The organism is Sporocytophaga myxococcoides (assembly GCF_000775915.1).
GTDB classification, from domain to species: Bacteria; Bacteroidota; Bacteroidia; order Cytophagales; family Cytophagaceae; genus Sporocytophaga; species Sporocytophaga myxococcoides_A.
This window is the reverse complement of the sequence record NZ_BBLT01000009.1, coordinates 57,672-115,342: the sequence shown is the minus strand read 5'-3', so window position 1 is coordinate 115,342 and position 57,671 is coordinate 57,672. Positions and strand designations below refer to the sequence as shown.

49 protein-coding genes (2 of these 49 cut by a window edge) are annotated in these 57,671 nt (G+C 34.5%); 28 read left to right on the top strand and 21 right to left on the bottom strand.

From position 1 onward, the window contains the following. A protein-coding gene (locus MYP_RS19085; RefSeq protein ID WP_156140738.1) for a hypothetical protein crosses the window boundary here: on the top strand, positions 1–375 show its 3' portion. 207 nt of this gene lie to the left of the window's left edge; the window shows 375 of its 582 coding nt (coding positions 208–582); its start codon lies off the left edge, out of view; it ends in the stop codon at positions 373–375. Positions 376–477: 102 nt separating this feature from the next. On the opposite strand, the gene MYP_RS25410 is transcribed toward MYP_RS19085, so the two are convergent. Continuing rightward, entirely contained in the window at positions 478–3,315 is a 2,838-nt protein-coding gene (locus tag MYP_RS25410; protein ID WP_081990599.1) for a choice-of-anchor I family protein, read from the bottom strand. Then, positions 3,258–4,415 carry an Ig-like domain-containing protein gene (locus MYP_RS19075; RefSeq protein WP_045467117.1) on the bottom strand — a complete coding sequence of 386 codons (1,158 nt, stop codon included), beginning with the start codon at positions 4,413–4,415 and terminating at the stop codon, positions 3,258–3,260. The genes MYP_RS25410 and MYP_RS19075 overlap by 58 nt, the downstream gene beginning before the upstream one ends. A 322-nt stretch (positions 4,416–4,737) precedes the next feature. Between MYP_RS19075 and MYP_RS19070 the strand changes: the two genes are divergently transcribed. From MYP_RS19070 to MYP_RS19020, 11 genes are all read left to right on the top strand, one after another. Further along, positions 4,738–5,262 (top strand): GNAT family N-acetyltransferase, encoded by a 525-nt coding sequence (locus MYP_RS19070; protein WP_231570074.1) that lies wholly within the window; start codon positions 4,738–4,740, stop codon positions 5,260–5,262. A 75-nt stretch (positions 5,263–5,337) separates the two neighbouring features. Next, entirely contained in the window at positions 5,338–5,904 is a 567-nt protein-coding gene (locus MYP_RS19065; RefSeq protein ID WP_045467114.1) for a Crp/Fnr family transcriptional regulator, read from the top strand. Positions 5,905–5,961: 57 nt separating this feature from the next. Continuing rightward, positions 5,962–6,414, top strand: a complete 453-nt coding sequence (locus MYP_RS19060; RefSeq protein WP_045467111.1) for a DoxX family protein — start codon at positions 5,962–5,964, stop codon at positions 6,412–6,414. Positions 6,415–6,568: 154 nt separating this feature from the next. Beyond that, a complete protein-coding gene (locus MYP_RS19055; protein WP_045467109.1) occupies positions 6,569–7,006 on the top strand; it encodes an SRPBCC family protein in 438 nt (145 codons plus the stop codon). Then, complete coding sequence (locus tag MYP_RS19050) at positions 7,003–7,335, top strand: ArsR/SmtB family transcription factor (protein ID WP_045467106.1); 333 nt, start codon at positions 7,003–7,005, stop codon at positions 7,333–7,335. Before MYP_RS19055 ends, MYP_RS19050 begins: the two co-directional genes overlap by 4 nt. 93 nt (positions 7,336–7,428) lie before the next feature. Next, a complete protein-coding gene (locus tag MYP_RS19045; RefSeq protein WP_045467103.1) occupies positions 7,429–7,782 on the top strand; it encodes a VOC family protein in 354 nt (117 codons plus the stop codon). Then, positions 7,779–8,039: a hypothetical protein gene (locus MYP_RS19040; RefSeq protein ID WP_045467100.1), complete on the top strand. Its 261-nt coding sequence runs from the start codon at positions 7,779–7,781 to the stop codon at positions 8,037–8,039. The genes MYP_RS19045 and MYP_RS19040 overlap by 4 nt, the downstream gene beginning before the upstream one ends. A gap of 159 nt (positions 8,040–8,198) precedes the next feature. Then, on the top strand, positions 8,199–10,409 hold the full coding sequence (locus tag MYP_RS19035) for an ATP-binding protein (RefSeq protein WP_052430356.1): 2,211 nt from the start codon (positions 8,199–8,201) through the stop codon (positions 10,407–10,409). Between the two features lie 21 nt (positions 10,410–10,430). After that, positions 10,431–10,949 (top strand): response regulator, encoded by a 519-nt coding sequence (locus MYP_RS19030; RefSeq protein WP_052430355.1) that lies wholly within the window; start codon positions 10,431–10,433, stop codon positions 10,947–10,949. Positions 10,950–11,115: 166 nt separating this feature from the next. Next, positions 11,116–12,054, top strand: coding sequence for an MBL fold metallo-hydrolase (locus MYP_RS19025; protein ID WP_052430354.1), 939 nt, complete (start codon positions 11,116–11,118; stop codon positions 12,052–12,054). Positions 12,055–12,212: 158 nt separating this feature from the next. Continuing rightward, positions 12,213–12,764 carry a DUF4494 domain-containing protein gene (locus MYP_RS19020; RefSeq protein WP_052430353.1) on the top strand — a complete coding sequence of 184 codons (552 nt, stop codon included), beginning with the start codon at positions 12,213–12,215 and terminating at the stop codon, positions 12,762–12,764. 156 nt (positions 12,765–12,920) lie between these two features. Here the strand turns inward: MYP_RS19020 and MYP_RS25405 are convergent, their stop codons facing one another. Together MYP_RS25405 and MYP_RS19010 are read right to left on the bottom strand one after the other, a co-directional pair. Continuing rightward, positions 12,921–14,915 (bottom strand): DUF1919 domain-containing protein, encoded by a 1,995-nt coding sequence (locus MYP_RS25405; protein WP_052430352.1) that lies wholly within the window; start codon positions 14,913–14,915, stop codon positions 12,921–12,923. Positions 14,916–14,933: 18 nt separating this feature from the next. Further along, on the bottom strand, positions 14,934–16,091 hold the full coding sequence (locus MYP_RS19010; protein ID WP_045467097.1) for a DegT/DnrJ/EryC1/StrS family aminotransferase: 1,158 nt from the start codon (positions 16,089–16,091) through the stop codon (positions 14,934–14,936). A 235-nt stretch (positions 16,092–16,326) separates the two neighbouring features. On the opposite strand from MYP_RS19010, the gene MYP_RS19005 reads away from it, so the two are divergent. Further along, the gene (locus MYP_RS19005; protein ID WP_045467094.1) at positions 16,327–17,436 is read left to right on the top strand and encodes a hypothetical protein; all 1,110 of its coding nucleotides are present in this window, start codon (positions 16,327–16,329) and stop codon (positions 17,434–17,436) included. Between the two features lie 76 nt (positions 17,437–17,512). Here the strand turns inward: MYP_RS19005 and MYP_RS25400 are convergent, their stop codons facing one another. Beyond that, positions 17,513–19,522, bottom strand: coding sequence for a DUF1919 domain-containing protein (locus MYP_RS25400; protein WP_052430351.1), 2,010 nt, complete (start codon positions 19,520–19,522; stop codon positions 17,513–17,515). Positions 19,523–19,642: 120 nt separating this feature from the next. On the opposite strand from MYP_RS25400, the gene MYP_RS18995 reads away from it, so the two are divergent. After that, the gene (locus MYP_RS18995; protein ID WP_045467092.1) at positions 19,643–20,689 is read left to right on the top strand and encodes a hypothetical protein; all 1,047 of its coding nucleotides are present in this window, start codon (positions 19,643–19,645) and stop codon (positions 20,687–20,689) included. A gap of 16 nt (positions 20,690–20,705) precedes the next feature. Here the strand turns inward: MYP_RS18995 and MYP_RS25395 are convergent, their stop codons facing one another. From MYP_RS25395 to MYP_RS18980, 3 genes are read right to left on the bottom strand one after another with little or no spacing between them, the layout of a single operon-like run. Next, a complete protein-coding gene (locus tag MYP_RS25395) occupies positions 20,706–22,700 on the bottom strand; it encodes a glycosyltransferase (protein WP_052430350.1) in 1,995 nt (664 codons plus the stop codon). Between the two features lie 11 nt (positions 22,701–22,711). After that, complete coding sequence (locus MYP_RS18985; RefSeq protein ID WP_045467089.1) at positions 22,712–23,767, bottom strand: glycosyltransferase family 2 protein; 1,056 nt, start codon at positions 23,765–23,767, stop codon at positions 22,712–22,714. 36 nt (positions 23,768–23,803) lie between these two features. Further along, a complete protein-coding gene (locus MYP_RS18980; RefSeq protein WP_045467086.1) occupies positions 23,804–24,793 on the bottom strand; it encodes a lantibiotic dehydratase C-terminal domain-containing protein in 990 nt (329 codons plus the stop codon). A 140-nt stretch (positions 24,794–24,933) separates the two neighbouring features. On the opposite strand from MYP_RS18980, the gene MYP_RS18975 reads away from it, so the two are divergent. From MYP_RS18975 to MYP_RS18945, 8 genes are all read left to right on the top strand, one after another. Next, positions 24,934–25,986 (top strand): glycosyltransferase family 2 protein, encoded by a 1,053-nt coding sequence (locus tag MYP_RS18975; protein WP_081990598.1) that lies wholly within the window; start codon positions 24,934–24,936, stop codon positions 25,984–25,986. Positions 25,987–25,995: 9 nt separating this feature from the next. After that, on the top strand, positions 25,996–28,188 hold the full coding sequence (locus MYP_RS18970; RefSeq protein ID WP_045467081.1) for a peptidase domain-containing ABC transporter: 2,193 nt from the start codon (positions 25,996–25,998) through the stop codon (positions 28,186–28,188). Further along, a complete protein-coding gene (locus MYP_RS18965; RefSeq protein WP_045467079.1) occupies positions 28,188–29,516 on the top strand; it encodes an HlyD family secretion protein in 1,329 nt (442 codons plus the stop codon). The genes MYP_RS18970 and MYP_RS18965 overlap by 1 nt, the downstream gene beginning before the upstream one ends. Beyond that, a complete protein-coding gene (locus tag MYP_RS18960; RefSeq protein ID WP_045467077.1) occupies positions 29,513–30,715 on the top strand; it encodes an ATP-grasp domain-containing protein in 1,203 nt (400 codons plus the stop codon). The genes MYP_RS18965 and MYP_RS18960 overlap by 4 nt, the downstream gene beginning before the upstream one ends. Positions 30,716–30,818: 103 nt before the next feature. Continuing rightward, the gene (locus MYP_RS18955) at positions 30,819–31,571 is read left to right on the top strand and encodes a TauD/TfdA family dioxygenase (RefSeq protein ID WP_045467074.1); all 753 of its coding nucleotides are present in this window, start codon (positions 30,819–30,821) and stop codon (positions 31,569–31,571) included. 45 nt (positions 31,572–31,616) lie between these two features. Beyond that, a complete protein-coding gene (locus tag MYP_RS26195) occupies positions 31,617–31,790 on the top strand; it encodes a pinensin family lanthipeptide (protein ID WP_156140737.1) in 174 nt (57 codons plus the stop codon). Positions 31,791–31,834: 44 nt separating this feature from the next. Continuing rightward, entirely contained in the window at positions 31,835–32,947 is a 1,113-nt protein-coding gene (locus tag MYP_RS18950; RefSeq protein ID WP_156140736.1) for a glycosyltransferase family A protein, read from the top strand. A gap of 39 nt (positions 32,948–32,986) precedes the next feature. Continuing rightward, on the top strand, positions 32,987–34,345 hold the full coding sequence (locus MYP_RS18945; protein ID WP_045467069.1) for a TolC family protein: 1,359 nt from the start codon (positions 32,987–32,989) through the stop codon (positions 34,343–34,345). A gap of 8 nt (positions 34,346–34,353) precedes the next feature. On the opposite strand, the gene MYP_RS18940 is transcribed toward MYP_RS18945, so the two are convergent. Continuing rightward, on the bottom strand, positions 34,354–35,223 hold the full coding sequence (locus tag MYP_RS18940; RefSeq protein WP_045467067.1) for a 3-keto-disaccharide hydrolase: 870 nt from the start codon (positions 35,221–35,223) through the stop codon (positions 34,354–34,356). Between the two features lie 317 nt (positions 35,224–35,540). Between MYP_RS18940 and MYP_RS25390 the strand changes: the two genes are divergently transcribed. After that, entirely contained in the window at positions 35,541–37,391 is a 1,851-nt protein-coding gene (locus MYP_RS25390) for a PAS domain S-box protein (RefSeq protein WP_052430349.1), read from the top strand. Positions 37,392–37,642: 251 nt separating this feature from the next. On the opposite strand, the gene MYP_RS18930 is transcribed toward MYP_RS25390, so the two are convergent. From MYP_RS18930 to MYP_RS18880, 11 genes are all read right to left on the bottom strand, one after another. Beyond that, complete coding sequence (locus MYP_RS18930) at positions 37,643–37,999, bottom strand: hypothetical protein (protein ID WP_045467065.1); 357 nt, start codon at positions 37,997–37,999, stop codon at positions 37,643–37,645. 220 nt (positions 38,000–38,219) lie between these two features. Beyond that, positions 38,220–39,188, bottom strand: a complete 969-nt coding sequence (locus tag MYP_RS18925; protein ID WP_045467063.1) for a lytic transglycosylase domain-containing protein — start codon at positions 39,186–39,188, stop codon at positions 38,220–38,222. Between the two features lie 194 nt (positions 39,189–39,382). Then, positions 39,383–39,865, bottom strand: coding sequence for a DUF4126 family protein (locus MYP_RS18920; RefSeq protein ID WP_045467060.1), 483 nt, complete (start codon positions 39,863–39,865; stop codon positions 39,383–39,385). A gap of 111 nt (positions 39,866–39,976) precedes the next feature. Next, on the bottom strand, positions 39,977–41,047 hold the full coding sequence (locus tag MYP_RS18915) for a DUF748 domain-containing protein (RefSeq protein ID WP_045467057.1): 1,071 nt from the start codon (positions 41,045–41,047) through the stop codon (positions 39,977–39,979). A 119-nt stretch (positions 41,048–41,166) separates the two neighbouring features. Next, entirely contained in the window at positions 41,167–41,997 is an 831-nt protein-coding gene (gene lgt / locus MYP_RS18910) for a prolipoprotein diacylglyceryl transferase (protein ID WP_045467055.1), read from the bottom strand. A 157-nt stretch (positions 41,998–42,154) separates the two neighbouring features. After that, positions 42,155–43,447 carry a hypothetical protein gene (locus MYP_RS18905; RefSeq protein ID WP_045467052.1) on the bottom strand — a complete coding sequence of 431 codons (1,293 nt, stop codon included), beginning with the start codon at positions 43,445–43,447 and terminating at the stop codon, positions 42,155–42,157. Continuing rightward, positions 43,413–44,450 carry a FecR family protein gene (locus MYP_RS18900; RefSeq protein WP_045467049.1) on the bottom strand — a complete coding sequence of 346 codons (1,038 nt, stop codon included), beginning with the start codon at positions 44,448–44,450 and terminating at the stop codon, positions 43,413–43,415. The genes MYP_RS18905 and MYP_RS18900 overlap by 35 nt, the downstream gene beginning before the upstream one ends. Then, the gene (locus MYP_RS18895; protein WP_045467347.1) at positions 44,451–45,026 is read right to left on the bottom strand and encodes an RNA polymerase sigma factor; all 576 of its coding nucleotides are present in this window, start codon (positions 45,024–45,026) and stop codon (positions 44,451–44,453) included. It abuts the gene before it with no gap. Positions 45,027–45,250: 224 nt separating this feature from the next. Next, on the bottom strand, positions 45,251–46,294 hold the full coding sequence (locus MYP_RS18890) for a PorP/SprF family type IX secretion system membrane protein (RefSeq protein ID WP_045467048.1): 1,044 nt from the start codon (positions 46,292–46,294) through the stop codon (positions 45,251–45,253). A gap of 4 nt (positions 46,295–46,298) precedes the next feature. Continuing rightward, positions 46,299–46,607 (bottom strand): hypothetical protein, encoded by a 309-nt coding sequence (locus MYP_RS18885; protein WP_045467047.1) that lies wholly within the window; start codon positions 46,605–46,607, stop codon positions 46,299–46,301. 6 nt (positions 46,608–46,613) lie between these two features. After that, the gene (locus tag MYP_RS18880; protein WP_045467044.1) at positions 46,614–50,417 is read right to left on the bottom strand and encodes a T9SS C-terminal target domain-containing protein; all 3,804 of its coding nucleotides are present in this window, start codon (positions 50,415–50,417) and stop codon (positions 46,614–46,616) included. Positions 50,418–50,842: 425 nt separating this feature from the next. Here MYP_RS18880 and MYP_RS18875 point away from each other — a divergent pair, with 425 nt between their 5' ends. The 4 genes from MYP_RS18875 (at position 50,843) to MYP_RS18860 (ending at position 55,588) form a co-directional block, all read left to right on the top strand. Then, on the top strand, positions 50,843–51,190 hold the full coding sequence (locus tag MYP_RS18875; protein ID WP_045467042.1) for a PadR family transcriptional regulator: 348 nt from the start codon (positions 50,843–50,845) through the stop codon (positions 51,188–51,190). A gap of 40 nt (positions 51,191–51,230) precedes the next feature. Continuing rightward, positions 51,231–53,252, top strand: a complete 2,022-nt coding sequence (locus tag MYP_RS18870; protein ID WP_052430347.1) for a PspC domain-containing protein — start codon at positions 51,231–51,233, stop codon at positions 53,250–53,252. A 157-nt stretch (positions 53,253–53,409) separates the two neighbouring features. After that, entirely contained in the window at positions 53,410–54,765 is a 1,356-nt protein-coding gene (locus MYP_RS18865) for a hypothetical protein (protein WP_045467039.1), read from the top strand. A gap of 133 nt (positions 54,766–54,898) precedes the next feature. Then, positions 54,899–55,588 (top strand): hypothetical protein, encoded by a 690-nt coding sequence (locus tag MYP_RS18860; RefSeq protein ID WP_156140735.1) that lies wholly within the window; start codon positions 54,899–54,901, stop codon positions 55,586–55,588. A gap of 40 nt (positions 55,589–55,628) precedes the next feature. Here MYP_RS18860 and MYP_RS18855 read toward each other — a convergent pair whose 3' ends face one another. Beyond that, positions 55,629–56,240, bottom strand: a complete 612-nt coding sequence (locus MYP_RS18855; protein ID WP_045467033.1) for a sigma-70 family RNA polymerase sigma factor — start codon at positions 56,238–56,240, stop codon at positions 55,629–55,631. A 669-nt stretch (positions 56,241–56,909) separates the two neighbouring features. On the opposite strand from MYP_RS18855, the gene MYP_RS18850 reads away from it, so the two are divergent. Continuing rightward, positions 56,910–57,671, top strand: the 5' portion of a protein-coding gene (locus MYP_RS18850) for a PLP-dependent transferase (RefSeq protein ID WP_045467030.1). Its footprint extends 420 nt past the window's final position; the window shows 762 of its 1,182 coding nt (coding positions 1–762); it begins with the start codon at positions 56,910–56,912; its stop codon lies beyond the right edge, outside the window.

The following is a 57,671-nucleotide window of genomic DNA, read 5'->3' as shown; positions in this document are numbered from 1 at the left end:
GCATTGGTATTGAATCAAAGCAACGAGATTTCTCAACTTCAAAAGGAATCGGCAGAACTAAAAACTAATCTAGATATTGCAATTTCTGCTAAGGATGGAATTTCATTTTTGGGAATGACAATCAATAAGTATACCTACGCAACCTTACTTTGGTGTCTGATTGCCATAGCTTGCGGAGGTTGTGCATTTTTATATTTCCAGTTTCACAATTCTAATAAGATTACAGTTCAGAAGATAAATGATTATGCTGAGTTGTCTAATAGTTTCGAGGAGTATAAAAAGAATGCTATTGAAAAAGAAAGAAAGTTAAAGAGAGATCTTCAGACATATATGAATACTATTGAAGATATGAAGAAAACCCGTGCTTCAAGGTAACATAAAAACTAAAATACAAAATTAAAGAAAAAAGCGGTAATATCTGACATTATAGATGTTACCGCTTCTTTTTTGAAGGTTCTTAAAATTAGAGTTCAGCTATTATTCTACTACAAATTTTCTGATCGATCCCTCATACGTTTTCAATATATAGAAACCTTTGTTTAAGCTACTGATATCTATTGAATTGACTTCTTCAGCTGTCAGTAATGTCTGACCGTTCAATGATTCTATCTTAAAAGAAGTGATTTTGTTAAGATTCAATGTATTACGGGCAGGATTAGGAAAAACAATCAGTTTGAATTCTTTAACTGTAGGAGTTTCAACTTTTGAAACCTCTGGTACTTCAAGACTGAAGACTGTAATTGTGCCGCTTATTTCATTTGATACTAATATATAATGCTGGCCGTCAGGACTTTCATCCGAACTCACATAAACAATGTATTCAGGGCCATGATCTCCTGCGAATGAAGTAAAGCTGCGGGGATTTTTATAATCAACAAAGACTGGATTTTCTGGATCAGATATGTTGTAGGCCATTATACCGCCTATTCTTTCCAGGCCAATGAAGGCATAAGTATTAGTGCCTATTGTTGCTATGGCAAGTGCTTCAGGTTCGCATCCTTTTGTATGGCTTCGCCCTTTTAACTTATTGCTTTCATGATCTGAATTAAACAAACTACCATAATCAGAATGTCTGGATGTTATATAATCAAAATCATCTCCACTATCATACACAAGCTGTTTTGTATCAGCATTAAATATTGAAAAAGAACGTGAACCTACGGCGTATAGCTCATCAAAATCTCCATCTTTATCAATGTCTCCGTTAAGATTGGTAATTCTGAAATTCCCAAGGTTATAGTTCTTTTTTAATACAGCTGAATGTGGGAATTTTTCTGGATCTAAGACTACAGAATTGTTACCAACTGTAGTACGTTCGTTTAATCCGGCGTATTCTTTTTCGTCACCTTCGTTTGCAGTCACGATATAGTTAGATTTATTTAGAGTAAAGCTTCCAACTGCGTCAGGCATGTAAAATCCTTTTACCGGCCAGTTGGAAATTAATATTTCTCCATTGCTGTTACTCATATCTGCTCCATTGCCATATTGAATATATTCTTTTGTACCAAGTCCCCAAATTGAAGTGATTTGGTTGTTTTCCAAATCAATTTCTGCAATAGAATTGTTTTCCTGCAATGTTACCCATGCCTTTTTAGAATCTGAAGAAACTGTGATGTATTCAGGCTCCAGGTCTTGAGACAGAGTGCTTTTGGATGATCCTTTGCGAACTCCACTGGCAATTAAAGATTCTTCATCTTCATTGAATTTTGTGAAATCTAAGGTAGTTACACTGGTTTGGCTGATGCTGTTCAGTCCTTTTGACACGTCGATCACACTTATTGAACCTTCAGGATCGATTGAGTAACTATTGTTTGGCTGCCCTTCGTTAGCTACAAGTATTTTATTTCCATCTGGGGTAAAACAAACCATATCCGGAAGTGTACCCACAGTGACTTGTGTGGCAAAATCACCATCAGAATTAAAAAAAACTATAGAGCCATTATCTACATCTGCCTTGGCAGGAGATCCTACGGCTACAATCCCATTTTTAACTGCGATGCCTGTTATTCGGCTTCCGTAAGCACTCATTGAAACCGAGCGAATAGTCTGTGGTGCCGTAGGATTTGAGAAGTCTATAATATCAAATCGGTTTTGAATAGCACTGGTGGCATATATTCTGTGAGTTGATGCATCATATGCTATAGCTTCAGTTGTGCTTCCTTCTGTAGAAGGGTCAAAGCTTGTAATGTGATTTAAAATAATTTCACCATTGCCAGAAGGTGCTGATTTATCGTTGTCTTTAATGTAAACTGTCACATATGGAAAACCGCTAATGTTGATACCTGATGTATTTTCTATACCTAAAACAAAATACTCGTCATTTTCTGCATCGGTATCATTCACTATGGGAATATCTATTTTTATAATATTTCCTTCTTCGCCTGTCAGATGAATAGTTTTACTTTCAAAGGAAATATCAGAAACATCTGCAGTGCTCCATGGCTGAGATTTTAATGTCAGATCAAAAGATGAATTGGTAGGGTTTTCTATTTTTAGGTTAAGAGAAAGTATTCCAGCATCTTCTTTTATAGTATAGAACTCTTTTTCAAAAGCAATACTACTATTATATGCAAAGCTGAACTCGTAAGTTCCTTCCATACTGTTGCCTTCTGTATCAAGAATATTTGAAACAAGAAGTCTATAAATATTCCCGGAAGTAAAGGCGGTTTCAAAAGAAAGTACAATTGTATCGGACAAGCCTCCGTTGGTAGTGACAGTTGCTGAAGCTATTCCTTCAATTCCTGTATAGTGTGATAATGCAGTTGCTGAAGTAATATTAAGATCTCTGTCAAATATAAGTCTGATGCTTGAGTTATTCAATACCTCTGATTTTATAACTGAAGGTGTAACGGTTAAGAACCTGAACTGAGGCCATGTCTGAGCCGGGGTACCTTTAGTAATTGATGTCCAGTTTGCAGGGTTTAAAATCGAAGCTTTAAGAGCTTCTGTTTCCATAATATTTTGCGGACCTGAGTAATAAGCGTTAACAGAAAGTCCATCGATATTACCAGGAGCTGAACTTAGGTTGATTGAGCTTGGCCCGTCCATCAGTACGGATGGTAGTTTGGATGTACTTCCTCCTGAGCATGAAGGCTTATCATCTACCCATGCATTGGAGCTGAGTGCTGTGATATATGATGGACTTTCAGTAGTTCCGGTGTAAACAATGATCTGATCTCCGTCAGAGCTTAATCCGAATGATAAACCAGTCACAGTGCCTTTGTTCACAGAAGCAGGACTATCATTCCCAATGATAACTACTTCACCTTTCTTAATGCCTGTTTCTGGTGCCATCCAAATAAGTCCCCAGGGCATTGAATTCCTTCGTTGGTATATTTTCCATCGGTGAATTTTACCAGTGTTCCTGGAAGTATATCTTTTAATGCAACGAATGCGAATTCATCAGCTCTGTCTGAACTATTCATTCTGTAGGCTACTATAAGCAAGTCCCCTCTATTTAAAAGAGATTGAGTTGAAATAGTTTTAAAGGTAATACCAGAAGCTTCAGTGAGTACATTACCTGATAAATCCTGAACTGCATTAGCTTTAACAGCCAGAAAATAATTTTGTCCGTTAATTAAATTTTCAGAAGGTGTAATGGAAACTTGCCTGCCGTCAATGGTGGCAGAAAATGAAATACCTTCTCCGTCTTTATTATCCAGCTTCAGTTCAAAGGCCTGAGCAATATTTTCATTGGTAGCAGAAACTCCGCTTTCCAGCTTGATATCCTCATTGAATGTAGCAAGAAACGAGGCGTTCACAGGGATATTAACAGAACCATTGGATGGACTGAAAGAAACACCTGGAGCATTAATATCTCCGGAAGGGGAAGTCGCATCAAGAGCAAAATTATCAAATCTGTTGTTCCCGCCACCATTACCGGCGACTTGGGAGAACTCTATTTTTATTTTAAAATCTTTATTGTTGTCTGTATCAGTTATGTTACTGAAATCAAGAGTGATGAGCGTTGGAATTTCTGTAACCTCCAGACTGTCAAATTTTACATAGTTCATACCATCAGTGGTATAGGAGATTATCTGAGCTCTTGCAGACTGAGCAGATCTTCTTGTTACATATGTAATGATAGGATCAGAATAACCAGTGGTAGGCAGGGAAAATATAAGTTGACCTCCTACAGGGTTGTTAAAACGAAGATGTGATAAGGCTTCTTCCCCTTGACGTGCATTAAGAGTGCCAAAATCCTGGCCAGTATTAGAAGTAAATTCGACTGTACTTGAGGAGTTTCCGGGAATATGAAGGATAGATGCTCCTGCTACTTTACTTATAGTAGGAGTGAGGAGTTCTGCTTGAGATGCCGTTTGGTTAAAATCCCAGTATTGAACAAGTTCCTGAGCCATAGCCAGGTTTCCTGCCAGGAGGCATCCCATTAATTTTAATACGTATTTGTTTGTCATCAGTAGTTTACTATTAGTTTGCTTGTGATGACAAATATCTCTTTGCAAAGTTAAATGGGTGTTAACTTAAGTCATGAGGATTATTAAGTGTGTAGTGGGTAAGATCATTAAATTGTTAAGCCCAGGAGGTAAAGATTACTGATTACAGTGTCTGGTTGTTATATTTGGTAAGGATTTTAGCGAATCCTAGGAATGTTTGTTTCTATTTATTTTTATTTATTCGTGAAAACAAATTCTACTTTTTGAAGTACTGGGACTTACTAAAAAAATAATCGACTAATCTTTGTATCTACTTTGGGTTCTGTTATAATATTAGACTTTTATGCGTAAAGTTTTTAATATTGGAATTATGGATGACAAATTCGCAAAGATTGAAATGGCAGGAAACAGACTCAATTTAATATTTCAAAAACTCGACAAAAACGCCATAATCCCTTACGACCTTTTATTGCTTGCAGATCCTTCAAAAGATTTGATTGAGCAATATATAAAGTTATCAGATATCTATATTGCAAGACAAAATGAAGAAGCTGTAGGTGTTATAGCACTGTTTCCATTGACACCAGATGCGGTAGAAATTAAAAATGTTGCTGTAAGACCAGAATTTCAAGGAAAAGGACTTGGTAGCTATCTGATAGAAAATGCGATCAATACCGCTGTTCATAATAAACAAAAAAGTATTTGCATCGGAACTGCAAATTCAAGCGTCGGACAGCTTTATTTGTATCAGAAACATGGTTTTGAAATCACAGAAATTAAAAAAGATTTTTTTATAAATAACTACCCGGAATCAATTTATGAAAACGGGATTCAGGCTAAACATATGGTTTTGACAAGGCAACTATAAATGCTGAAGGGGAATATTTAAGAATGTATTTCAATATTATCAGATTAATATATCAGGAAGAAATAATTTTATTCAATGGACCTTATCAGGAATCTGTTTGAAAAATCTGTAACATTGAGCGACGAGGATTGGGAAATATTTTCCTCAAAGCTATTAAGGCAGGAATTCGCTCCCAAAGCCGTATTATTAGAGACGGGACATACTGAAAATTACTTGTCTTTTATAGAAAAAGGAATTGTAAGGTTTTATATACCGAAGGAAGATAATGATCTGACCTTTTCATTTTCCTTTCATAATGGGTTTGTTAGTGCTTACGATTCCTTTCTGTCCCGTAAACCTTCTGGTTATAAGGTGGAAACAATAACGGAAACAATTCTCTGGCGCCTGACCTATCAGGATCTTCAGATCATATATTCAGAGACTGAAGCAGGAAATAAAATCGGAAGGTTTGCTAGTGAAGATTTATTTCAAAAAAAGGCCAAGAGAGAACTTTCATTTTTAAATGAATCTCCTGAAGAAAGGTATCTGAAGTTGTTTACAGAGCAGCCTCATTTGATTCAGCAGATCCCATTAAAGTACATTGCTTCCTATATTGGTATCACTCCACAGGCACTCAGCAGGATCAGAAAACGCATTTCTTAACCCAGGTTCATTGTGCTGAAAATATTATTTTTTGACCTTTACAAAAAAAAAAAATCTATGAAACCTCTGATAGTATTGCTTTCGGTCTTTTTAATATCTATTGCCGCTATAAGATTGATTAATGGAGTTACAAATATTCCGTTGGCAGGAAGAATGGCTATGGCTGCAATGCTGGCCTTTACTGCCGTTGGTCACTTTGTATTTACGAAAGGAATGTCTATGATGCTTCCGGATTTTGTGCCATTTAAAACAGAGACAATTTATCTTACAGGATTGATTGAGATTGCTGCAGCTCTGGGATTATTAATACCGGGGTTAAGACATATTATCGGATGGCTTCTGATCGTATTTTTTCTTTTATTGCTTCCTGCCAATATTTATGCAGCTTTTAAACATGTCGATTATCAGAAAGGAACATTTGACGGTCCGGGAATGACTTATTTATGGTTCAGAGTGCCGCTTCAGCTATTATTCATTTTGTGGACTTATTTTAGCTCTATTCGTTTCTGATTTCAGGCACTGAGCTCTTTGAATGTCTTGCTGAAATAGAAGATTTTCCTGATTTTCAGTAGTAAAATGGAAGAATAATTTTTTTAAATATAGTTTTTTTATTTTGTGTAACCAATAAGTTACATATATTTGTGTAACTTATTGGTTACATATTATGCGAAGAGATATCAGACATCAATGGTTTTTTAACCATTCACCTGAAACAGTATGGAGATTTCTTACAGACCCGGATCTAATTGCTCAATGGTTAATGGAGAACGACTTTAAACCTGTTGTTGGTCATAAGTTTCAGTTCACTACCAAGCCTAAAGTAAAAGTTAAATTTGATGGTATTATATACTGTGAAGTATTGGAAGTGGACCCCTACACAAAACTTTCTTACTCCTGGAAAGGAGGTTCCAAAGGAGAAATTACTCTGGATTCCGTAGTTAGCTGGACATTAACACCAAGGGATGGCGGCACGGATTTGGTTTTAGAACATAAAGGTTTTAAAGGAATGAAAAATTATCTGGCTTATTTCTTCATGAACATTGGCTGGAAAGCAAAAGTGATGAAAAGGTTTTCGTTATTAATTGGTTCCTTTCAGAAATGAAATCACAACAACAATCATTAGATCCGTTTTATGCTTTGGCAGATCCGAGCAGAAGGTACATTCTTCAATTGCTTTCAAAAGATAGTTTGTCTATCAATGCACTTGCTGAAAATTTTGAAATGAGCAGACCTGCTGTTTCCAAACATGTTAAAATATTAAATGCAGCCGGGTTTATTTCTATAGAAGACATAGGTAGAGAAAGATATTGCGTACTGAATCAGGAAGGATTTGTGGAAGTGCAAGAGTGGATTAATTTCTTTGACGTTTTCTGGAAAAAGAAATTGAAAAAACTCGAAATGCTTTTAAATGATAAAGCAAAAAAGAAATGAAGAAAGAAATTTAAAGTTTCTTCAGTCTGAAGGTAAAATAACTTCATTAAAGGACGGGGATAGAAGTATGAAATATTCAATTAAATTATATCAATGCATCCAGAGTTATCGTTACTAGTACTGAAGACAAGGCAGCTTCAGGACTTACTAAATTTTTATACTACTCTTGGCCTTTCTTTTCAGGAAGAAAAACATGGAAATGGGCCAGTTCATTTTTCATGTTCAATTGGAAGATTATTGATGGAAATCTATCCTTTGCCTAAGTCTATGGAGATTGCTGATAAAACGACCAGAATTGGATTTACAGTGACTAATCTTGATGAAATCATAAAGATTTTAAAGGATGATAATAATAAGATTGTATCAGAGCCCGCAAATAATGAATGGGGATATTCTGCTGTTGTGAAAGATCCCGATGGAAGATCAGTTGAATTGAGAGAAAAATGATTTTCGAGATACTATATATTGGAAATTTAAACAGAAAATCAAAATTTGTTTTTGCTAAATCAATGGATGGTAATGTTGATTTTTCTTTAACTGAAGAATCAACATTTGGAGGTGTTCCAATTAAGCCTTTTATATCTCAGCCAAGAACTACTGATAAAAATGGCAATCCTACTTTTGATGTCTTCGCATTTCATGTAAAGAATAAATCAGATCTGGCTTTGCTAAAAGTAGGGCAACTGGCAGAACTGATTCCTTGACTTAAATCGATTTATGCTTGAATTGTTATTGTAATTGCTTCTTCATTAAGCTGTTGAGTTGATTTTATTGTGCATTAATATTCCTTGAATCCCTTTTTGCTCACCCGATTAAAATACTTATATTTAAAAGTTTAGAATAAAAATAATTGCCCATTTAGTATGAAATGGAATCTGAATAAGAATATAAGTTTGGGGTTTTGTATTGTCCTTATAGTACTTAACGCAACAGGAATTTTCTCCTATTACAGCCTTCATAGTTTTCGTGATGTAAGAAGAAATGAGGTTAAAGCTCGAAAAAGCCAGGAGTCGCTGGAAAATATTCAATTTTACATCAGAGATATAGAAACCGGTCATCAAGGTTATGTAATTATTGGTGATAGTACTTATCTGGAGTCTTATAAACATGCACGTTTACTTATCGCCGAAGAAATTTCATCATTTTCTAAAAAATATAAGAATCAGAAAAGACTGGAAGAACTTAATGATCTGATTGATCGAAAGGTTAAACTTGCGGATCATACCATTCTTCTGAAAAATGAAAAAGGTCAGAAAGAAGCAATAGCGGAATTGAAGTCAGGAGCGGGCAGGGATTTACTCGGGCAGTTGCATAACTTGATTGTCAAGATAAAAACTGAAGAAATAGACAGATATGATTTGCAATCGGATGAAGTTGATTCAAAGTCAGGCTATGCTTTGATTTTTATTATTATCGGAAATGTGATCGCATTGTCTTTCCTGGCCTGGGTATTGATATTGCTTAACAGTGATATTGGAAAAAGAATCAGGACCGAAATTGTGTTGAATAGATTTATTGTAAAAGCGGAACAGGCCAAGAAAAGGGAAGAACAATTCCTGGCCAATATGAGTCATGAAATAAGGACCCCAATGAATGCTATCATTGGAATGACCAATCTGATTCTTAATACTCCACTCGCACCCAAACAGGAGAGCTATCTGAAGGCCATCCGTCAGTCATCTGATAATCTGATGGTCATAATCAATGAAATTCTGGATTTCTCTAAAATCAATGCCGGGAAAATTGAATTCGAAAAGATCAACTTTAACCTTTCAGATATATTCTACGGCCTTTATAATACCTTCAAAATAAAGACTGATGAGAAAAAAATTAAACTGACACCGATAATTGATGAGAGCCTTCCGGATACTATAATCGGAGATCCGGCCAAGTTGAATCAGGTATTGGTAAACCTTGTAGGTAATTCTGTTAAATTCACAGAAAAGGGCAGTATTGATATGTACTGCAGGCTTATAGAACAAAAGGGGAATGATTTGTTAATTGAATTTTCTGTTCAGGATACAGGAATAGGCATACCGCAAAACAAGCTGGATACGATATTCGAAGACTTTGCCCAGGCAGCAAGAGATACATCAAGAAAGTTTGGAGGTACAGGCCTTGGTCTAAGCATTTCAAAGAAGATTGTAGAACTTCAGGGAGGGACTATAACTGTTGAAAGCAAGCTCGGAGAAGGAACTACTTTTTCATTCAGAATCTGGTATAAAACAGGCACCGAAAAGATAGAGAGAATGGAGAAACCAATTCAGACAAGAGTTCAGGAGCTCCATGGAATAAAGATCCTTCTTGTTGAAGACAATGAATTTAATCAGGTAGTTGCTGTCGATACCTTGAAATCATTGATAAAAAATCTTACTATAGATGTGGCTTCGAATGGAAAAGTTGCGATTGAAATGCTGAAAGATAAAAGCAAGCGCTATGATATTATTCTTATGGATGTTCAGATGCCAGAAATGAATGGTTATGAAACAACTAAATATATCCGTAAAAACAATGCTCTGGGCTATTCTGACATACCTGTAATAGCTATGACAGCAAGTGCTACCAAACCTGAAATAGATAGTTGTTTTGACTCCGGAATGACAGACTTTGTTTCCAAACCTTTTGATGCAGATATTTTATTGATTAAAATTTCAACTTTAATTAATAAGGAAAAAGTAATTGAGCTTACCAAAGATAACAAAGAAGTTTCAGGTGGCCTTATGAGTGAGGGAATGGCTGATCTTAGTTTTCTCAGAGGAATGACATCCAACAATAAGGATCAGATGCTGAAATATATCAATATGTTCCTGGAATCCGTTCCCGGTGATTGGCAAAAGCTTAAAGAGAAGGCTGCGGAAAACAACTGGAAAGAAGTAGGGCTGATTGCCCATGCACTGAAGCCAAGAGTAAAATATATGGGAATTAAGGTAGGAAGTGATATTGTTCAACAGATTGAACATCAGTCTGTAGAGCAAATTGATCTGGAAATAATGCAAGAACTAATTGCAAAATTCGATTCTATTTTGTATTTAACATGCCAACAACTGGAAACAGAAAAACAAACTTTATATTAAAAACTATTCAAATTTACTTTTATGAAAGATGTGAATATTTTTATCGTAGATGATGATAAAATGCAGTGTGAACTTCTGAAGGATTATTTATTAAAAAATCATAACTATAAAATTGAGATTTTCAATACCGGAGAAGATTGTCTGAAGAACCTGGATAAAGATCCTGAAATCATTTTCCTGGATTATACTTTAAGCACAGAAAATAAAAATGCCAAGAATGGTATGGAAATTCTGAGAGCGATCAAAAACAGACTTCCGTCTGCTGAAGTTGTAATGTTTACGGCTCAGGACAGAATTGAGATAGCAATAGATACGCTGACTCATGGAGCTTTTGATTACATTATTAAAAATGAAAGCGCATTTCATCGAGCTGACAACGTAGTCAAAAATATACTTAAAAAACATAAGCTGGAGAAAGACAACCGGTTTTATAAAAGACTATTGTTAGTGTTTGGAATCATAATTGGAATTATAACTGTAGTTGCCTTTACACTTTATCAGACCGGCCACATTACAGACAATGTTGGTCCACAATTTTAATCATACAAAAACCGGAAATTCTCAAAGATTTTCCGGTTTTATTTTTAAAAATTCTACTGTAATATTCCCTTCTTTTAAAGTTCCCTTTATTAGTTCTATAACACTTGATTTCGAATAAACTTTACCTCCTGTCTTTACTGTTTTCTAAGTATAAATATGGACAAGAATGGTTTGGGATCTGTTGAGAAGGAAGAACCGATACGAGCTGGCAGAAGACGTTATAGGTTTCAAAAGTCTAAATGTAAATTTTTATTTAATAGGAGAGCCGGGCGCCGGAAATCCATGGACCATTATTGATGCAGGAATAACAAGTTCAGGGAAAAAAATAATTAAAGAGGCGGCTAATTTATTTGGAAAGGATAACCCTCCAGAGGCTTTACTATTAACACATGGGCATTTCGATCACGTTGGAGGAATACCTGATTTGCTGAAAGAATGGCAAGACTTAAAGATTTATGCTCATCCATTAGAAATTCCTTATTTAACGGGTGATTTGAACTTCCCGCCTCCTGAAACTGTTTCCGGAAGCTCGGCTATAGCTTATCTGCTTCAATTGTATTCCGGTAAAACTTTGAATTTCAGTATGCATGTTCAACCATTGCCAGATGGTTGGGTGCCTTCGTTGGAAGGATGGAGATACATTCATACACCTGGAATATCTCCCGGTCACGTTTCTTTCTTCAGACCAAAAGATAAAGTTCTGATTGCAGGAGATTTAATTTCTTCAAGAACCAAGAGCAGTAGTATCTCTTCGATCTTTGTTTCTGAAGATCAGGAAATTCAGGGACCGCCTGTCCATTATAATATAAACCATTCCATTGTTTGCAGCTCTTTAAAAAAGATTAGGTCTTTGAATCCTAAGATAGCAGGAGTGGGACAGGGGAGACCTATCTCAGAAGAGCAATTAGTCAGCGGTCTGGATATACTTATAAATGTTTTTGAAAAAGAAAAATTAAAAGAAGAAGAACTCTTGACTACAAATGGAGTACCAGATACAGCTACTAAAAATGGACATAATTTTAGAAAGATAGGAACAATAGCATCTGTTTTCTCTTTATTAGCTGTGAGTGCGGGATTAGGTTATTACTTTGTCAAAAAGAGATAGGTCGAATAACAATATAAGTGCTTGGAACTCTAGGAAATCCGGATCTTCTCGTTAATATAGATGTTGGTCTTAGTGGATAAAAAATATTGATGACAGGTGATTTTTAGATTTAGAAAGATTAACTTTAATCTTTCTAAATCTAAAAATCATTAGTTATTATGGCAACCTGGTTTGAGTGTAAATTCAAGTATAACAGAGAAGATCAGAACGGAGGTTTTACTACTGTTACTGAAGTATATTTAATTGATGCGGTAAGCTTCACTGATGCTGAAGCTAGAGTATATGAAGAAATTGGGTCTAATTTCAGAGAATTCGTTCTGCTTACGGTAAGCAAATATCGTGTACATGAACTGGTGATCAATGAAGAAGGACTTACCTGGTATAAGTGTAAAGTTGCTATCACTTCTCTTGATGAAAAAGCAGGGAAAGAGAAAAAGTTAAAACAAATGATACTTGTTAATGGAAATAATTTAAGAGAAGCATATGACCGAGTAGAAGATCTTTTTGCAGACTCCACTTCAGATTATCAGATACTTGAAATTATCACGACTAACATTGTGGAAATTCTTCCATATCATGAGACCGAACCTAATTTAAAACCATTAGCACAAGCTCTGGCAGAGGCAGAATCAAGGACAGAAACAGAATTAAGTGCAGAAACTGAAGCAGGTGTTGAGATTGAAACCATCGCGCCAGCAACAGCTGATTAATCCTATTAACTAAGTCAGGAATGGAACAAGCAACAGGGCTTGTCTATTCCTGAATTTTTTTGCTTTCATTTTTTATTCCTGACTTTATAGACCCGCCTCCAGGATATTAGAGTGATTTTGATTAATCAAGGGGGGATATTGTTAGGTTTGCTTGAATTACCCTAGTAACTCTTTAAATGTCTCCATTGAACCCGAATAGAAAGCCATTAATTCTAGTGTTCCCTGAGCTGCATTTTTAGGATTCAGGTAAAAATAAAAACTTCTTATTCTTGAGAAAAGATAAGCTGTTGATACATCATCGATGAAAGAAAAGTCAAAGTGAAGCCATTGGTAGTCTTCCTGCAATGTTTGAGCAATTGCGTCTATATGCAGGATAGTATCCTTTTCGTCCTCTTCTTTTCCTATGAAGTCTATACGTAACTGATGTAAGGGATTTCCTTTTGCCAGAACCATAATATGACGGTTTTCTTTTTCTGATAAATCTATGAACAGATCTGATGTCTTTGGATGTGGACATTCCTGAGCTGATAAACAGAAGTATTCAAGATCGTGCTTATTATAATTTACAATTGCGGATTCTGTATCTTCATTATAAAATATCTCATGAGTCTCCGGATGAAATTTTGAATCCAAAGTATGGATATTGTCCTGATTAAACTGGATAAAGAAATATTTCCGTTTGTCTGGGGTAATGAATATATCTTTAGCTTGCTGATAAATTTCATTGTATTTCTCCACCTTTCCATTTAACCAACCTATTAAGTCAAAAGAGCAAAGAGATTGAGGAAAGAATATTTCACTGTCTGGGTTCCAATAATCTATCAGATGTAATGTTGAATTATTAGATAAGTATTTTTCTTTGTCATAATAATTTATAAAACACACCTTATTAGGTCTATTTATATAGTCAAATGCCTCAATTGAATCAATATTGTTCTCTTCTCTTGATGCATCCATTTTAAAAAAGATATTTTCCAAGTTTATCTTGGATCTGCCGTCATTCCAATGTCTGAGAGCTTCATCGGGTGAGTTATAATCAATAAAATGAAGTTCAATATCATTGTTCAGGAGTCCCAAAGGGTAATCTTTTCCGAAGCAATGTCTGAAAGATTTCTGATGTTTAGAATCAGAATGATTAATGAAGGTTATTGGTTTGTCTATGTAGTTTTCAAAATCATTTACAAGTTTTATAAAATCTGAATTAAATAAATGAACTCCTATAAAAGGAGACTTATAAGGAATGTTGAACGCATCATAAACCTCTTTTCCCCAGTTATCATCACTTACTATTGTAAAGTTCTTATTATTTATTTTATTTATGTTTAGTTGTCTTTTATTGGCGCTTTTACTCCATGAAAGGTTTTTCTGATATAGTTCATATATTCGTTTAATATGTTTATTGCAAGAGTAAAGTTGATGAAGTTCTTTTATAATCAAATAGGTCAGAGAATTTTGCTTTAACAAGTCAAATTTATTTCCTGATGTTTCGCTTTTAACCCGGTAAACACTGCCAAAAAACGGTTGAACAAAACCTTTTCCTTTAAGAAGCAATAACCAGAATAGTTGTGTGTCCCAATAGTATTTGAATGTTTCAAGCTTAGGAATATCATTCAGGCACTCGGTTCTGATAGCCATAGTGGATAGCTGTGTTATCCAGTAATCAAAGTAGCGCTCCTGACCGAACTCGAAGCCATCTGGTTTATCTTTAAATACTACAGGATGAAAATCTTCCAGGAGCTCATTGGTATCTTCAATAAGTCTGTTAAATCTATGACAGGAAAAAATATATTCAGGATGTTCATCCAGAAATGAGATCTGCTTTTTTATTTTTTTATTATCAGTCCAATAATCATCAGGATCAAGCAGGAAAGTGTACTGGCCTTTACATTTTTTAAATGTCTCTAGTGTATTTTCGGAAAATTTGTTTTTTTTATCATGAAATAAAGGAACTACATAATCCGGATATCTTAGTTGAAAGAGATCTATGATTTCCTTTGTTTTGTCTGTGCTGCAATTATCAGTGATGATCACCTCAAACTTAAAATCATGCTCCTGAGCAAAGATATTCCTTAATGCTTTTATTAAATGAAGTTCATGATTATGTGTAGAGACTACTACACTAAACTTTACAGGTTTTATTTGGTCCGACATTTATGATTGAAGGTTTTTTTAAAACACCAGTCGGGCATCCTGATTTACTTCCTCCTTTACTGTTTTTTGAATTTCAATTATAGAGTTACATACATGCTCAATTTCCCCCTGGGTAAGCACTGCAAAGTTGGGAAGGCATAATATCTTTCTTGAAATTTCTGTTGCAATTGGAAGGTTAGAAGGATTTGATGAAGGCAAGGATTTGTAAACAGGGAATTCACTGATCAATGGATAGAAGTACCTTCTTGTAAATATGTTGAAGGTTTTAAGCAATTCATAAGTTTTATCTCTGCTCACTCCGAATTTTTCCTCATCAATCAATATAGGAAAGTAAGAATAATTATGCTTAGTATCAGCTACCTCATCAAGGAAAGTTATTCCTTCTATATTTTTTAATCTCTTTTTATAATTCAATGAAACGTTTTTCAGACGCTCTATTCTTTGGTCAATTGTCTTTAATTGAATTAATCCCATTGCAGCTTGCACCTCATTCATCTTAGCATTCATACCTGGCGTAACAACAGTGACTTCATCTGAGAATCCAAAATTTTTCAAAAAGTCAATTCTTCTTTTGGTTATGGGATCATGACTAATAATGGCACCTCCTTCAAATGTATTGAAGATTTTAGTTGCATGAAAACTTAATACAGACAGATCACCATAGTTAAGGACGGATTCTCCTTTATATCTTACGCCAAAGCTATGACATGCATCATAGATGACCTTTAATCCATGGTCAGTTGCGATCTCTTGTATCTTGTCTATTTTGCATGGGGTTCCATAAACATGCACAGGCATTATAGCTTTGGTATCAGGAGTAATAGAGGCTTCCAGCTTTGAAGGATCAAGGTTATACGTTCCTGGTTCTATGTCGCAGAAAACTGGTTTACTTCCATTCCAAAGCAGGGAATGAGCTGTGGCAGCAAAACTAAAAGGAGTGGTAATAACATCACCGGATATTCTTAAAGTTTGCAAAGCTGTCATTAATGCCAGAGTTCCATTTGCAAAAAGGGAAACGTATTTAACTCCAAGGTATTTGGCAAGTTCTTCTTCTAATTGCTCATGAAAAGGGCCGCCATTTGTAAGGATTTGTCGCTCCCATATTTTTTCAAGATATGTTTTAAATTCCTCAAGCGGTGGGAGATACGGCTTAGTTACGTATAGAGGCTGATTCATGGCTTGTGTAGTTAGTGGACTTTTACAATAATAAATTGCTGGTCATTGTATGCTCTTTTTCAATTAAAAATTTGAAGCACCATTTTTAATTGAAAATCTGAAATTCTTAATGACAGATGAAATTTAGGTGGATGAATTAAGAAGATCTGTAACAAATGATACACTGGTATATATTTTTTTATATTTTATTTACAAACATATTTTCTGTTTGACTATCATTTTAAATTTTTATCTGATGCAGGCCATTCAATCAAAGTACCTTGAAACAACTAAGTGGACAAGAGCAATATTTAAAGAACGCTTTACCACAATCAATATCAGAATAGATGATTTTAGAAGATTTACCAAAGATGTTATAGTACCTTTATTTGAAGAAGTAAAATCAAGAAATATCGCATCCAGCTTTTATTACAGGCTGGCAACTGACTTTTGGATGGGGGTAACTTTTGGAGACATAATTCAGTTAGATTTCAGTATTTCTCCTTATAATTTTAAAGTACATCTTAAACCTTTGCTTTATGAAAAGTTGAATAATTATTATGACAAAAAGTTTCTTAATGATTTAGATGTAAAAGAAATCTGTGATAAAGTTATTCAACACAAAACCAATCTTGAGGGGTTTGATTTGTGGGAGTTACGTATAATCAGTATTGAAGATTTTTTTATTGATAATCTTACTTATATAATTGGTAAAAAGGAGGTAGGAATAATAAGGGAACTTTCAGTTAAATCTTCAGATTGTATTTTAAATGAAATATTTAAATCTGAAGTTACAGAGGCTACTTCAGAGCAAAATATTCTTGATAAATCTCTATTAATGTACATTCCGGTTATACATTCATTTTTTGAAGATCTAGAGGATATGTATGAATTCTCTTCCTGGCTTGTTTATAAAACTATATATCAGGTTAAAAAAGTAGATAATGTTCATGATTTACAGGAGTGGAAGGTAAAGAAGATTTTAGATGCTAATCAGTACTTTGAAGAACAAAAGGATACATTTATAGGTCTTACTGAATACATTTTTGAAAGTCTTGCCAATAAGGAGGATTTTGATGAAAGATGGTTGAATACCTGGGTTAAAGCTTGTTTTGAATGTAAAGATAAATTACTGGTTCGGAATAGGAAAGAGAGATGGCCAACGCTTCCTTTTTATTATTTAGAGGATGAAACAATCTTTATAAAAATGGCTGAAGACCGTTACAGGCATTGGCAAGGTATTTACTTTATATTAAAAATGATAAATAGCCAGTTGGGTATAACTTTTCATAGTGAACTGAACTTGTTTAATGCTTTGAAAAATTCTTTAAAGACACTTGCCGGTAAAGATAAAATCTATCAATAAATGAGATACTCTGTTAAACTTAGCCACATTTTGAATTAGATTAATTATCAGAATGTGGCTAAATTATGAATAAAACTTAGCTAAGCATTTCCTGGAATTTTTCTTTCGAACCACTGAATAAAGCCATTATTTCTATTTCTCCTGCCGCTTCTTCTTTAGGATTTGCATAAATGTAAAAACTTTTTATTCTGGAAAACATCAGTTCTGTAGGTAAATCAACTTTGAATAATGAAAAGTCAAAATGTATCCACTCAAAATCATCGCTCAGTTGTTGTTCAATTCCTTCCGTCTCAAAAACAAAATCATATAAATTGTCTTCGGCTCTTGCACCAAGATTTAAGCCAAGCTTTGTGCCGTTACTTCCTCTTGTAAGTAAAAATACATGTCTGTTTTCAGGATCAGATAGATCTAGAAATAAACTCTCATTCAACTCTTGATTTGATATTTGTGCGGGTATATGAAAGAACTCGGTTGCTTTTTTATTATACTTGATCTTAACAGATTCTGTTTCATGGTCTATTTTTAGATGGTAAGCATCTGGATATGTGAGTGCATCTATCTTACGTTCATCTTTCTTATCAAAGGTCAGGAAAAATTCAGCTCTGCCGGTTATCGTTTTAAAGATGGTATCATTATAAGGAGTTTGCTCTGTGTAATAACCTTTCCCTCCATTTAACCAGTCAATTACGTTAAAGTAGGATAGCGAACACGGAAAAAAGATTTCGCTTACAGGGGCCCAGTTTTCCATGATAACTAATTCATCTTTTACCGGATCATTCTTGACTTTTCCCAGCTGGTAAAATCCAAGGAAACATACTTTATTCTTTAAACCCAAAGATACAAACTGTTTAATCTCATCTATATTTTCGGTTTCTCTCGTACCATCCATTTTAAAGAATAAATGGTCATAGTTAATTTTTGATTTTCTTTCATTCCATTGATTGATGGCTTCTTCTTCTGATGTATAGTCTATAAAATGCAATTCAATAGATTCTCCCAATATACCAAGAGGATATGGTTTACCGAAATTCTCTTGAAATTCTTTGACATACTTCGATTGTGATATGGGTACAAATTGAATGTTTTGGTTGATAATGTTTTCAAAATTACTTACAAGTTTTATAAAGTCCTTGTTATATATATGGATTCCGACAAATGGAGTTTGGTATGGAATACCAAGCGCTTTATAAACTTCAGCTCCCCAAGTGTCATCACTTACAATTGTGAAGCTTTTGTTCTCTATTTTATTCAGATCAAGTGGCTTTCTGTTTTCTGATGCTCTCCAAAGAAGATTGTTCTGATGGATTTCAAATATTCGTTTTATGTGTATGTTTTCAGGATCAAACTTTAGCAGCTCTTCAAATATCAGATAATTCTGTGTGTATTTTTTATCTAAATTTTTCTGACTCCAATGCCCTTCGCTATGAATTCTGTAGACCGCTCCAAAGAAATTATGTATATATGCTTTTCCTTTTGTCATAACTGTCCAGAAGATAGTCAGATCCCAACAGTATTTAAAAGATTCCAATTGAGGTGTATTATCAATGGCGCTGCTTCTGAATACGACGGTTAAGGTTTGTGTTAGCCATTGGTCAAAGAACTTTTCAGGCCCAAATTCAAAACCATCAGGATTGTTTGTAAATAGTTCGGGATAAAAATCAATATCGAACCTTCCTGTATCTTCATAGAACCTTTGGAATCTATGACATGAGATAACAAAGTCCGGATTTTTATCCAGAAATTCAATTTGCCATTTTAGTTTATTTGGTTCTGTAAAATAGTCATCTCCATCCAGTGTAACAATATATTCACCTCTGCATGATCGTAGGTTGTGCAGGCAGTTTTTAGATACACCTATATTTTTATCGTGTAAAATTGGAACAATAATATCCGGATATTTCTTATGGTAATCTTTTATGATTTCTTGCGTGCTATCGGTACTACAATCATCACTGATAACTATTTCAAAAGAATAATCATGAATCTGAGCAAAAATACAGTCTAGTGTGTGTGCTAAATATTTTTCATGGTTATATGTTGTCATTGCAACACTGAACTTAACGGGATATTTTTTTGATAATGTCATAGTCTGTAGGAAGAGTAAAAGTAAAGGACAAAGGTAGATATAAAATTTATTTTTTTAAATTTATCTATAACCGATGTTCAAAAAAAATAAGTTATTTTTAAGTACCATTATCTATATATAATGAAAGATAAAACAAACCATTTAGATAATACATCCAGGACCTTTATAAAACCTATCTATAAAGAAAGATGGGTGAGTATTGCTGTCAGATATGATGAATTCTCCAGATTTGCTTTAACATTTGTAATACCTTTTAAGAAACATTTACATGATAAGTTTTCTGTCTCTTTTTTCTATCATCGGATGGGATCTAAGAATAATGTAATTCAGTTAAATTTCGTTACTTCTCCTTATTATTTTCAAAGAGAAATAAAGCCATTTCTGATTCAGCTGCTCAATACTTATTTCGGAAAAAATTATCTTCAGTCTCATTACGGTGTTGATCATATTGATAGTACTATGTGTGAACATAAGCTTGGCCTTGATGGAATTGATCTGGTTAATCTTAAGTTATTTTCCACAGAAGATTTGTATACAAGTCCGATTACCTATTCAATTGGTGTACAAGGAGGCAAAGCGGTATCAGAGTTTTTATCTGTCTCTTCCGGACTCCTTTTAAGTGAAGCATCTTTAAGTGGTCGATTTTTTCATTGTCAGGAATGCATTGAAAAAGCTATGTCTTTTAATCTTATTTTTATTTGTTCTTTTATTCCTGATAAAAATAGTCACTACCAGTTTCTTTCCTGGGTTATTGATACTATGTTAATTCAATTGAATAATAAATCTGTCGATATATTAGCAGAGCTGGAAGTGTCTTATTTTGAACAAAAGGAACAACTTTCGGCCTATATGGATTACATCGGAGACACCATTACATCTGGGGAAATATTTGAGGATGACTGGATGAATATATGGACAGATGCCTGTCGCAGATATAAGACTATTATTGATACATTAAGTGAATCAGGAAAGCTGACTATGCCTTATGATGTAAAAGATAATCCTACTATACACTTTCCTATTGATAATAAAACATATCAGGATTGGCAGATAGCTTATTTTATGGTATCATCTATAAATGGTCAGATGGAAATTAACTTTAATACTGAGCTGAATATTCTGTTTTGGCTTAAAAGAACACTTCAGGAGTTAAATGTGATTGAATAAAGATTAATCATTTTATTCAATCTATTAATTCCTGAAATTTGTCCATTGAACCCGCAAAGAATGCCAGTATGTTTACTTCTCCTTTAGCTTTTTCACGTTCATTGATATAAAAACTGAATGATTTTATTCTTGATAATAAAAAGTTAAAGTTTTGGTCATGTGGGAGAGATGTGAAATCAAAGTGAAGCCATTGATATTCTTGCTCTATATTTGCTTTTGTCAGGCTTTTGATAGAAAAATCGTTTTCATTTTCGTCTCTGGCAATGATGTCCATAGTTAAACTTGCTTCTTTATCTCCATTCATTAAAATCAGGATATGTCTGTTTTCTTTTTCGGATAGATCAACGTATAAATCAATATTTAAGGGGTGTTCGGGTTCCTGTAAAGAAAGACGAAAGTATTCTTCATCCTGTTTGTCATAGGATATTTTTATAACTTCAGTATCGTTGTTGGTTCTTATCTGGTATGCATTGGCATAAAGGTCAGCATCCAGAAGTCCTGCATTATTTCCATCAAATTCTGTGAAATGGAAGAATCTTTTTCTGACCGGTGAGAATATATTATTTACATCATACTTACTTTGATAATAATATGCTTTTCCTGTATTTAACCAGGTGATTACATCAAAGGTACTTATGGAATATGGAAAGAAGATATCGCTTTGGGGATTCCAGAAATCCATAATGATTAAATTGTCTTTATTTACCAATTCTTTAAGCTTGTTCTTATCATGATGGTTTAAAAAGCAGACTTTATTCTTTACTTGTGTTTTTTGGAAATTATTTATTTCATCTATGTTTTCTCCTTCATGTGAAGCATCCATTTTAAAATAAATATTATCCCATACTATATTGTTTTTTCCATCCTCCCATGAGTTTAATGCATCTTGTTCTGATCTGAATTTTGTGAAATGAATTTCAATGTCATCAAGTTTTCCAATCGGATACTGAGTCCCGTAAGTATGTCTGAACTCCTTTATATTATTGCTTTCAGAAAGATCTATGAATTTTATTTTCTGGTTGATGTAATAACTGAATTTATCTGTAAGTTTAACAAAGTCTTTATTATATATATGGGTTCCGATAAAAGGGGTGAGTCTTGGTAGATTAAAAGCTTTGTATAATTCTTCTCCCCAGTTGTCATCACTTACAATTGTAAAATGCTTATTGGATAAAATTTCTGGATTTAATGGTCTTCGGAATTCACTTTTTATCCAGGGTAAGTTCTTTTTATATAAGTTATAGATTCTTTTCAAATGTATATTATCATGAAAGTCCCGATATAGCTCTTCAATACTAAGGTAATTCAAAGAATATTTCTGTTGGTCTATATGTTTGCTCCAGACGCCTTTGGAATGAATCAGATATACGCCTCCGAAGAAGTTATGTACATATCCTTTTCCCTTGTTTAGTAATGTCCAGAAAATCTGAGTATCCCAACAATATCTGTTAGTCTCAAAATGTGGAGTATCCTCCATGGCACTGTTTCTGAAAACCATAGTCAGAGTTTGTGTAAGCCATTTTTCAAAATAATATTCCTGGCCAAATTCAAATCCATCCGGTTTGTCTATAAAGAGTTCCGGGTGAAGGTCGTCTTCGTATTTCTGCGTTTCTGTATAAAACCTTTTGTATCTGTGACAGGAAATTACATATTGGGGATTTTCATCTAAAAATGTAATTTGTTTTTTTATTTTATCTTGGTCAGTCCAGTAGTCATCTCCGTCCAGTGTAGCTATATATTCACCTCTGCATGACCTGAAATTCTGAATACAGTTTTTGGAAACACCTAAATTTTTGTTATTTAATATTGGTCTGATTATGTGAGGATATTCCTTTTGGTAATCCTTAATGATTTGCCTTGTATTATCAGTGCTGCAATCATCACTTACAACAATTTCATAATTATAATCGTGCTTCTGAGATAAGATACTATCAAGAGCTTTAGCGATATATTGCTCCTGATTATAAGTCGTCATTGCAACACTAAACTTCAATGGATAGCTTTGGGCCATTTTTGTACTGTCTAGGAAACGATGTTTTTTTTAGTTGAAAAGTTCTTATACACAGCTCCTTTTCCGAATCCATCTAAATTAACTCCAGCTCTTTTTTCTTTATTGGAAAGAAAATGTCCGAAGTTTGTAATAAGAGGGAGGTCATAAGATAGCTTGCGAAGAAACAACTCATTGGAAATATTATAATAATCTATGTTGTTATAAGTAATCCAATCATTCATCTCAATGAATGTATAGGTGGTCTTATTATCGGTTGATGTCAGAACTATTTTATTACCTTCTTTTTCCCAATATGCAGCTTCCCATTGATTGTTTTCCAATACGGCAGGAGCAGGAGTGTTGTACATATTGGGAGATAAAATTCCTTTATGAGCTAAGCCATTTTTGTAAAGTACAACCACATTAGACCTTTCTGGTTTTTCATAGTTAATATAAATTTTATGAAAATAATTGGTGTAAAACTCATTTTCAACACGGTTCTCATTTCCATGCTTGATTGCGCGAAGGTAGTTTAAATCCATAATGATGACTTCCTTTTTGCCATTGTGGATGAGTCTTTCATAAAGATCATCATCTTCAAATCCATAACCACTCATTCTTTCATCATACCCGGAAACATCCATAAAATCTTGTTTTGCTGCGCAAAATCTGCCCAAGGCATCTCTTAGATAATAAAATTTTCTTTTTGTATCCGGTACAAGAAAAAGATTTTCCTGTTCCTGAAATTTTTTTGAGATGTAAGCGGCAAATCCTTTACCCAGGTAATTATCAGCATCTGTATTACAGATGATGTCTCCTGTGGCAAGTTTGAACATAAGATTTCTGGAATGACTTCTGTCGAAATAGTCGGCTTCATCATAGCGATAATACACCAGAATACCTTTCTCAATATATTCTGACATTTCAGACTTGATCCATTCAGAGAGGCCATCAGAAGAACTGTAATCCATTACTATAAATTCAAGATTGCCATAAGACAAGTTGCTTTTTATATTCAGAGGAAGGGTCTGTCTTAGATGATGCAGTCTGTTCATGCAGACTGTACAGAAAGAGATTTTTTGTTTCATTGTTAAATAACCAGATCTGTTAATCCATAAACTGCATTAAGTGTTTGCTTCCTCAGCTATCAGTGCGATGCATTCTTTGATTGTATAAATCAGATTGAGTTCATATGCATTTAAAATTCCCAGTTGTGAATTGATTGATCTAAGATAGTACTGAATAACAATCCATTTTTGCTGTTCTTCCTCACTGGCAGCGATACTAGTATTCAGTTTTAAATCTTCGGGAGCAATAAATTCACCGGTGCTTTGAAGAGCATTAACCTTATTGTTGATATTGCAGCATAGATTGTACCAGTCGTTAAGCCATTCATCTTCAAATTCATCATTATCAAGTATTGTAGAGGTAATATAACACACATAATCTCTTAGATTTTCCTTTTGCCCGCTAAAAGTTGATTGTAAACCTTGCAGAAGTTCATTTCTGAACTTTTCCTGATCTTGCCCTCCCTGAGTTACATTTAAAATGTTATTAAAAAAAGATTCATAAAAGTTAGATGCATTTTCAAGGTTTTTGTCAAATGCAAGGAAGAGAACGACATGAAGCTGAATTCCTAGTCCTATAGCTGTATCTATATTCCACCCGTCTTCCATAGCTTCGATAAAATCCAATATGGTTGAAGATGATTCTGAGAGTATCTCTTCTGCAAGGGTTGAAGCTTGCAGGCCTCCTGTCTCCATTATATCAAACAGAAAGTAATCATTGATATGAATATGATTATTCGGGTAAGGTAGGAACCAGTCGTTAACAGGCAATTCAATTTTTTTAGCAGGAGCAGGATTACTTTCGAAAAACTCGGTGGCTTTATGTCTGGCAATTGACTTTATCAGTTCCCTGTTGTTTTCGTTACTGATCTCACACATTATAATTGTATTTTCTCCACGATCAAAACTACGATTGAATATTACTTTATTGGTAAGGTCCTTTTCATATAATTCATCTTTGATGGGCAGGACTACATCGTGAATGACTTTTTCTATTTCATTATGATATAGAGAAATAGATATCCAGGGGTTTCGCAATGCTTTCATTTTAATGTTTTTAAAAATGTGTATTAGATCGGTTACAGAGAATTGTGGATTCAAATTAGGTATATAATTTTTGGTGGTTTGTATCTTTTGTTACAATCAAAAAAAAATATGGAACCTATTTTTATAGAAAAATAAATTCAATGGGTCTATTAAAAATCTCTATTTGTACTGTTTGCATGAACAGACTTCATCATATTATGCAGACGCTTCCGGCAAATATTGAAAATAATAAGGACTATCCTGAGGTAGAGTTTGTATTACTTGATTATAATTCTTCAGATGGTTTAGAAGCATGGGTGAAGAATAATATGAAAAAATACTTAGAAACCGGAATTCTTAAGTACTTCCGTACTGAAGAACCTGCTTTTTTTGACAGGACCCATTCCAGGAATTTATTATTTAAGCTTGCATCGGGAGACATCATATCAAATGTGGATGCAGACAATTATACTGGAATTGGATATGCGGCTTATCTTAATGAAGTATTTTCAGAGGATAAGGATATTTATGTTGTCGCTGATACTAAAAAGAGATATTACTTTTTGAGAAATGCTTTTGGCCGGTTTGCTTGCCAGAAGAAGGATTATATAGCAATTGGCGGAATGGATGAAACAATGAAAAGTTATGGATCCGAAACGATTGACTTATACGAAAGACTTTCAAATTTGGGCAGAAAGGAATATGTAATCAAAAATACAAATCTTCTTAAAGCCATTAGTCATGCAGATGAAGAAAGAATAGAGAATGAGTTTTTTTTGAAAAATATAGATCGATTCTATAGTAAGTATCTTTCGCATGATTCATCAGAATTGCTTTTTTTATTTAAAGACCATAATTATGAAAAATGCAAAATAGTGCCGGAAATCATAGAAACTCATTTGCCAGCAACAATTTTGGAAGGGACTCTCGAAAAAGGAACCTGGACTGAAGAGGGGAATAATATCTGGTTAGATGATAAGACTTTTCAGATTGCAGACAAAGGTAGGTTAACAGAGGTAGGAAATAGTGATGGAGATTTTTATAAGATTGATGATGTTCGTTTTCTTCAGAATGTAGCTAAGAATTATTCATTTATAATAAACAATGATAAGCTGGCTCAGAATAAAAGGGATAAAAGTCTTGTGGTAAATGATAATTCATTTGGGAAAGGTTGTGTGACTTTCAATTTTGAGACTTTGGTAAACATATCATAGATACTGCCCATGAAGAAATTTCCTTTCTATTTTCAGCTTGATCAGATGGATTGCGGGGCTACATGCCTAAGAATGATTGCTAAGTATTATGGTAAATCTCTTGCCATTGAAAAGATCAGGGAAAAGTGTTATGTGGGGAGGGATGGTGTATCTTTACTGGGGATCAGTGATGGTGCTGAGAACCTTGGTTTTCATACCCTTGCAGTAAGACTTTCTTACGATGTACTTGCCAATGAAGCGCCTCTTCCTTGTATATTGTATTGGAGAGAGAAACACTTTCTGATCCTTTATAAGGTAACTAAAAATAAATTGTATCTGGCAGATCCTGCTATTGGTTTAATTACCTATACACCTGAGGAGTTTAAGAAAGCATGGATTATACCTAAAGCAAACGAAACTCCGGAAGGATTTGCATTAATGCTGGAGCCAACCCCTGCTTTTTATGAGGATGAAGATAATGTTGAAACCAAAAAGTCCGGTATACGACATTATCTGAAGTATCTTAGACCCTATAAGAAATATTATTTCCATCTTATTCTAAGTCTCACAGTTGCTACTGTAATCTCATTGTTACTGCCCTTTCTGACTCAATCAATGGTAGATGTGGGTATTAATAATCAGGATGTCGACTTTGTATATATAGTTTTAATTGCTCAGATAGTTTTGTTCCTGAGCAGTAAATCAGGAGAGTTTGTTAGAGGATGGATTTCGTTTCATATGATCAGTAAAGTGAATGTAACCATTCTTTCTGATTTCCTTGTAAAACTAATGAAACTTCCTGTAGCCTACTTTGACAGAAAAACTCCGGGAGATATACTCAAGAGAATTGAAGACCATGAAAGGATACAATTGTTCTTAACAACTACGTTGGTTCACTTTGCATTCTCGCTGATGAGCATGGTTATATTCGGAGGGATCTTAGCATACTACAGCATAGGTCTCTTTCTGATATTTGCTGTTGGTAGTCTTTTGTATTTTACCTGGATATTTTCATTGCTTGCCAAAAGGAAAGTGCTTGACTACAGAAATTTTGACCAGGCAGTTCTGAGTGAAAACAATACAATCGAACTTGTGACCGGAATGCAGGAAATTAAGTTACAGAATTGCGAAAGGCAGAAAAGGTGGGAATGGGAGAAAATTCAGGCAAAGAAATTCAAGCTTGGTATAGATGGAGTGAGGCTTGGTCAGATTGAACAGACAGGCTCTTCCATTTTATATGAAGTAAAAAATATCCTTCTGACTTTTTATGCAGCAATGTTAGTCATTCAAGGCGAAATGACACTGGGTATGATGCTCGCAGTCCAATATATTGTTGGGCAGCTTAACTGGATGACTGTTGATATAATCCGATTTGTTCATGATACTCAAAATGCTCAATTAAGTATAAGCAGATTATCAGAAATTCATGAAATGCCTAATGAAGAAACAGAGGAATCTGTTTTGGATGCTGAAATGGAACGTGTTCAGGATATAGTATTCGAAAACGTATCCTTTCAGTATGGAGGTCCTAGATCTAAGATGGTACTGGAAGATATTAATCTGAGAATACCTCATAATAAAGTAACAGCAATTGTTGGTACAAGCGGAAGTGGCAAGACTACCCTTTTGTCTTTACTTCTTAAATCATATAAGGTAACGCATGGAGCCATTAAATTTGGTAAATCGAATATCAATAACATAAGCTTTAAATCCTGGAGGAAAAAATTTGCCTGTGTTACTCAACAAAGTTTTATATTCTCAGATACCATTGCAAGAAACATTGCAGTCGGTGAAGAGATCATAGATAAAAAAAGGATGAAAGAAGCAACTCTAACTGCTAATATCCGCGATTTCATAGAAGAGCTTCCAATCGAATATAATACAAAAATTGGAGCCAATGGTGTGGGACTTAGTCAGGGACAGAAACAAAGAATACTGCTTGCCAGAGCTGTTTATAAAAATCCTGAAATTCTATTGCTGGATGAAGCAACAAACTCTCTCGATGCCAATAATGAAAGAGTAATTATTAACAATCTCAATGAATTTTTTAAAGGTAAGACAGTTGTGGTCGTGGCGCACAGACTTAGTACAGTGAAAGATGCCGATCAGATAGTCGTATTGGAGAAAGGTAAAATTGTTGAGGTTGGCAATCACGAATCATTGATTAAAAGCAAAGGGGCTTATTTTAATCTGGTTAAAAATCAACTAGAACTGGCAAGCTGATGGTAGAAATAGAAGATAACATAAGAAGGAGTGATGCCGTTCATGAAATGATGGCCCGCACTCCGCCATGGATTGCAAGGACAGGAAGCATCTTACTGTTTATATGGTTTTGTATTCTGATTACGTTAAGTTTTATAATCAAGTATCCTGAAATTCTGGATGGTCCGATTAACATTACTACAAAAACACCTCCTGCTGAACTGGTAGCAAAAGCAAACGGTAGAATTAATCTATTAGTAACTAATAATGATAAGGTTAGTAAAGACCAGATCATTGCCTATATTAAAAATCCTGCTTCCTTTGAAGAGGTCGTTTTACTCAATAAGCTTATGCCATTTTTCGAAGGCCTTGTAAATAATCCGGCTAAAATCAGGTCAAAAATGGACTCAATACCTAACCTCACCAATCTTGGTCAGGTGCAGAATGCTTACAATGCTTTTGTCAGTAAGTTGTTTGCCTATGACCTTACTTATACACTTGAAAAGAATAAAAGGCTTGTAGCCAGTAATCTTGAACAGGTAGGTACTTTAGAAAGAAAAGCTATTTTGTTGGATGAGAAGGATAAAGTTCTTCAACAGGAATTACAAATAGCTGAAGATAATTTTAAGAAAGACCAGTCATTGTATGAAAGAGGTCACATATCCAAACTTGATTATGATGCTTCCAAAACAAATTTTCTTCAAACCAGAAAAAATATTCAAACCAATAGACAAGCATTGATAGAAAACAGACAGAACCTTCAGCATCTTACTTATAACAATAATGAACTTACATTAAATGATAAGGAACAGAAAGAATCACTGAATGTGGGAATAAAAGCTTCTTATAATATACTTGTTTCAGAACTGAAAGCCTTTAAAGAAGAGTTCTTCATGACTTCACCTATTTATGGAAATGTTACTTTTTTTGATGTATGGAATAACAATCAGTTTGTAAATAAGGGAGATCAGGTAGCATTTATAGTTACGGATTCCAAAGATATTTTAGGTAAGCTTCAGGTAAAGGGTAATAAATTCGGAAAAGTCAAATTAGGACAAAAAGTTAGAGTTAAGTTGAATAGTTATCCAATGTCTGAATATGGAATATTGTTTGGTAAAGTCAGTAATATATCAAAAGTTAATAAGAATAATGTCTATGTAATTGATGTAGATCTTCCGGATACTCTTATTACAACCTATAAGAAGTATATTCCATATAAGCATGAAATGAAAGGGCTAGGTGAAATCATTACGGAGAATATGAGTATTATCGAAAGGATATTCTATCATATGAGATCTTTAGGGAGAAAAGAATATATCGGAGACGAAGAACTACAAAAGAAGCTATGAAAAAATCAAAGAGAATATTATTCCTGGGTGGTTCTAAATTTCAGATTCCACCGATCATTTATGCCAAATCTCAAGGACACCATGTAATAACATGTGATTATCTCCCTGATAATCCAGGACATCAGTTTGCAGATGAATATTGTAATCTTAGTACGACTGATTTTGATGCTGTTTTGCAATTGGCCAAAGAAAGAAATGTCGATGGTATTGTTGCTTATGCATCTGATCCGGCGGCTCCAACCCAGGCTTATGTGGCGAATGAGATGGGTCTTCCGTCTAATCCCTATGAGTCTGTAAAGATACTAGCAAGGAAAGATTTATTCAGAGATTTTTTATCGAAGAATAATTTTTATGTTCCTAAATCCCAAAGTTTTTACAGTTTAGAAGATTCTTTGAATTGGTTCAGAAAAATTAATAGGCCTGTCATAGTTAAGCCTGTAGATTCATCAGGAAGTAAAGGGGTGAGTAAAATATATGATGAAAGTCAGCTTGAAGAATCATTTAACTATGCACTTTCTTTTAGCAGAGAAAAGAAGGTGGCTATCGAAGAGTTTTTTGTCAGAGATGGATATCAGGTGGCAGGAGATGGTTTTGTTGTGAATGGCAAGTTAGTCTTCCGTTGCTGGGCTAATGAACATTTTGACAAACTCTGTAATCCTTTTGTTCCTATTGGCGAAAGTTTCCCATCAATCATGACGGAAAAAACTCTTGAACAGGCTCACAGGGAAACTCAGCGCCTGCTTGATTTATTAAAAATTCAACAAGGAGCTCTAAACTTTGACTTCCATTACGATAAAAACGGAGATTTCTCTTTCCTTGAACTAGGACCCAGGAACGGAGGAAATCTTATACCTGAAGTGATTAAATATTCTACTGATGTAGATCTTGTAAAATACACCGTAGATTCAGCCCTTGGAGTAGATTGTTCGGAGTTATCACAGGTGGAAGCTGTTGGTTTTCATTCATCGTATATGCTGCATGCACTCGAAGATGGGATTGTTAAAGATATCTGGTATAGTAAGGAGATACGAAAGAATATTCTGGAAGAAAGTATATTTATTAAAAAAGGAGACAAGGTTAGCAGATTCAACGGTTCTAATCATACTCTTGGTACAATGATTATGAAATTTGAATCAAGAGATGATATGATAGAAAAGATGGATAACATGGAAAAATATCTTAAAGTGGTGTTAGAGTAGAAGTTTTTGTATCCATATGTAACTTTTGTTACAGAGATTTAATGTGTTTTGATTTAATTTAGCCTTATACATAAACGGTAATTTATTTTTAAAATCAATATTCATGTTTCATACTTTTATAAAAGATATCAGCTATTCTACATCAATTGATTTTCCTGAGCAATTAAAGAAATTGATAAAAGAAACCAAGGTTGTTCATTTAAAAGACCTTCCTGAAAATATTGATTACAAAGAGTTCTATTCTGACCTTGTTCTGCAGTTGGGAGAGATTGTTGGTATCGGAGAAGATGCATTAACAGGTAATGCAACTCAGGAACAATGGACAGATATTCGGTACGATAAAGCCAGGGAAACAACATTCAGACATAGTAATACAAGGCAACCGCTACATACGGACGCCGCTTATGCAAGCTTTGATCTTGATGTAAATTTTTTCTTTTGTCTTGAAAACGCTGAAATAGGAGGGGCTACCACATTTGTGGATGCTGAATCCATCATTTATATTCTTTCCAAGTATGAACCAGAGTTGTTTGATAGAATTCAGAAAACTGAGGTGAAATTTGGAAAAGGTGAAGATCAAAGAAAGACAAGGAAGATTATATATAGAGAAGACTCAGTGCTTAAGTTAAACTGGAATTATTACAGAGTTTCTCCTGAAAATACAGTTGATGCAAAAGCATTGTGTGAGGATTTTCATAATTTTCTTGAGAACAGAATTGTAGCGGCTGGATTACAAACTCCTGTTACATTAAAAGTTGGAGATGGCTTATTTTTTCATGATACTACCATCTTGCATGGGAGAAATTCTTTTTTTGGAGAAAGATGTCTGATTAAAGGTGGCTTTAATTTTAACTGATTATAACTTAATAATATACCAATACAGTAAGATAATTATTTTATTATGGAAAATTTAGAAGAAAAAGCATCCGACACCCCCGAAGTACCTAAGGAAAATGAAGGTTCAGAACCAAAAGGAAAGAAAAAGAAAGTATCTCTTTCTGAATTCAAGGTAAAAAGCTTTGTAACCGATGTAAAAGTGGAACAGATGCAGTTCTTAAAAACTGCAGGAGGTTAATAAAAACAATTAAGTATTCAGAAAATTTCAATATCATTTCATTCATGAATAAAACACCGGAAGTTTCATGTATTTGTATCACTCATAACAGAGTCGATATGTTCAGGAGAGCCAAAAAATGTTTCCTGAATCAAACCTATGAAAATAAAGAATTAGTGGTTTTGTTCGAAAATGATCCTGCTACTGAAGAACATGTGAGAAATTCTTCTGAGTATTCGTATTTTGAACTTCATGAATTATCAATGCCCTCTCCATTTGTTATTATTCAGTTTGAAGATGAAAACGGAGAGGCTTATAATTCTGATTTACGACAAAAAGCATTATTGAGAAACAGTGAAGGGCATGTTTTAACATTTATTAACAGTAAGTGGGAGTATATTTACATAAGCCCTTTAGTATTTGAGTTTACCTTAATACCAGTTGATGATTATTCTTTTAAAATTCAGTGGAATGACCTGTGGTTCAATATCAATAAAAATGGATCAATTGCATTAACTGCAAGTGAATTTGATGCAAAGGTTTATGGAAGTACAGAGTTAGTTGACACTTCTGTACGCCTGGATCTTGATTGCTTTGATCCTGAAAACAGAAGCCTTGAAAGATATGGCTGGGAGAAAAAATCAATAAGACCTGTTGAGAGTAGTAATATTGTTTTCTATAAGATCATTGCAAAACAAAAGATGTCTCTTGGTATGAAAAGGAATCTTTCTATTAGAGCATCTCATGGTGACTATATCTGTGTCTGGGATGATGATGATTATTATTCTGAAAACAGAATTTATAATCAAATGAGTTTTCTTCAGTTTTCTGAGAAAATGGCTTGTTCTCTCGCTTATGAGATCTTTTTTGACCATAATTCAGGACGGGCATATTATAACTTTGAACGTTCTACAGGACATGAAAATTCTCTTCTTTTCAGTAAAAAGGATGCAGGACAATATGGCAATCTCAATGTAGAGGAAGATACCCCGCTATTGCTTAATTTCTATAACAGAAATCAACTCGCAGTTATGGATGATCCTGAACTGTACATCTATAATTTTCACAAAAGAAACACTTGTACAAATTCTCACTTTCAGATGTTTATAGGAAGGTCAACGCTTCTTGATAATGATTATACCTTAAAAATAAAAGAACTGCTTGAATTGCCAGTCTAACCCTAATATTTAGTTTCTGCAAGTTGTAGAGTGAGGTAAATGAACAATAGGTCAAAGATAATCCTTATATTTTTTTTATTTATTGCCGGAACTAAAGCTTTTGCTCAGGGAAAATTAAATCTTGAAGCACTGATATCTCTGGCCGTAAAACAAGATTTCTCTGTCCAGCTGATTGAACAGGAACTTAATAAAGCGCAGATAGAACAAAAGATAACAAAGTCCAGTATTTTGCCAACCGTTAGTTTTAACAACTGGAACGGCTATTATGATGGCCGGTATTATGATCCTTTAAAAAATGATTTTTTCTATAATCCTACTATGGTAGGCAATATGGGTCTAACTTCAACATGGGGTATATACAATGGTGGTTATAGAAATACAAAACTATCAATAGACCGAATCTCGATAACTATACAATACCTGAATCTTGAAAAGAAGAAAAGAGAGATAAGCCGTGAGATAATTGGTCTGTATAGTGCAATTGTTCAGGCGAATAATCTTATCAATATTTATCAGAAAAAAATAGATATATATACTGCTGAAACGGCAAGGATAAAAGAACTTTTCTTACTTGAAAAAGTGACAGCAGTAGACACTTCGGTTGTGGCACTGATGAGAATTGATGCGGAAGATAAACAACTGCAGCTCAAATACAAACTAGAGCTAGATCTTCATCAGCTTGGTTTACTTACTAATGAAAGTTTATTACTTAGTGATATTGAAAATAATCCTGAATTTAGTTTTGAACAATTTAATCCGAATGAATCAAAATACAATATTTATGATGATACGACAGCACTTAAAAACTCTTCTATCAGTTATAGGATTAAAAGTTTGGAAATTGAGAAAGCACGTTATTCGACTGAGTTGCAGAGAACACAGTTCAAACCCTCAGTTAAATTTGAGGCAGGTGTAAATACAGGTTACTCTTCCAACCTCCGGCATGAAGCTGCTAATATGAACTCTGAAGGTAAATATGTTTTCTTTAAGCAATTTGAAAGCAATAGATATAATTCTACAAGTTTAAATATCTATATTCCTGTTTTTGACAGGAGAAACAAGCTTCTGGAGCGGCAGAACAGAGTAGGAGAGAACATGGCAAAAATAGAAGGGGCTCAGACAGGAAGAAAAATTTTTATAAAGTATTCTTTGGCAAAGAAAGAATTAAGCGTAAAATATAAGAAATTGAAAATTTCTCAGATACAGGTTAATGAGATTAATAAACTTCTTGTGAACTATAAAGAGAGATTTGCACTCGGGAGATTGCGTGTTAATGATCTCTTAATTGCCAATGAAAAGCTTATCGAAGGAGAAATAAATTATAGTAATAACTATTTTGAATTTTATAAAGCACTTAAAACTTTTGAGCTTGATTATACAGGCAATCTAAGTTACTGATCTGTTTCTTAAAAGTAACCAACATATTCAGAAGGAATTTTTGTTATTGGCTTTATTCTGATATCTTTAAAAAAGACTTCAGCAGCTTCACTTTGAAGCTGTATTTTGCCTTTAGTCAATGGCTTTAGTATGCCATCCATATAGGATGAATTGGATAGGGCCATGACCACTTTACCATTAACGATATGTAAACTCTTGTCACCATAAGTAATCAGCTCCAGCTCATTCCAGTTGTTACCAGGCAGCTCGTTATTACTTCCTGCTTTGCAAAAATTTCCGGCTATAGTACCCTCTCCGAACGAAGTTAACTTTCCCTTCTGAGCATAAATGTAAGATTGGTTATCGTATTCCTTCAATGCTTTAATAACTATATTTGAATTGGCTATACACCAATAATCCCCCATACTTTGTTCAATGATCTGAAACTCCTGAGACAACATCCACGATCTCCAGTAATCTACTCCGCATTCTCCCTGGGAATGATACAGAATTCCTGAATCCTTTGATTCATTTAATCTTGGAACCCATTTTTTAGTACCCCATTTTACTTTTAGTTTGAGATGATAATTTTCAAATGATTCTTTAGTGTAAACACATCCATATATTTCTCCTGAAATTCTTAGCACAGGGTCACCATTTTCTTCAATAACAGTAAATACATCATTGACATTTTTATTATACCCTATCGGCTTTAGTAATTCTCCCTTTTCATTTACAGGTGCTAGTCCTTTGTAGCCATCTTTATGGGGAAAGCTTAAATACATTTCCCATTTTGACAAATTTGTATCCAGCAATGTGATCCATTTCGATTCAGTACCTTTTGCTCCGGAAAATAGAATCAGGATTATGATAGATGAGAGATAGACAAACTTTTTCATGATATATAAATTCATATAAATATAATACCTCATGGATAATTCATGCAATATGTCTCTAATAGATAAGACTTTTTGTTTAAAGAGATCTCATATTAAAATTTATCTTTTATTTGAAAAGTCTTAAATATTTAAAAAAAATAGCTGAATTATTTCTCGGTTTTATTTGAACTTAATTATTTGTCTTATTGGGGATTGGATGCGTTAATAATGAAGTGGAAATATATTCTTATCTTTTAGAAAAAATCCATTTTTTTGAAGAATGTAAGAAACTGAAACTGGAATGCTTCGTACAGTACTTATAGCTAACAGGAAACCCTATGGAATTAGAACTTGATACCCTCATTGAAGCCGAATTCTTTAATTTATCCTCAGATCTTATGATGGTAATGAAAAAAGGACGGCTTATGCAGGCAAATTCTGCATGGAAACAAATTTTGGGCTGGACACCCGAAGAAGTTAAAGGCAGACAATTAATAGATTTCATTCATCCAGATGATGTGGAAATGGCCCTTCATGTGGGAAAAGCAATTTATAAATCCGGCATTGATGTTTATGTGGAAAATAAATACCTTGCTAAAGACGGTTCTTATAAGTGGATAAGCTGGAAGACCTTTACTAAATCAGGACTTATTCTTGGGATAGGAAAAGAGATTACTCAGGATAAGGAAAAAGATGCTCATTATAGAAAAATCAACAACTACAGAAATACTCTGCTCGAAAATTCAAGATACCTCGTCATATCTCTTGAGAAAAATGGTATTATCAGAACTTTCAATAGTGCAGCTGAAAATATCCTTGGATACAGGGCAGCAGATGTTGCTGAAAAAATAACACCAACTTTATTCTTCAGTAAATCAGAACTGGAAGAAAGAAGCCGTGAGCTGGAAACAAAAATTGGCCAGCCGGTAAATTATGGATTTGATTACTTCCTTAAATCCGCTCAACACAATATTGTCAATGAGCAGGAATGGCTTTGGAGGAAAAAGGATGGTTCTCAGGTACCTTTGCACTTGTCTGTGTCACCGGTGCGAGATGAGCATAATGAAATTTCAGGTTTTTTAATAATCGGAAGTGATATCTCACAAAAAAGAGCAGCCCAGAAAAGGTTAAAGGATAGTGAAACAATATTCAAGGCTATGAATGATGCTAGTCCTCTGGGGATATTCCTTACCGATGCCAATGGGGAGTGTATTTATTCGAACCGGGCTTTTCAAAGTCTGACAGGTTTAGATTTGCCAGATACTTTTGGGTTCTTTTGGAATAAAATTGTTCATGAAGAAGAAAAAAGTGAAATACTACAATTATGGGATACTGCAATCTCAAGCAATACTAATTTTCAGAAAAAAATAAAACTGGTATCAGCAGACAATACGATAAAATGGGTTGATGTAAATGCGGCACTTATCAATGAGCATGAGCCATCTCTGGGATATGTAGGTATCGTTATGGACATCACCAAGGAGATAGAAAGTAAGAGAGAACTTGAGGGAACTCTTCTTACATTAGAAAAGAGCAATAAAGCTTTAGATAACTTTGCATATGTTGTCTCTCACGACCTTAAAGCTCCGTTAAAAAGTATTGCTGCAATGATTAACTTCATTGAAGATGATCTTAAGTCCGGAGGCAATAACGCTTCAGAATATACTAAATTACTGATGGGCCGTGTTTGTAAGATGGCAGAAATCATCGAAGGTGTCCTTGATTTTTCAAGAATAGGACACCAGGCCGTGAGAAAAGAATTTATTAATGTTAAACAGTTGGTAACAGACCAGTTAGAATTTCTCACAGTAGAAAAGCCAGCTGACATTCGTATAGAAATGGAGGAGTTTGAAATTTTTGAATCTAAAATTCTACTTACACAGATCTTTTCAAACCTTATAAGCAATGCTGTTAAATACAATGATAAAGATAAATGTAAAATAACTATAAGAGGACAACTATCTGACGGGCATTGCTATTTTGAGGTAGAAGATAACGGACCTGGTATTCCTGAAGAATATCATGAAAGAGTGTTTGGCCTATTTAATACTTTAAGAGATGAAAGGGTAAAAGACAGCACAGGTATTGGTCTTGCTATTGTGAAGAAAATCATTGAAGAGGAACTGAATGGAAGCATTCGTATTCAAAGTAAAATGGGACAGGGGACAACATTTGTCTTCTCCTGGTAGTAGAAAGCAGGAACAACAACACCAACAGTTTATAGCAAGGGCAACATAACTTCCAAAGTACTCATGCTGTTGTTCAAACTGTTGCTAATATTATTTTTAACAATAGACTAAAAATAAAACCGTAAAAAAAAGAGACTACATGAAAGCAGTCTCTTTTTTATTTATTCAACAATTATAATTAATGTATCAGAGGCTCAACAGCAACACAATGTTTTTAAAGTGCTCTTGCTGTTGCTCTATTCCGTTGCTAATTATTGTAGCAGCGGAATAAGATGTATCACAGCAATGGCAATACTTACAAGGAGGTTAAGAGTAAAAACTCCCACTATATACCGCATTGGTAAGATTGAAATATTGCTTACAAGCACTGCAAATGTAAACAAAGCGAATATAAGCACACTTATGTCAGAAAATGCAGCATTAAAATAAGCTATTAATAACAATAACGGAGGCGCAACAATACAACCCTGAATGATTATAAGTGCCCCGGCAATGGGGAATCTGTAATTTTCAAGAGAATCACACCATTTCTCTATTTTTGACCAGGTAGAAACATTTGCATCATTGGTTAAAATCTGACTGGTATATGATTTTGTTATAGTTCCCATAAGTTTTTGTTTATGTTTATAATACAAATGTATTCTAGCTCTATAAGATTAATAATGACATAAGTTACCCTGAAAGATGATTTTTGTCAGCATTTGATACTTAGGGAAGTTGAAATTGGAAGGACCGGTAACCGGACTACAAATTAAATGAAAAAATAACAGAGTGGTTTTGTGGATTCCTCGTATTCAGAAATCCACAGAACCACAAATTACAATCATATTATTGTTTGCCTTGAACTATCTTCTGTTGAGGAATTCTTATTTCATAGCTTTCTTTTTTCTTAATCCTAAGTTTAAAATTATCGGTATTGTTAAACCATGGATTTAATTGTCTCAGTTCTTTGTAGGTTGTGTTGTTCTTTTTGGCAAAATCTACAAGGTTATCTATATCATTGTTAACTGTAATGGTATAGAATTGAAATGGCTCATATTTTTCAGTATGAGGAACAAAATATCCATAAGTTTCAGGATTTTCCAGAATTAGTTTTAAAGCAAGTATCCGATAGACATATCTTGAGGTTTCTGAATTGAGGTGCAGGTCAAAGAAATTATCAACTTTCTGACTTTTCAGCCTGTTTTTGATACCTTTCATTCCCACATTATAGGAGGCAGCAGTAAGTACCCAGTTATTAAGATTGGAATAGGCCCATTTTAAATATTTGCAGGCGGCTTCTGTAGCAAGTTTAGGATCTCTCCTCATATCGACATCCTGATTCATTTTGAGATCATAATCCTTGGCTGTTTTTTCCATAATCTGCCACATCCCCATTGCTCCTGCATAGGAGGCAGCATTATTGTTAAACTCACTTTCTATTACAGCAAGGTACAGAAAATCAGGGTGTACTCCGGATTTTTGAAGAATTTCAGTTACAAATGGTCTCCATCGTTCTACATTCTTGATAACGAGCAGAGTGTGAGTCTGACGAAATGTGTTTACCATCAGTTCATACTCTAAGGCTTCTCTTACATCGGTTCTTTGAATGGGAATAGTTTCTCCTGCAAATGTTACTACATCCGGCATTGGCACAGAGGTAATGCGCTGGATAGGTATACTAATGCTATTCGCACTCCCGATAGCGTCATCTGCCTTACCCTCATTGTTTACTGATAGGTTTTGTTCTGGGGCATTCCCTGATTTACAGGCCAGTAAAAACAGTGATAGTAAGGGAATAAGTAACGACTTTTTCATGCTTTTTGAACCGATTGAATTTTTATTGTTTAGTCAGTAACGAAATTCTTAATGGAAGGATAAAATTATTTAACTAAAATTAAAAAAGAATTAATAAATGGCCTGATTGCAAATTCCTTTGTGAATTTCTGAAAAAAATAAGATTTAAAAAACTCTTTAAAAATTGAATAATAAGGAAGGGGGAGGACTGATTCCTAAGAGTTAATCAGTCGTGCTCCTGTGCCTATTGCAATCGTATCTTCTATACCTCCAATTATAGTATCTTCAATTTTATAACCTTCTGCAAAATATTTCCTCGCATAAAAGCTGGCGTAAGTCATTGCTAATGCTGATAGTCCACCAAGCAGCAATCCGGTTGATCTTTTTTGTTTATATGCCTGAAATATTGTAGCGCCTACTAATGCCCCGGAGATAATTCTTGTTATTAACTGAGGGGCAGATGTTCTATTAGGTGTAGATGGTAATTTATCCCCTACAATTTCTCCAGCACTTATAATTTTGGTAATAACATTGCTGGCTGGTAATTGAAGAAATGCCAGACCAGAATTTAAAGAGCCTCTGAATGATTTTTTAGTCAAAAGGTGTGATGCCAGAGAGGGGGCAAATGTAGCTCTCATTCCTGCAATTGCACCGAGTCCCAAAGCTAGTTTTATTGCTTTTTTTTTATTCCTTTTCATAAATTCTCTTAGCCGATAATTAATCAATTCATCTACTCTATTCTTTTAACATGAACTGAAAAATTAAAGTTTTTTAATGGATATTGATGTTTGGTACCAATACTCCAACTCTTATTTTTTCTGTTTTTCAGTATCTTTCATGTTAATGGTATTGTCTATATTGGGCAATAATACTTCAATAAAGGCATTGCTGATAAGATTACTTATAACAGGCCAGATCTGAATATCCGGATTTTTTAGTTGACCGGAAAAAGGAACTTTGGTTGCTACGCGATCTTTGGGATGGTTTTTAAATATCTCAGCTAATCCCTCAATCGCTGCTTCATATAAGAATCGAAGAGGTCCTGGCTTTTCTTCCTTTGGTTTTAGTACATTCAGATTTTCAATAAGGGGTTTTACATATCCTTTAATACCTCCGTCTTTACCTGCAGCTTCTATATAAAGACCGACTGTGCCTTCCTGAACATCAAAGTTACCATAGGCTTTAAAAAAATCGTTTAATTCTGTTGCAGGAAGTTTTTCCATTTTTGCATCCATGTTGAAATACGGACTATCTGCATAAGGATCAAATTCTAAAGTAAAACTGAAATGACCTGTTTTCATAACTTTGCCTGTTGCTGTTATATTTGCCACAAGCGTCTTGGAAAGCTTTTCGCTGTTGGTAAGGTTATTGGCAACTGTATGTACAGACTGCAGGTATAAATTGATATCAGGACTGGCAGAGTAATCTCTATAGTGGATTTCACCATTTAATACTTCAAAACGGTTAATTTTTAGCGGGAATAATTTCTTTACAGGTTCTCTCCAGTCATTGTTCCCACCGTTTTGACTTGTTCCTTTGGAACCATTTACAAAATTGAGTGCACTGTTATAAATGATTACTTCTCCGACTAATGCTCCTTTAAACAGAGCTTTCCACTGTATTGAAAGGTCAGTTTTTTTTGCAAGAAAAAAAGGGACGTATGATTTGCCTTCTGTCTTCTCTATATTGAGGTGGTGAATGGTATATGCTCCTCTTATAAGATGAATGTCAATGTTTTCAACATGTCCCTTATATCCATTAAGCTCAGAAAGTGTATTATTTACATATTTTAAAACAATGTAAGGAAGCGCCAATCTGAATGCAACCAATATTCCAAGCAGTATCACGCCGATCTTCAAATACAATTTCTTTTTCTTCATTGCTTTGGTTATGAATGTTAAAAAAGAACAGAAGGAGTATGGGGATTGTTTAGCTATATAAGGGAGAAATTAATTTTTAATAAGGATGAACTTATTAAAATGGTCTGAATATTAGTTGTTTAATTTGAAGGTGTTTCATTATTTTTGAATGTTGAATTTCTTTCCTTTTTTTTGAAGGTATGACATAAAACATAAAATCCAGCCAGAACCAGAGGAATACTTAATATTTGTCCCATATTAAGACTTAAACTGTCTTCAAACGTTTCCTGATTTTCTTTTAGAAATTCAACCAAAAACCTTTGCCCAAATAGGGCAATCAGGAAAATACCGAAAATCATTCCGTTGTACATTTCATGACGTCGGTTCTTCCAGATAAAAAACAATATCAGAAAGAGGATAAAGCAAAAGATTGCTTCATACAATTGACCAGGATGTCTGGGTATGTTATCTACCTGCTTGAATATAAATGCCCAAGGAACATCAGTAGGTTTTCCTGTTATTTCTGAATTAATAAGATTTCCCATACGAATGCATCCACCTGTCAGTGCAACTACAATTACAAGCCTGTCAAGCATCCAGAGGTAATTATAATTTTTGTTCTTGCAGAAAAGGTACAGACCGGTTAAAATTCCGGCAGCACCGCCATGACTCGCAAGTCCAGCATATGGAGGCAGGATAATCTGAAGTGGATTTTCTATAAATGCATATGGTTCATAAAACAGGAAATGCCCGAATCTCGCACCGATAATGCTTGAAATAAAAATATATATGGTCAATGATTCAACATCCTCCTCAGGCTTGTTATCCTTCCTGAAAAAATGGAACATAATCTGTTGGCTTAGAAGAAATCCTAATAGCCATGTGACTCCATACCATCTCAAGGGCCAGTCGATTCCGGGAATAGTAAAGATGTCAGGATTAGGATTCCAAATTATATAATCTAAAAGCATAAAAGAAAAAGTAATGATAAAGATGGCTAATTAGCTATATTTTAGTTCTTATCAAAGATATAATCTTAATTGATTTGAAATAAAGAATAGCTGTAAGGAACTTTAGTTGGATATAAAGAGTAGAAGGGTAGAAAAAGCTTATTACATATTTATCCTTTTACCGTTTTCCATAAATATTAAATCTATAATATAATCCAACTCTGTAAACCATTGAATTAATATTTAATTTAAAAAGTGAATTTTCATATATAGGATTTAAAGAATGCATATATGTTAATCCTCCTGTGAGGACAATGTTATTTTTCAATTTATAGCCAATTGAAATATCTGCGAATAATGAAGTTGTCAAGTTTTTGAAATTGTCAGAATAATCCTTTGTTCCAGTAGAGTCGTTGTAATATTTTTTAAGTTTGTTTTTCATGGACTCATTTCCACTGATAAAATTAAAGCAAACTCCACCTCCAATGCCTCCCCAAAGATTCTTCCTGAATTTGCTGTACATAAAAGAAACCGGAATAGAAAAGAAGGAATACCTTTCTGTAACAAATACATTAGTGCTTTCAAAGGGTGAAGGAGAAGAAGGTGGTGTTTTAGATGGTCCTTTTTTTAAGTCTCTGAATGAATTCTGAATTGTAACTTTCTGAATTCTTAATCCTGTTCCGAACATAAATCCTTTTATAGATATACCGAAAAGGAATGTTGGAAGTATGTTGTTTTCCGACCTGTTATTCCAGTCCAGGTCTTCCTTCCAATTAAGCTGAGAATTACTTTTGTATTTCAGATAATTTTTCTGTAAACCTAAGTCGATTGCTACGAAATATCTCAAATTCTCCTGCTTGTATGAAGGAGGATTTTTCTCTCTTTTATTTAATGTATCCGAATCAATAGATTTCTTCTGCCTGTGATAGCGAGCAGACCATCGTAATTCTTTTCTGTATATTCGATTAAGAATTATTCTATCTTTCCTGGAAAGCATAGTTGAATATGATGAAGAATATATAGGCTTAAGCTTTTCGTTTTGTTCGGTTATTTTTACCTCAGTGGAATCAGAAAGTACCGATGATTCACGTGAGTTTGATTCATCTTTGTATACAGCAACTATTCTCCCGATGAGGACATAATTAAACCCTGTGTTTTTAAATATGACAGAAAACAGATCAAAGAGTTTTATATCATTATAGTTGCAGGGAGAAATCATAATATCAGCAATACTGCTGTTCGAAAATGAAAATTTTATGGAGTTTTCCGCATTGATTTTATTCAAAGCATCTGATAAATTGCCTCCGTTCCATGAAAAATTAACCGATCTTTCCAAAGTGGATTCGGACAATTTATTGAGATATTGGGTGTCCTCAGAATGATTTTGACAAACTGCAGCAAAAGAAATAAAAAAAATGGCCAGGAAGGTACTTAATTTATTTACAACCTTCTCCAGAAATATAAATCTCATCCTTTCTTTTTTCTACCTTATACGATGTTGTAATTTTTAGGATTTGAATAGCTTCATCCAGGCTAAGCTGAGTAAAGTCACCCGTAAAGGTACATTTTGAAATTGATTTGGCAATGGATATTTTCTGGTTATATTGTCTTGACATGAGTTCAGCTACATCTTCTATTGTTGAATTTTTGAAGTTCAGGATACCCAATTTCCAGAAAATAAAATTATCAGGATTAACCTTAGCTAATTCAGTTTCACCTTCTTCATAAATTTTTAACTGTTCTCCCGCTTTTACTTCAATTCCTTGTCCCATATTTTGGGGATATATTCTAACAATGCCTTCAGTAACAGAAATTTCTTTGAAATTTTCATCCTTCATATTCCGAATGTTGAATTTGGTGCCTACCACAAGAAGATAATGCTTGTCAAAGTGGATGGTAAACGGCCTGGATTTATCCGGTTCAATTTCGAAATACACTTCTCCTTGGATGGATAAACTTCTTTCGTTTTTAAAATTATCCTTTAATGCTACGGATGCTGTTTTATTCAATGTGAGTTGAGAGCCATCCGGTAAAGTATATTCAAGTACTTTTTCTTCGGAAGAAATCAGAGAAGTAGCTTCTGTTGATGCTGTTCTATTCGTTATATTTGATTTGATGGGTAGTTTTTCCTCTGTAGGAGAATTTCCAATTTTATTAACATCTTTTATACTATCGACTATTGGTGAATCTCTCTTTACTTGCTGGGTCTTGTTTGCCAATATAGGAGTCGTCGGTTGATTATCTTTTAAATAAAGAATACTTATCAGGAGGCCTATGAACAATGCTGCTGCTGCTGTCAACCAAATTGCCGGATGAATTTTTCTAACTATGTTTTTTTCTTTAGCCTCATCTGATTCAATATCACTTATTATTTTTGACCATAATTCTTCTTCATGGTTTTTGTACACAGGACTATCGTCCATCTTATTTTTTATTCGATCCTTGAAAGAATCTTTGTTTGCAAACTCTTTCATTTAGCTTACAGTAGTATCTTTATTAAGAAGATTGGTTTTATTGTTATTTCGAAGCCCGGCTAATACTTTTTTTATGTATTTACGAGCCTTTGAAAACTGAGAACGAGAGCTTCCTTCTGAAATTCCCAGCATTTGAGCTATTTCCTTATGAGAATAATCTTCCAATACGTAAAGGTTCATGACAAGTCTGTATCCGTCCGGAAGATTTTGAAAAATTGATAAAAGTAAGGATGGTTCTATTTCGTCAATATCTTTGGCTTCTTCAATTCCAAGGTCTTCTTCTTCAACTTTCTCAATGTTATCAAGCTGATAATCTCTTTTATGTTTATCATAATGATTTAGTGCAGTATTGATCACTATCCGCTTGATCCAGCCTTCAAAGGAGCCCTGAAATTTATAAGTGTTAAGGTTATGATAAATTTTTACAAATGCTTCCTGCAGAATGTCTTCTGCTTCGAAGTCCGTTCTTGCATATCTTAATGCAACTGGTCTCAGCTTCGGCACAAAAAAATCAAATATTGTTCTGAAAGCTTTTTTATCACCTCCAGCCGCAGCTGTTATTATTGATCTATCCATAAATGCACTTTGCCATAATATGCAAGAGATTTTAAGTAACCCAATATTGAATATAAGCAAGTTTCATGAGAATAACAAAATTAAACCTTTAAAACATCTAATGAATAATATGAAAGAAAATGGTTTATAAAAAAGATATCTGTACCAATAGTCAGATTAAGTTCAGCTTCTTACTTCAATAATAAAGATACCTTTTTTTATTAATCTATACGTTTGATTATGATTTACTGATAGAAATGCGGACAAGGTATTTTCTTTATGATCTTCTTTCGTTTTCTGGTCAATTCATAAAGATATGTTATATTAAGTTCATGAGATCCTCCAGTATGGGCAGGGGCAAGTTTGGAAACAGTATGGTCAAAACTATAACTTATACTAAGTCCGTTTACTCTCCACCCAGCAAGTATTACCATCGATTCATTATTTTGCAATTGCCATCTGTAATGCTTAAGCAGCGGTATTCCCCGATACCATAGTCCGGTGATCAAGTGATCGTATAAAAAGTATACTCCAAGATCTATCTGGTCGGATTTGCCCTGGGATTTATAATGTGCGGTAGGAGTGATGTAAATGTCTCTTCCCTGATTAATCTCTTTATTTACATTTCTCGTTTCAATATCTAAACGATAACCTGCTATAAAATCAAGTTTATATGGGAGTCGGCTGTCTTCACCATAAAAGGATTGATTAGGTCTGTTCATATGTGCATAGGTAGCTCCAATCCAGTAATGGTCAGAGTAGAAGATGCCACCTGAACTGAAATCCAGGTATTGAACCTGGTCATTCTGGAAAGGTTGACTGGTTTGTTTTCCGAGGTATCCGTAAGAGTCATATTGATCAGGAAAGTATAATCCGGAGTAATCTATGTATCGTGAAACATAACTTGTCTGAATTCCTGCACGAAAGGAATGTTGTTGCGTGAGGTGCAGTTCGTATGCATATTGAAAAGCTGCTTCGGTAGAGGCTATAGTACTTGCTCCTTGCCAGTCTTTATAAACCATAAATCCAACTCCACTATTTGCTTTATTGAAATAATTATCAATAGAAAAATGAGATGTAATATACTTAGCATTCAATGCTGGCCATTGTACGCGCTGATGATAGATGCCTCTGAGAGCATGTGCATTTCCTGCAAATGCTGGGTTTAAATACAATACATTGGCATAAAACTGAGAATATTGAATATCCTGAGAGCTGCAGTAATTCAGATTAAACATCCAGCACAGCAAAAGTATATATAACGAACGAATAGATCCCCCCAATATCATATACTTAATAAAATTTGAAATTCCCCTTGTGTTTCTTAACCTGTGCTACCTTGCTTGTTCTTTTATTAGCTTCATTTAGTTCCTTTTGTTGTTTCTCTTGTCGTTTCCGGTCTTTTTTTTCAGTACTCTCCCGGTTATCAATGTTTTCCTGGGTAAGCTCAATAGCCTGCTTAGCAAGATAATCACTTGCTTTAATAGTATGCCTGCTTAGTCGGTTTTTCCTGTCTTTCCGATACCTTTCTCTTTGGCATGAGCCGAACGAGAGGCTTACCAATAAAATAAGGATAAGTGGTAATCTTACTCTCTGATGCATTTTTTACTATCTGACAACTGTAACACTTCCTTCTAATTTATAAGGACCTCTATATTCCTCAGAGTCTCCCTCGTAGGTTATAATCCATGCATAAACTCCAACAGGCATAGGTTCATCCCTATATACTCCATCCCAGTGGTGATCCGGGCTTCTTGATTCGAATATAATTTCACCCCATCGATTAAAAATTAACATCTGAAATTTTCCAACATGCGCACTGTACAGATTATATCGATCATTTATTCCATCGCTATCAGGGCTAAACGCATTCCCGATAAAAAGCCTTGGAGGACATACTTCTCTCACGTTTACAAGTTCTGTTGCAGAACAATTATTCTCGTCCGTTACAGTAACTTTATAGGTGCCCGGTGCATTAACAAATAAGAACTGTGAAGTATCTCCTGATGGTTGCCACAAATATTTTCTACCTGCACCAGCATTTAATATTCTTTGTGCATTAACTTCTGTTTCCCTGCAAATCTTTTGGTCTGGCCCCAGGTCCACTGTCGGAGCTTTATAAACTTTGACAATGTCTGGGATAGTTAACTGATTAGAACAACCTTGATTGGAGGTTACCTTTAGCGTTACCTTGTAGCTTCCCGGTTGCTTGTAACAATGAGTGGGATTTTGTATAATGGAGGTATTAGCCGGGCTGGTTGGATCTCCGAAATCCCATGACCAGCTTTGAATAAAGCCATTGGAAATAGAAGAAGAATCTTTTAAGTCCACACAAACAGCTTCACAACCTTGTTTAAATTCACCGAAATTTACAATTGGTTTTGGATATACTTCTACAGGTTTTATAATGGTATCCTTACAACCCAGATCGGTGGTAACAATTAATTGTGTATTGAATATGCCGGTCGAATCGTAAAGATGATCTGTTTTTTTTTCTGTAGAAGAATTTCTGCTTCCGGCAATATAATTACCAAAGTTCCATTCTCTGCTTATAATTTCTCCATAGGATACAGTTGAGTTGTCTGTGAATTCAGTAATATTTCCAATACAAGTATTATTAAAATTAAAATCAGCAACAGGCTGTGGTGGAACGCTTAAAAGTATGTTTTCAAAATATTGACAATTATGAATATCTGTAACAGTTACAGTGTAGGTTCCTGGAGATAAGGCGGTTGCTGTCACTGTTGTTTGTTCAGGTACTGTATTCCATTGATACGAATAGGGGGGAATGCCTCCTGTTGCAGAAACAGTGGCACTCCCTTTTGAAATGCAGGTAGGATTAGACCTCTGCATTGAAACTGATATTGGCGAAGGCTCTTCAATTGTTATAGTTGATGATATGGTGCAGCCATTCGCATCGGTTACGCTAACGGTGTAGGAGCCAGCTTGAAGATTGGAGGCCTGAGGTGTGTTTTGGACAGGTGCTGTATTCCATTGATAGGTATAGAAAGGCGTTCCTCCTGTTGGTGTTACTTCAGCATAGCCATCCGATCCTCCGTTACATCTTACATTCTGAATCGTAGTACTTAATGTCATCAGATGCAAGGCCTCGATTGATGCAGGTACTGAAGTCGTACATCCTTTTGCATCAGTAATAGTTGCGATATAGTTTCCTGAAGAGAGATTTGTTGCCTGGGCAGAGGTTTGTATAGGATTCGTATTCCAACTATAGGTATAAGAAGGTGTTCCACCGGAAACACTAACTACAGCCGAACCATCTTCGCTGTTGCAGGTTGCTTTATTGGTAACTACTGTTGCATTAAGTACAGGCGGCTCTGTGATTGTTACAGAAGCAACAGCTGAACATCCAGCTATATCTTTAATTATGACCGCATAATTTCCGGCTGATAATCCCGTTGCTTCTGCCGTTGTTTGTGCAGGATTAGTATTCCAATGATAGGAGTATTCCGGAATACCCCCGGTAATACTAACAACAGCAGATCCATCAGTGCTTCCAAAGCAACTTACATTGCTGGTTTCAGTGGAAGGAATCATGGATGGACTGATGGTTACTCTTGCTGTATCATTTGATGAGCAACCATTTAATGTACCTGTGACAATATAATTTACACTGACTGACGGTTTTACTGTGATGGAAGCGGTGGTAGCACCGTTTGACCAGGAGTATGAAGTTCCTCCTGAAGCTATTAACAATAGAGATTGTCCCTGACAAATAGTATCCGAATTTACCTTTACATCAGGAAGAGACTTCACAGTCACCAGTTTTTTTATGGTATCAGCGCAGCTCGGATCTGTTCCGGAAATAAGCGTAACGGTATAATCACCAGAGGCCGTAAAGATGTGAGAAGGGTTTTTTAGTGAAGAGGTATTATTAGGTCCTGATGAAGGATCTCCAAAATGCCATTGCCAAAAGGTTGAATTGGAAGATTGATTAGTAAAACTGGTGGCTTGTCCAGCGCAAACAACAGTACTAGAAAATTGTGCAACAGGCTTTGGACCTACAATAACTCTTACAGTATCTATAGCTATGCAGGTATTGGAAACTTTTAAAGTATATGTTGTTGTAACAGCTGGACTGGCAATAGGATTAGGACATGTTGTACAACTTAGTCCGGTCGGAGGAGACCATAGAAAGGTGGAACCAGGAGGGCCTGATTGAGTACAGCCTAACTGAACATCTCCTTTACAGCTTAACACATGGCTCGCAGGACCAGCATTAGCCCAGACTCCATGCGTGTTCCCGCTGGGGATCAGAGCTGCGTTGAGATATAATCGCAAAGCATTAACATTAGTAAGATTGGTCAGATTTGGAGTTGTATTATTCTTTCCTCCGCTTTTTGAATAATCATGTCCTCCAATATAAAATACGTTTCCACCAGGAGCAGAGGGAGCAATAAGGTGAGCCCCTGTTGCCGTGACAGTATCAGAACCTAAATAATTTATTACAGGGTAGGTATATGATCTCCACTGGGATCCTGGTTTGAGCATCCAGTTGTCCACCGAACCTCCTGAGTTTTCCGTTGTTGGGCCGTGGATCTGAGCAAAAGACATATTAGAGTTTGGGTAGTGATGATTAACCTTTGTATTGATTGTAATAACTCCGGATGTCGTTTGATAAAATCCTTTGTTTTCGTAAGCTTCTATTGCATGGCATTGTGCAAGGAAGTTACCTCCACTCAGGACAAAAGCTCGTACACCATCAATCATTGCCTGACTAACATCTGAATCATCTGCATGTGGTTCTGAAGCAAAGGTATAGCAGTTTTTCAGCTCTTCAATATGTGCTGCATCCATAATGTCGTAATTGCCAATGCCTGCAGCGTCTAATATTTTTGTATGTATTTGCTGGTTACCACCATTGTTAAAAACTGCTATTTTTGGTCGATGAGTGATTGTGTATCTTACATCTGCGCTAGCATTATTAATTAATTTGTATACAACAACATTATTTCCAAACGCATTAATAATTTCAGTTGTGGTTTCGCCACAAGGTAAAGTGGTATCAGGAACTATAAATGGTCCTCCTCTGAAATCAATGGTGGTTGCCGCTGAGAAACCAGGTGTTATCCTTTCTGCAAAACCAGTGAAATCGATATCGTCTCTCTGTTTATCTGATTTTATAACCCATTTAACAGGTATCCCATTCTGAAGAAAGGCATTTATTAATCCGTAAGCCTTCAAGTTAAATGGCGCTTGTCCTGCTGGTACAATAGATTGATAAATATTATCCATGGGAATAACAAAACTTCCCGCAGGTACTGTTTGAATATTAGGTGAAGGACCCGGTAGATCTTTTTGAGCAAATGATTTGATCTGAATTAGTATAAATACGCAAATGAATATCCTTTTATATGCATCAAATGAAGCATATGGAAATGCGGTTTTTTCCATACTAAACTGTTTATAATTATCGGGTTTTAAATATTTATTAAAGCCAAAATGCGTCCTTCTTCAATAAAGTGGACAGGAGGATTTTTTTAAACGTAGCCTGATAGAAAAGAAAATTTAAATTTTATTGTAATTGAGCTGATTACATTTTGCAGATCTAAAAATGACAGGGTATTAAGAGTATTTTGTTGTCATTTGCGTACTCTTCTAATTTTTCTTTATATAAGAGGTATTTGATGAAAATTGAAACCTAATTCATTATTTGATTTTTTTTGAGTTATTAAATGTTTGATTTTTAATTGGTTGCAATTTTTAAATACCTTTTATTAAACATTACTTTAAAAAATAAGGTACTATGTATTGTATAGTACTTGATAAGTTTTACCTTTGGGTCTAAATAATTATCATAAAAACCAAAACGGATATTTATGAATATTGAAAATACGCAGAGTCAGATGCGGAAAGGGATTTTAGAATTCTGCATTCTTTCAATAATTCGAAGAGGGGAAGCCTATCCCAGTGATATAGTTGAAGAAATGAAAGTTGCGAATTTGCAGATTCTGGAAGGGACGCTTTATCCTTTGCTTACCAGATTGAAAAATGCGGATATGCTAACCTACAGATGGGTAGAAAGCACTTCAGGACCTCCTCGGAAGTACTTTTCTCTGACTGAAAAGGGAGAAAATTTTTATAAAGAGTTAGAGCAAACCTGGAATGAATTGTCAAACGGTGTCAATACTCTTACGAATAAACCAAACCAATCATCAAACCAATAATGTCCGCTATAAACAGGCATTTAACCTAAAGAAGTCAGATATGAAAAAGATCATCAACATAAATCTCAGTGGAAGAGTGATAATGATTGAAGATTCGGCTTATGAAAAACTTAAGGCTTACATAGATAGTCTTCGTCAATATTTCTCCAAAGAAGAAGGAGTAGATGAAATAATCAACGATATAGAAAGCAGAATTGCAGAGCTGATGAATGACAAAATTCGTAAAGGAGCTGCTGCTATCACAGATGCTCATATAGAGGAGATATCGATTCATATGGGAAGGCCAGAAGACCTGGCGGCTGAAGAGGCGAATGAATATGAACCTTTTTCGAAACTAAACACAGAACACTCCTATACCAAAGCTTCTGATTCAACAGTAAAGAAAAAAGAACGTTTGTATCGTGATAGGAGTGATAAATTTCTTGGAGGGGTATGTAGCGGAATTGCTGAGTACTTTGGTATGGACCCTGCAATAGTAAGGATTCTTTTTGTTATTGTCTCTCTGAGTGGGTTTGGATTCGGAGCATTTATATATATTCTGCTATGGATTATACTACCATCAAAAAGCCTTGAGAATCCAACAACAAAGAGACTATATCGAAACCCTGATGATAAAATGATTGCTGGTGTTGCTGGAGGACTTGCAGCTTATTTTGGACAAGAGACCAAAATATTCAGACTTATTTTTGCAGCACCGCTTATTATTGGAATTGTCATAACGCTTATCAGAGGGATTTTCTGGAGCTTGAGTTTTCCATTTTTCCCGGATTTCTTTTTCGGTTCTGCAGGCAGCACTTTTATTCTGGCATATTGCATCTTGTGGTTTGTTTTACCTGAAGCAAAGACAGATTACGAGAAAATGGAAATGCGTGGTGAAAAGATAGATGTTAACAAGATAGCCCAAAATATGAAAGAGAGAGTCCGTGAATGGGGGGAAGAAGTGAAAGATTCTGCGCAGGACTTACGTGATAAAGCAAAGAAATATGCAGATACAAGAGGACAAACATTTGCTTCAGAAGTGAATCAGGCTATGAGGCATAACCGCTCAGGTTTGTTTTACGTGTTGGGTACACTTGTAAAAGTATTCCTGTTGTTTACTTTAAGTATGATCGTTTTGGGTTTAGTTGTATCTCTTGCCGGAGTTGCAATTGGTGGATTTGCATGGTGGCCACTAAATAACTTCTTATGGACGGATGACTGGCAGAAATTATTTGCATTAGGGGCATTGAATTTCTTAGTCCTTATACCACTTATTGGTTTAATAACCTGGCTTATAAGACGTATTATGGGGATTCGATCACGTCATTCCTATTTAGGCTGGATATTCGGAATATTGTGGATTGCAGGATGGGTATCTCTAGTTTTATTTGGAATTAGCATGGCAAGAGAATTCAGGGAGTATGAAGGGACAGCTGAAACCTCTGTTGCTACTATAATGCCAAATGTTGATAGATTAACGCTGACTGTTTCAGATCCCAAATTATATTATGAAGGGAATTTCAGCTGGATGATGGATGAAGATGAATATGATAACGATTATGAAGGACAAGGATTTGATCTTTCTTCGGACACTTTAAAATTGTCCTGGGTAAACTTTAATATTGAAAAAAGCCTGGATTCCTTATATCATGTTTCTGTGAAAACCTATAGCTTTGGTTCCACTGAAGATGCTGCTATTGATAGAGCTGAAAATCTACAATATAAAGTGGTTGTTAAAGACAGTATCTTAAATCTGGCAAACGGTTATTCGATATCTAAAGAAGATAAATGGCGGGGACAGACAGTCGTAGTAAACATTCTGGTACCAGAAGGAAGGAAGATCCGTTTTGATGAATCGGTAAAAGGTAAATTATTTCCGGCTGTGGTAATGAATGATAAAAGACAAGTAAACAGAAAGTTTGGTTTTAAAGGCAGGAAAGGTGTATGCTGGAAAGCAGATGTTGATTATACTATGCAGGAGAATGGAAGGTTAATAGATAATGTAACCAATAATGAAATTGATTCTGACTGTCATAAAGGAAAGCATAGGAGAAAGGGAAAAAGAGATACTGTTGAGATGTAAAAGATCTGATATATTATATTTAAATTATTATAGGCTTATGCTCAAGGTGAATACAATGAGTATAAGTCTTTTCTGCAATATAAGCACTACTTCATCTTATTGAATATTTTGAGGTTTACTATAAAAAAACTTAAATTTACAGCAGCAGATCAACAGTATGAGGTTTTTTATTATATTTTTTTACATTGGATTTAGCTCCCTAAGTTCTTTTGCCCAAATCGATCCTTTACAGCAATTACTGACCTCCATCAAGAGCTTCACAGATGACGATAAGTTAAATGATTTTCTTCGCAGACAAAAACTGATTCCTCAAGATAAAGATGATGCTAGGAATTATTTTCATGTAAAAGAGATAAAGATTGATGTATTCAGGAAAAATCTTTTTGGAGATGCCAAAGATGAATTTATTATGCAACTTAGAGAGCCTGGTATCTATGCAGTAAATGTATTTTATTACGAACAACATCAATTAAAGAAGACACCTGGACAGATTATAGATCACCCCCATCAATTTGGATTTCCTGAGGGAAAATTTACCTTTTCTTTTGAAAATATTTTCTCAGAAAATGAATTTTCAATTGTGGCAAAACGGCCTTCTGGTTTTAATAGGACTGCTGACTTAACAGTTGAACTGTATAGAATTCATCAAGATACTATTCATAAGTTTTATGATTTCATAGAAAAACATTATTCCTATTCAGGACCTGTTTCACATGCTTCAAATTATAGCAATTCTATCAGGAGTACTTATTCATTTAATCTAGTTAAAAATATTTATCCTAAAGTATTAGTACAAAAGGTTACCTCTCACAGCATGATACAAGACGGATATGATGTAGGGCGAGAAGATAGTATTTCATATATTGAGCGTGTCTCTTTTGCTCAGGGAAAGCCAGTGATAGAGAAAACAAACTTACATAGCAAGACGAAATTATTTGTACTTTATTCTAAGGATTTAAAATATATTAATGATAATATAGTGTATGATACTAACACAACTTTATATCTAGGGGAATATTTTCTTTTTCACCAATTATTGAATCCCAAGTCAATACCTAAATTGGAAGAAGTTTATCTTTTGGTAAATCAGGAGAACGAAAAATTTCACGCATGCTCTTATGCATGGATAAAGAACAATCTTCTCTATGTAAAGTCTAAACCAAATGAAAGAGGAAATTCAAACATAATTACATATAAATTACGACCTCGAGTCTCAAGTATTCTAAAAAAGGACGTTGATCCAAAAATACTCTTCTATTTTTATAATGAAATAGGTGAAGGAGAGATATTCAATTCTCCTCAAGCCTCAAAAGTAAAAGATTCTAAATATACTGCTATGATTCAGTTTTCAGATACAACTCTTGTTTTTAATCCATATAGATATAAAGACAAGAAGATTTATCTGGAAATATCAGGGGACGAAAAAAGGGTGAGTATGCCTCTATCGCAAATTGCTGTTTATATTAAACCTGAGTTTCTTGTCAAATTTGAAAATGAAGCAGGTGATAAATAAATCATTAGTTTTTTTCCTTTATGACCATTGGTTTTTATATTTAAGACTATATTCTGGAGATAGTATAAGGACGAAGAAAAGTCATAATTGTGATCAATTTTACGATCTGATATTTAACTATATATTTAATAATATGAATAAATCACTGATTTTTTCATTTCTATTTTTAATGAGCTTTCATTTTTCATTCGGACAACTACCAGGGTCAAAAGGATTCAGGATATTTACAACTCCGACTCAATATATCTTCAAAGATTATCCAATAACCTTTGAAAAGATTCATAATAGACATACGTTTGGAATAACTGGTTCTTTCAGGTCTAGCACAAAAAGTGGTGGAGAAGCCAGGGCTACAGGAAGCGGAATGTTTGGAGGTTATTCGTCTGATAATATGAGAAATTATTTGTATAACGCATATACAATAATGCTGAACTCTAAGTTTTATCCAGGAAAAGGAAGAAGTTTTTTTGTTGAAGGTGTCCTTTTTTACCGACGATTCTGGTTTGACAATAAATATGTAAAGTTTGAGGATATGGGAGGAAAATATAGTTTTGAAGGAACGCGAACAGAAAGACAGAATCAATATGGCTTCAGGCTTCAGTGTGGTTTTACCTTTTATATTTTAAAATCTCGTAAAACACATCCGATTTTTGAAATTTATGCGGGTATGGGACCTTCTTATAAAGAAACAACATATATAACTGAGAATGGAATGATCAATGAGGCTTACTACGATTATAAGAAAGAATTCCGAACTTCCTGGAGCCCAATATTTAATGCCGGAGTAAAAGTAGGCTTTGAGTACTTGAAAAATGGTTTATAAATCTGGGTATTAAGTCATAAATATATGATCTAGTTTGAATTTACCTGATCATATCAAGCATTTCCATTACCTCACTATATACAATTTCACTGCGGTCAGTCGGGTAGATAAATAAATCTGGAAGATTCAGGCAGTCTATGCATAAACTATCATTCAGAAATGCTTTGGCCCTGATTAACCTGTCATTAACTTCCACTTCCGGTATTTCTAATGACAAGGCTACATTCTCTGCAGTCGCTCTTTCAACTTCTATCATTACATAGACAGATCTCAAAGTCCTTGGTAATCCGTCAACAGCTTTTTCCAGTATTGCCTGAAATCCGATGTTAGATACACCTATATCGGGAATATTTTGTTTCCTGAAGGCATTGAAAAAATCTTTGCTAAACCAGGTCGATTTATTAAGCCTCACTGAAATTATATTTAATAAAATTCTTGTTAGCCAAACAGAAAATTCGAAATCTCCTCTGTATTGAGAGAGTCTTAAAAATGCTTTAAGAAATGTTTCTTTTAGGATGTCATCCACATCCGCGTCATGCCTTGTAACTGACCTGGTAATACGGAAAAGCCTTTGATTATATTTTTCTATAATTAAACCAAAGAGTTTCTTTTCTCCATTACGGATTTTATCAATTAACTCAAGCTCCGTCATAGTTCTCCTTATACGTAGCTAATAAAAATATGTATCATATGTTCAGGTTTATTTGTCTTATTGTAAGTTCAGATTATATGGTATTACATAGTGATAAAACACAAGTGCTTCGTGCTCAGATGAATAAAATGTCAGTTTTAATAAATATTAATTTTGGTCTGCTTTTCTACCAGGTTTATGAACTGTTGAATTCTTAATAGTAGATAAAATTTTCTGGAGAGGAAATATCTATTTGTGCATGCATTTGAATTTTGTGGTGGTAGTATAATTTATTAATAGAAGGAAGATTATAACCGGATTTAGGAGGATAAAAAAAAATATTGTTATTAATCTCAACAAGTTATATTCAGGTGGTGGTATCCTTTTCATAAACCTTAAATAATAACCCTACTTTTCCTATAGAGTTATTGTATTTTATAGATTTCAAGGTAACTTTGTATTGAATTTATGCAGTAAATGCATTTTACAAAGAATAGGGAAGAGAGCAGGCCCTATCAACCTTTAGCAAAATGTTTTTCAAGTGCTAATCACCTGCCCATAAAGGGACTATAACTATTTAGGATTATGAACAAACGATGTAGAAGAACTGCGCAGAAGGTTGGATAAACCATTAAGGTTTTTCAACTTATTAATTTCAACCTTATTTAAAAATCTGAAATTCAAGAAGCTATGAAATCCATTCAAATGAATAAAATAACCCACAGCCATCTAAACGATGCTGCTGAAGATAGTTTACATTTTAATACAACCTGGAATACTTTGAGAAAAATAGAAAAGAAAGTTGCTATTTCTGAATCAGGTATTGAGGCTTTAGCTTTCAAATCAGTTCGTTCTGCAAGATATACTCTTATTAAAAATATAGTTAGAGAAAGAAAAAATATTTTAACATTTCATCTGGGAGAGTGGGAAATTGAAGCTTTCCAACGAAACGGCATCAGCTTATTCTTTGCCAAAGATTATACTGAAATCAGTCTAAAAGAGATTATTGCTTCTAATAATATTGGTGTTATTTACCTGGAAACTATAGACAGCCTGACATTGGCAGTTGAAGATCTATCACATATAATAGAACAGGCCCATCAATCATTGATTCCAGTTGTCATTGATAATTCAGCCGGAGGTTTGGGCAAGATATTTAATCCTCTGGAAATAGGAGCTGATTTTGTAATCACTTCGGTGCAGAACTATGGTATGTTTAACAATACAGCTATTGGAGCCTTTGTGGTACAAGGATTAAATAGCTGGCAAAAAAAAGATTTATTTCAAATGCTTATTCAGAAGTCATTAATTGAAGAGCTTAAAGAGCAACGGGAAAAAAACATTACACCACAATTTCTTATCACGGACATTACCGAAGAGCTTATTGAAAATCAACTCAAATTGGAAGAGGAAAAATATCAAGATTATTCAGCTGTTGCCTTTCAATTGGCG

Excerpts from the sequence above, each read along its gene's own strand:
- MYP_RS18960 (WP_045467077.1), top strand. The coding sequence starts at position 29,513 with ATGAAAAAATCAAAGAGAATATTATTCCTGGGTGGTTCTAAATTTCAG.
- MYP_RS25395 (WP_052430350.1), bottom strand. The coding sequence starts at position 22,700 with ATGGCCCAAAGCTATCCATTGAAGTTTAGTGTTGCAATGACGACTTAT.
- MYP_RS19040 (WP_045467100.1), top strand. The coding sequence starts at position 7,779 with ATGATTTTCGAGATACTATATATTGGAAATTTAAACAGAAAATCAAAA.
- MYP_RS18915 (WP_045467057.1), bottom strand. The coding sequence starts at position 41,047 with ATGAAGAAAAAGAAATTGTATTTGAAGATCGGCGTGATACTGCTTGGA.
- MYP_RS18855 (WP_045467033.1), bottom strand. The coding sequence starts at position 56,240 with ATGACGGAGCTTGAGTTAATTGATAAAATCCGTAATGGAGAAAAGAAA.
- MYP_RS19070 (WP_231570074.1), top strand. The coding sequence starts at position 4,738 with ATGCGTAAAGTTTTTAATATTGGAATTATGGATGACAAATTCGCAAAG.
- MYP_RS18970 (WP_045467081.1), top strand. The coding sequence starts at position 25,996 with ATGAAGAAATTTCCTTTCTATTTTCAGCTTGATCAGATGGATTGCGGG.
- MYP_RS25405 (WP_052430352.1), bottom strand. The coding sequence starts at position 14,915 with ATGTCGGACCAAATAAAACCTGTAAAGTTTAGTGTAGTAGTCTCTACA.
- MYP_RS18875 (WP_045467042.1), top strand. The coding sequence starts at position 50,843 with ATGAATATTGAAAATACGCAGAGTCAGATGCGGAAAGGGATTTTAGAA.
- MYP_RS25400 (WP_052430351.1), bottom strand. The coding sequence starts at position 19,522 with ATGACATTATCAAAAAAATATCCCGTTAAGTTCAGTGTTGCAATGACA.
- MYP_RS19005 (WP_045467094.1), top strand. The coding sequence starts at position 16,327 with ATGCAGGCCATTCAATCAAAGTACCTTGAAACAACTAAGTGGACAAGA.
- MYP_RS19030 (WP_052430355.1), top strand. The coding sequence starts at position 10,431 with ATGAAAGATGTGAATATTTTTATCGTAGATGATGATAAAATGCAGTGT.
- MYP_RS19065 (WP_045467114.1), top strand. The coding sequence starts at position 5,338 with ATGGACCTTATCAGGAATCTGTTTGAAAAATCTGTAACATTGAGCGAC.
- MYP_RS18885 (WP_045467047.1), bottom strand. The coding sequence starts at position 46,607 with ATGCATCAGAGAGTAAGATTACCACTTATCCTTATTTTATTGGTAAGC.
- MYP_RS18890 (WP_045467048.1), bottom strand. The coding sequence starts at position 46,294 with ATGATATTGGGGGGATCTATTCGTTCGTTATATATACTTTTGCTGTGC.
- MYP_RS19050 (WP_045467106.1), top strand. The coding sequence starts at position 7,003 with ATGAAATCACAACAACAATCATTAGATCCGTTTTATGCTTTGGCAGAT.
- MYP_RS19010 (WP_045467097.1), bottom strand. The coding sequence starts at position 16,091 with ATGAATCAGCCTCTATACGTAACTAAGCCGTATCTCCCACCGCTTGAG.
- MYP_RS18925 (WP_045467063.1), bottom strand. The coding sequence starts at position 39,188 with ATGAAAAAGTCGTTACTTATTCCCTTACTATCACTGTTTTTACTGGCC.
- MYP_RS19060 (WP_045467111.1), top strand. The coding sequence starts at position 5,962 with ATGAAACCTCTGATAGTATTGCTTTCGGTCTTTTTAATATCTATTGCC.
- MYP_RS19075 (WP_045467117.1), bottom strand. The coding sequence starts at position 4,415 with ATGACAAACAAATACGTATTAAAATTAATGGGATGCCTCCTGGCAGGA.
- MYP_RS18930 (WP_045467065.1), bottom strand. The coding sequence starts at position 37,999 with ATGGGAACTATAACAAAATCATATACCAGTCAGATTTTAACCAATGAT.
- MYP_RS19020 (WP_052430353.1), top strand. The coding sequence starts at position 12,213 with ATGGCAACCTGGTTTGAGTGTAAATTCAAGTATAACAGAGAAGATCAG.
- MYP_RS19045 (WP_045467103.1), top strand. The coding sequence starts at position 7,429 with ATGCATCCAGAGTTATCGTTACTAGTACTGAAGACAAGGCAGCTTCAG.
- MYP_RS18905 (WP_045467052.1), bottom strand. The coding sequence starts at position 43,447 with ATGAGATTTATATTTCTGGAGAAGGTTGTAAATAAATTAAGTACCTTC.
- MYP_RS18895 (WP_045467347.1), bottom strand. The coding sequence starts at position 45,026 with ATGGATAGATCAATAATAACAGCTGCGGCTGGAGGTGATAAAAAAGCT.
- MYP_RS18880 (WP_045467044.1), bottom strand. The coding sequence starts at position 50,417 with ATGGAAAAAACCGCATTTCCATATGCTTCATTTGATGCATATAAAAGG.
- MYP_RS26195 (WP_156140737.1), top strand. The coding sequence starts at position 31,617 with ATGGAAAATTTAGAAGAAAAAGCATCCGACACCCCCGAAGTACCTAAG.
- MYP_RS18865 (WP_045467039.1), top strand. The coding sequence starts at position 53,410 with ATGAGGTTTTTTATTATATTTTTTTACATTGGATTTAGCTCCCTAAGT.
- MYP_RS18950 (WP_156140736.1), top strand. The coding sequence starts at position 31,835 with ATGAATAAAACACCGGAAGTTTCATGTATTTGTATCACTCATAACAGA.
- MYP_RS19025 (WP_052430354.1), top strand. The coding sequence starts at position 11,116 with ATGGTTTGGGATCTGTTGAGAAGGAAGAACCGATACGAGCTGGCAGAA.
- MYP_RS19035 (WP_052430356.1), top strand. The coding sequence starts at position 8,199 with ATGAAATGGAATCTGAATAAGAATATAAGTTTGGGGTTTTGTATTGTC.
- MYP_RS18945 (WP_045467069.1), top strand. The coding sequence starts at position 32,987 with ATGAACAATAGGTCAAAGATAATCCTTATATTTTTTTTATTTATTGCC.
- MYP_RS25410 (WP_081990599.1), bottom strand. The coding sequence starts at position 3,315 with ATGCCCTGGGGACTTATTTGGATGGCACCAGAAACAGGCATTAAGAAA.
- MYP_RS18870 (WP_052430347.1), top strand. The coding sequence starts at position 51,231 with ATGAAAAAGATCATCAACATAAATCTCAGTGGAAGAGTGATAATGATT.
- MYP_RS18985 (WP_045467089.1), bottom strand. The coding sequence starts at position 23,767 with ATGAAACAAAAAATCTCTTTCTGTACAGTCTGCATGAACAGACTGCAT.
- MYP_RS18965 (WP_045467079.1), top strand. The coding sequence starts at position 28,188 with ATGGTAGAAATAGAAGATAACATAAGAAGGAGTGATGCCGTTCATGAA.
- MYP_RS18995 (WP_045467092.1), top strand. The coding sequence starts at position 19,643 with ATGAAAGATAAAACAAACCATTTAGATAATACATCCAGGACCTTTATA.
- lgt (WP_045467055.1), bottom strand. The coding sequence starts at position 41,997 with ATGCTTTTAGATTATATAATTTGGAATCCTAATCCTGACATCTTTACT.
- MYP_RS18860 (WP_156140735.1), top strand. The coding sequence starts at position 54,899 with ATGAATAAATCACTGATTTTTTCATTTCTATTTTTAATGAGCTTTCAT.
- MYP_RS25390 (WP_052430349.1), top strand. The coding sequence starts at position 35,541 with ATGGAATTAGAACTTGATACCCTCATTGAAGCCGAATTCTTTAATTTA.
- MYP_RS18940 (WP_045467067.1), bottom strand. The coding sequence starts at position 35,223 with ATGAAAAAGTTTGTCTATCTCTCATCTATCATAATCCTGATTCTATTT.
- MYP_RS18955 (WP_045467074.1), top strand. The coding sequence starts at position 30,819 with ATGTTTCATACTTTTATAAAAGATATCAGCTATTCTACATCAATTGAT.
- MYP_RS19055 (WP_045467109.1), top strand. The coding sequence starts at position 6,569 with ATGCGAAGAGATATCAGACATCAATGGTTTTTTAACCATTCACCTGAA.
- MYP_RS18920 (WP_045467060.1), bottom strand. The coding sequence starts at position 39,865 with ATGAAAAGGAATAAAAAAAAAGCAATAAAACTAGCTTTGGGACTCGGT.
- MYP_RS18980 (WP_045467086.1), bottom strand. The coding sequence starts at position 24,793 with ATGAAAGCATTGCGAAACCCCTGGATATCTATTTCTCTATATCATAAT.
- MYP_RS18900 (WP_045467049.1), bottom strand. The coding sequence starts at position 44,450 with ATGAAAGAGTTTGCAAACAAAGATTCTTTCAAGGATCGAATAAAAAAT.
- MYP_RS18975 (WP_081990598.1), top strand. The coding sequence starts at position 24,934 with ATGGGTCTATTAAAAATCTCTATTTGTACTGTTTGCATGAACAGACTT.